Here is a 54766-nt window from a genome sequence, read left to right as displayed (position 1 = left end):
GGGGCCGCTTCGCAGCCCAGCGCGGGACAAGCCCGCTCACTACAAAAATGTGTAGATACCTATGGTTATCGCAGGCAAGCCAGCTCCCACAGTGGCCCGGTGTGTACCTTTAGATAGTCATACTCCATCGCTATGCTTGAAAACCCGGCGCGCAAAATCCGCCCACTAACCTTTCGATCTGATCCAAGTGCGGGCACAATGCGTGTCCTTTTTTGGCAGGCACCGCCCCAGGCTCTCAAAAATGATCAAAACGCCGTACTACCTCATCGATAAACAGAAGCTTCTGGTCAACATGCAGAAGATTGCTTACGTGCGCGAGCAGTCCGGCGCCAAGGCGTTGCTGGCGCTCAAGTGCTTTGCCACCTGGTCGGTGTTCGACCTGATGCAGCAATACATGGACGGCACCACCTCCTCGTCGCTGTATGAGTTGAAGCTCGGCCGCCAGAAGTTCGAAGGCGAAGCGCACGCCTACAGCGTGGCCTGGGCCGACGATGAAATCGAAGAGATGCTGGAGAACTGCGACAAGATCATTTTCAACTCCATCAGCCAATTGCAGCGCTTTGCCGAACGCAGCGAGGGCAAGACCCGCGGCCTGCGCGTCAACCCGCAGGTGAGCAGCTCCGACTACCTGCTGGCCGACCCGGCGCGCCCGTTCAGCCGCCTGGGCGAATGGGACCCGGTGAAGATCGAAGGCGTGATCGAGCAGATCTCCGGCTTCATGTTCCACAACAACTGCGAGAACGGCGACTTCAGCCTGTTCGACAAGATGCTCGGCACCATCGAAGAACGCTTCGGCGCGCTGCTGCACAAGGTCAAGTGGGTCAGCCTCGGCGGCGGCATCCATTTCACCGGCGAAGGCTATGCGCTGGACGCGTTCTGCGCGCGCTTGAAGGCGTTCTCCGAGAAGTACGGCGTGCAGGTGTACCTGGAACCGGGGGAAGCGGCGATCACCAACAGCGCTTCGCTGGAAGTCACCGTGCTCGACACCCTCTACAACGGCAAAAACCTTGCCGTGGTTGACAGCTCCATCGAAGCCCACCTGCTGGACCTGCTGATCTACCGCCTCAACGCCAAGCTGGCGCCGAGCGAGGGTGAACACACCGTCATGGTGTGCGGCAAATCCTGCCTGGCCGGCGACATTTTCGGCGAGTATCAATTTGATCGTCCGCTGGCCATCGGCGATCGGCTGTCGTTCATCGACACCGCAGGCTACACCATGGTCAAGAAAAACTGGTTCAACGGCCTGAAAATGCCGTCCATCGTAGTGAAACAACTCGACGGTACAGTCGAAGTGGTTCGTGAATTTGGTTACGACGACTACCTGTCCAGCCTTTCGTAAGCTGGCGGATATAGGAGAAATAAAGCAATTGAAAAAGAACGTTCTTATCATTGGTGCAGGAGGTGTCGCCAAGGTGGTGGCCCACAAGTGCGCGCAGCACAACGACGAACTCGGTCGTATTGCTATCGCGTCGCGCAACATCTCCAAATGCCAGGCCATCATCGACAGCGTCAAGGCCAAGGGTAGCCTCAAGGTGCCCGCCGACATCCAGGCCTTCGCGCTGAACGCCCTGGACGTGGAAGCGACCAAGGCCCTGATCCGCGAGACCGACTCGCAGATCGTCATCAACGTGGGCTCCGCGTTCCTCAACATGTCGGTATTGCGCGCCTGCATCGACACCGGCGTGGCCTACCTCGACACCGCCATCCACGAAGAGCCGGGCAAGGTCTGCGAGACCCCGCCGTGGTACGGCAACTACGAGTGGAACCACCTGGAAGAATGCAAACAGAAGAACATCACCGCCATCCTTGGCGTGGGCTTCGACCCGGGTGTCGTCAACGCGTATGCCGCGCTGGCGCAGCAACAGCATTTCGACCGCATTGATTCGATCGACATTCTCGACGTCAATGCCGGCTCCCATGGCAAATACTTCGCCACCAATTTCGACCCGGAAATCAACTTCCGCGAATTCACCGGACAGGTGTGGAGCTGGCAGAACAGCCAGTGGACCAGCAACACCATGTTCGAAGTCAAACGCACCGACGACCTGCCGGTCGTGGGTTCGCAGAACCTCTACCTCACCGGCCACGATGAAGTGCACTCGCTGTCGAAAAACCTCGACGTGCCCAACGTGCGGTTCTGGATGAGCTTCGGCGAACACTACATCAACGTGTTCACCGTGCTGAAAAACCTCGGCCTGCTCTCCGAGCAGCCGGTCACCACCGCCGAAGGCCTGGAAGTGGTGCCGTTGAAAGTGGTCAAGGCCGTCCTGCCCGACCCATCGTCGCTCGCTCCCGGCTACACCGGCAAGACCTGCATCGGCGACCTGGTCAAGGGCACCAAGGCTGGCCAGCCGCGCGAGATGTTCATCTACAACGTGGCGGATCACGAAGACGCCTTCGCCGAGACCGACAGCCAGGGCATCTCCTACACCGCCGGCGTTCCGCCGGTCGCCGCTGCGCTGCTGGTGGCGCGTGGCGAGTGGGATGTGAAGCACATGGCCAACGTCGAGGAACTGCCGGCTGAGCCGTTCCTCAAGGCACTGGACGTGATGGGCTTGCCGACTCGGATCAAGGACGAGCACGGTGATCGGGCCTGGGATGCGAAAGCCTGATAGGCCGTAGCTGACCGAACAAAAGAATGCGCCCTCAGGGGCGCATTTTTTGTTGGACCGTGTTCAGGTCTTCAGAACACTGCAGATCCAAATGTGGGAGCGGGCTTGCTCGCGAATGCAGTGGGTCAGTACCGTATGAGCTGACTGACACTCTGCATTCGCGAGCAAGTCGAATCGTCGCACCGCCGCTCCCACAGGGGATCTGTGGTGCTGTAAAAAACGCCTACCGATCAGATATTTCCCACAACCGTTTCAGGTTGTCGCTCGGAACTTCGCTGGCTAACCTCCCTGCCGTCGCTGCCAATTCAGCGGCCGGATTTGACCGTCCGATTTCAAAAGAGCAACTGCGCCAACACCGACCTTAGGCGTTTTTTTACGTCTGATGTATCGTGTCGCGGCAGCTGTACGCGGGATACCTTCGGGTATGCCGGTTTTGCTCCTTTGGCCGGTCGGTCAACCCGCGTATGGCTGCCACCCTGATTCGTTTGACCGCGAAGCGTGGCAGCTCCATTTATAAAGGAGCCTCACCATGATCAAAGACAGCCCCAATCCCCCAGAACAACTCTTCACCGTACGCCCCAACCTGGGCACGGAAACCCTGCTGGTCAACGCCTCCCAGGATTTAGCCTCCATCAGTGATATCGCCGTTCACCTGGCCTTCGAAGTCGATGGCGCTCAACGTAACGTCGCACTCGGCATCTGTCGCATGCTCGAAGGCGTGCAATTGCTAGTGAACAAGGCCTTGGACGAAGCCCATCCAGCCACTTGAATCCGATCGAGGCTGGCGAGTTCCCTGTGGCGAGCGGGCTTGTCCCGCGTTGGGCTGCGAAGCAGCCCTAAAACCAGCCTCTGCGGAATATCTGATACACCGCATTCTGCTTACTGGGGCTGCTTCGCAGCCCAACGCGGGACAAGCCCGCTCGCCACAATAGCCCATTCACTGCGGTTTCAGCGTCGAGCCAAAATTGTGTAGATACCTATGTTGCAAGCTCCAACAAAGATTTTCTGGTTTTCAAGCGCGTGCCTGCCTTAAGGGTGCCGTAGGGTTCCACAGGCCGAATAACCAAAGTTTCCGAGTGGGAAACCTTAACCAATTGGCCAGCACGAACCACAAGCACCGATTCGCCGTTGAAAAGGGCAACCTCGTAAGCATCCCTGAACGCTTTGCCCGCAGATGGAGGGAATGCGCGATTCTTGAGCGAGAAGCTGTGCCTCGGTGAGTTGGGGCTTAACTTTTTTACGCGACATTTTGCTCTCCTGCTAAGGACGAGGGCTGATCAATAGCAATGAGCATAGATCACCTTAAACGCGGTTATCCACTCAAAACACCGACCACCCAATCCGCTCACTCAACAACTCCAACGCCTTCATCCCCGCCAGCGAGTTCCCCGCCGCATTCAATTCCGGCGACCACACGCACACCGTAAATTGCCCCGGTACCACCGCGACAATCCCGCCGCCGACCCCGCTCTTGCCCGGCAAGCCCACGCGGTAGGCAAAATTTCCCGCTTCGTCATACAGCCCGCTGGTGGCCATGATCGAGTTGACTTGCTTGGTCTGGCGCGCCGTCAATATCTGCTCGCCGCTGTGGGCGCTCGTGCCTTCGTTGGCGAGGAAGCTGAAGGCCTTGGCCAGGTCCATGCAGCTCATCTGCAGGGCGCAGTAGTTGAAGTAGCTGTGCAGCACCCCATCCACATCGTTGTGGAAGTTGCCGAAGGATTTCATCAGGTAAGCCATGGCCGCGTTACGCGCGCCGTGTTGGGCTTCGGAGTCGGCGACCACGCTGTTGACCAGGATCTGCGGGTTGCCCGACAGGCGCCGTACGAAGTCGCGCATCGACAGGATCGGTACGGCGAAGCGTGATTGGTTGATGTCGCAGATCACCAATGCACCGGCGTTGATGAACGGATTGCGCGGGCGGCCGCGTTCGAATTCCAGTTGCACCAGGGAGTTGAACGGCTGCCCGGACGGCTCATGGCCCAAACGTTCCCAGATGGTTTCGCCGCCATGGTCGATGGCCTGCACCAGGCTGAACACCTTGGAGATGCTTTGCACCGAGAACAACGTATCGGCGTCGCCGGCGCGGTAGGCCGAGCCGTCGTTGCCATATACCGCGATGCCCAGCTGGTTGGCGGGTACATCGGCCAGCGCTGGGATGTAGTCGGCGACTTTGCCGAGGCCGATCAGTGGGCGCACTTCGTCGAGGATCGACTCGAGCAGCGCCTGCATGTCTTGTCCTGTCATTTGTCTTCGAATCAGTGGAAAGCGAGGGCGCGCAGGATACTTCAAAGGGCCCGGAACCCCCACACAATCTCCACCACCCGCTCGGCCACCACCACGTAAACCAGGATCAACAACAACTGCAGCGCCAGGTGATAACGCAACTTGGCCAGCCGGCGAATGCCGTCGCTCACGTTCAGCAGCATCAATAGCGCCGACAGCACAATCAGCCCCCACCCCGCCACGCTGGACGCAAACACACCGATAAACAGGTCGCGCTCACCCAGCAGCGCATTGGTGCCGGCTGCAAACAGCAGCGCACACACCAGCAGGTTTTTTACGTTGTCAAAGACCTGGGTGCTCAGGTCATGCTCCAACAGGACCATGTATCGCTTCCATAATGTGCGCATGGGTCGTTACCGGATAGGGATCGCTCGTCAATCAAAGTAGTCCATATGCCCGTACACTGCACCGCTGCGCTAACTCCACGAGGACTTTTGCATGAAATTGATGATCGGCCTGGCCGCCCTGCTGCTGGTATCGGCGTGCTCCACCCACAACCCGCCCGCCCAGGACTCCGCCGCGTCCACGTGCCTGGCAGGCGGCGGGACCATGAAGCAAGTGGGCAAGTTGCAGAGCTGGAAGTGCATCACGCCGTACCGGGATGCGGGCAAGGCGTGCACCGATTCGAGCCAGTGTGAAGGCGAGTGCCAGACCAGCGTCACCACCCAATCCGGCAACGGCCCGGTGGCAGGCACATGTCAGATGGATAACAGCCACTTCGGCTGCTCGGCGACGGTGGAGAAAGGCCAGCTGGGCCGGGCGATTTGCGTGGACTGAGCCCCACCATCGCTCCCCCTGTGGCGAGCGGGCTTGCCCCGCGTTGGGCTGCGAAGCAGCCCCAGTAAGCAGGATGCGGTGTATCAGATACTCCGCAGAGGCTGATTTAGGGCTGCTTCGCAGCCCAACGCGGGGCAAGCCCGCTCGCCACAACAGCTCAGCCACTGAGTTTCAGCGTCAAGCCAAAGATGTGTAGGTACTTATGGCCAGCGCCCACATTGACCGCGCTCAGCCTGGGAGATCGGCGAGCCCCAAATGCTCGCGCAGCGTCGACCCTTCATACGCCGTGCGGAACAACCCCTTGCGCTGCAAATGCGGAATCACGCTCTCGACAAATTCGGTGAACGAGCCCGGCAGATACCCCGGTGAAATCACGAAACCATCGCAACCACCCTGCTCGAACAGTTCGGCCAACTGGTCGGCCACCTGCGCCCCGGTGCCCACGAGCTGCGGCACGCGTACGCTACTGGCGAAGATGCGCCCGAGTTGTTCCAGGGTGATTTCGGGGCCTTGCATCAGCAGTTTTTCCGCGGCGGCCGGGTGGATCAGCGGCGACTGGGCGACTTCAGCCAGCGTCGCCGACAGCGGGAATGGCGACAGGTCGACATTCAGCTGTGACGCCAGGGTCACCAGCCCCAATTCCGGCCGCGCCAGCGCGTTGTGTCGGTCACGCTTGGCGCGGGCCTCGGCCTCGCTGCCGCCAATAAAGGGCATTACGGCGGTGAGCACTTTGCAGCTGTCGGCGTCGCGGCCTTGCTGCACCACCTGCGCGCGCACGTCATCGCGAAACGCGCGCATCGCCGCCAAGTGCGGGTGGATGGTAAAAATCGCCTCGGCCCAGCGCGCGCCGAAGCGGCGTCCACGCCCGGAAGAACCAGCCTGGATCAGCACCGGCCGGCCCTGGGGCGTGCGCGGAATATTCAGCGGGCCTTCGACCTTGAACCATTCCCCCTGGTGCTGCACCGAATGGATCAACTCAGGGTCCGCCAGCACCCCGCTTTCACGATCCAGCTTCAGCGCGTCCTTGCCCCAACTGTTCCAGAGCTTGAGCGCAACTTCGACGAACTCATCGGCACGGTCGTAGCGCAGGTCGTGTTCAAGGTGCTTGTCCTTGCCGAACAAACGCCCTTCGCTGTCGTTCATCGAGGTGACGATATTCCACGCCGAGCGGCCTTTGGACAGGTGATCGAGGGTGGCGAATTCGCGGGCGATATGCGCCGGTTCGTAATAGGTGGTGGAACGGGTGGCGCCCAGCCCCAATTTGGTGGTCTTGCCGACCAGATAGGAGAGGATCGGCAGCGGGTCCAGGCGTGTGGCGTCCTGGGCGCCGTAGCGCAGGGCGAACTCGCGGGAGCCGCCCATCTGGTCGCCCACGGCCAGGCGGTCGGCGAAGAACAGGAAGTCGAACAGCCCCTCCTCCACCACCTTGGCCACCCGCGTGTAGTACTCGGGGTCGAGGTAATTGCCGACGGTTTCCGGGTGGCGCCACACCGCATGGCTGTGCACCACCGGACCACTCAAGAGGAACGCGGATAAATGGATCTGGCGGCTCATGGTTTTGGCGTCCACAGGTTGATGTCGCTGGCCTTCAAAGGCTTGGGGATCAGCTTGGCGGTGTAATAGATGTCGGCGATACGCTGTTGCTCGGCGAGGTTTTCCAGCTTGACCGGGATGATGTCGTAGCTGCGGCGGCTATTGGCACGCTCCACCGTGGCCGGGGCGATATTGCCCCAGAGCGGGCCGAGGAGTTCAGCCGCCTGCCGGGGATGGGCCTTCACCCATTGGCCGGTCTCGCGCAGGGTGTCGAAGGTCACTTGCAAGACATCCGGGTGGGCATTGGCGAACTTGGTGGTTGCCAGATAGAAGCGGTTGTAATCCGCCAGGCCGTCCTTGCCGTCGGCGATCACACGCACGTGATGGTCCAGTTGCTGGCTGGCGAGGAACGGGTCCCAGATTACCCAGGCATCGACGCTGCCATTGGCGAAAGCCGCGCCGCCGTCCGGTGCTTCCAGGTAACGCGGGGTGATATCGGCCAGCGTCAGCCCGGCTTTTTTCAGCGCCGAGATCAGCAGGAAGTGGCTGCCCGAACCCTTGGACACGGCCACGGTCTTGCCCTTGAGGTCGGCAATGCTGTGGATCGGCGAGTGATCCTGGACGATGATCGCCTGGGCACCCGGCGATGAGTTTTCCTGGGCGTAGTAGGTCAGCGGCGCGTCGGCGGCCTGGGTGAACAGGGCAAAGGCGTCGGCCACGTCCGCATGCAGGTCAACGCTGCCGGCGTTCAGCGAGCTGAGCAAGCCGGTGCTGAACTCGTGCCAGTTCACCGTGAAGCCCAGGGGTTTGAGACGTTGCTCCAACTGGCCATTTTGCTTGAGCAGGATCCACAAGGTGGAAGAACGTTGGTAGCTGATGTCTAGGGTTTGTTCGGCATGGGCCGCCGCCGTGGCAAGCAGCAAACTGGCGGCGACGATGAGTTTCTTGAAGGTCATGTAAGGCCTTGGCGTGAGAGGAATGGGGAACGCTGCATATGCCAAAAAAACCGCACGGGGCCTGGCAGGAAAGTCACTTCGATTATATTAACGATGGGTAATAATGAAAGAACCCTATAATTCTATGGTTATGCCCGATTCATCGGATGGCGAAGAAAGGCGCCTAAGCTCAGATCAAAACAGTATTTAACGAGGGGTTTTAAGCACTTTAAGCTCAGCGCTATGCAGTTGAAGATCGAGCCCATCATGTCCCGTCGCCGTCCCCTCGCCGCAGGCTGGGATAAATCCGCTGGCTGACCCACCGCTTTCGCAGGCAAGCCAGCTCCCACAGGGGATTGATGCTGTTCGCCTGTTCTGTGTCTGGCACCGACAAAAACTGTGGGAGCGGGCTTGCTCGCGAATGCGGTGGGTCAGTGGATAAATCCGCTGGCTGACACACCGCCTTCGCGAGCAAGCCAGCTCCCACATTTTTGATTTTCATAAGCCGCTAGAGCAGTGTGCGGGCCAGGGCCTTTTTCCATTCTGCATAACGCCCCGCCATCAGCGGATCAGCGTGGGGCTCGAACCGCTCGCGCTGTCGCTCCAGCTCACCCAACGCCTCATCACTTGCCCATACCCCCAACGCCCGCCCCGCCAGGTGCGCCGCGCCCAGCGCCGACACCTCCGGCGACAGGCTGCGCACCACCGGGCGCTGCAGCAGGTTGGCCAGGAACTGCATCAGCCAGCGATTGCGCGTTGCGCCGCCATCCACCCACAACTCCTTGAGCGGGTTGCCGATGTCCTGCTGCATCGCATCGAATACATCGCGGATCTGGTAGCCGATGGACTCCAGCGAAGCCCGCAGGATATGCGCGCCGGAGGTGGCTTCCGTCAGCCCGCAGATCAACCCGCGCGCGTCGGCTTGCCAATGCGGCGCCCCCAGCCCGGACAATGCCGGCACAAAGTACACGCCGCCGTTATCCGGCAGTTGCGCGGCCTGTTCGGTCAAGGCATCCAGGGATTCCCCGGCCACCAGGCGCGAGGCCCACTGCACGGCGGCGCCGGTGTGGACGATATTGCCTTCCATGCCGAAGGTGGGTTTAACACCGTCATGCCAGGCCAGGGTGGTCGACAATCCATGGGTGGAAGCAATCGGGCCACTCATGGGCGTCATCAGCGATGAGCCGGTGCCAAGGGTGGCCTTGACCAGCCCCGATGCGAAACCGCCCTGCCCGTAGAGGGCGGCGTGGGAGTCGCCGATCATCGACATCACCGGGATACCGGCAGGTACACCGCCCACTGCGACGGTTTCGGCGAAAAAACCGGCGCTGGGCTGGATCGGCGCCAATGCGGCCAGTGGAATCTGGAACAGCGCCAACAGTTGCGGGTCCCAGGCGCAGGTGTGCAGGTTGAACAGTTGCGTGCGCGCCGCATTGGAATAATCGGTGGCAAACACCTGGCCACCGCTGAGTTTCCACAGCAGCCAGCTATCGACGGTCCCCAGGCAGATATCCCCGGCCGCTGCGCGGGCGTGGCCGTTATCCAGGTGATCGAGAATCCAGCGGAACTTGCCGGCGGAGAACATCGGGTCAAGGGCCAATCCGGTTTTTTCCAGGACCAGCGCTTCATGACCCTGCGCATGCAGCTCGGCACATAACGCGGTGGAGCGCCGGCATTGCCAACTGATGCACGGCGACAGCGCCTCGCCGGTATGCCGGTCCCAGGCCACGACCGATTCACGCTGGTTGCTGATGGCCACCGCAGTGATCGGTCGATCCACCTGGGCCAGGCATTCCTCAATGGCGGCCAGGGTGTTGTGCCAGATCGACAGCGGGTCCTGTTCGGAAAACCCGGGCGCCGGATGGGTGATGCTCAAGGGGCGTGAACCGCGCGCAATCACTTGCCCGAGTTCGTTGACCAGCACCGCCTTGGCGTTGCTGGTGCCTTCGTCTATCGCCAGGATCAGCGGCGTGTTGTTGTTCATGGACTTCACCGCAACCGAGTGGCAGCCGCCACGATCCCAGCCGCGTCGATGTTATGCAAGGCGCGCGTCGGTTCGCGCGCACCGGCGGCGGCGTATTCGCCATCGCCGATGCCCAGGCGCGTCAACCCGATGCCCAGGCCGGCTTCGGCCAGCACCTCGGCAACCAGGCTGCCGACGCCGCCATTGATGTTGTGTTCTTCGACGGTGATTACCGCACGCGTACCGCTCAAGGCGCTGAGCAACACGTCACGCTGCAATGGCCGGATCGACGACAGGTTGATCACCTGGGCCTCAATGCCCTGCTCCGCCAGCAACGCCGCCGCGTCGACCGCTTCGTGCACCACCGAGCCCAGGGCCACGATGCTCACGTCGGCGCCCTGGCGCAGGATATCCACCTGGCCGGGTTTGAACTGGTAGCCGGCACCGTGCACGTCGGGCAACGCCTTGCCGTCGAGACGGATGTACACCGGTCCTTCATACCGCAGGGCGTAATCGACGATTTGCCGGCACTCGATGGCATCGGCCGGAGCGAAGATCTGCACGTGGCCAAAGCCACGCATTACCGAAATATCGTCGAGGCTGTGGTGGGTGCTGGCCAACGGGCCGTAGCTGGTGCCGGCGTTCAGGCCGAACATTTTGACGTTGGCCTGGTTGTAGCAAACGTCGACCTTGATCTGCTCGTTGGCCCGCGAAATCAGGAACGGTGCGGCATTGCAGGTGGCAGCAATCTTGCCGCCCAAGGCCAACCCCGCCGCCACACTGACCAGCGACTGTTCGGCAATGCCGACGTTGATCAGCCGCTCGGGGAAACGCTGGGCGAATGGCCCGATCTTGGCCGTGGACGTGGAGTCGCTGACCACCGGCACCACATCGAGCCCGGCGTCGACCGCGTCGATGAAGGCCTGCACCATGACGCTCGCCAAATGTTCACTCGCCATGGTTCAACTCCTCCAGTGCCGCGTTGACTTCGTCACCCTTGGGCACGCGGTGGTGCCATTCGGGACGGGCTTCGATAAACGACACGCCCTTGCCTTTGATGGTGTGGGCGATCAGCACCTGGGGCGCGCCGCTCTTGGCCTGCATGCTTTCCAGGGCCTGGATCAATTGGCCCACATCGTTGCCGTCGCACTCGCTGACGCTGAGGCCGAAGGCGGCCCATTTCACGTCCAGCGGGTCGAGCGGCATGATGTCGGCCGTCAACCCCGCCAGCTGCAGCTTGTTCTTGTCGACGATCACGAACAGGTTATCCAGGCCGTACTTGGCCGCCGCCATCGCCGCTTCCCAGTTGGAGCCTTCGGCCAGTTCGCCGTCGCCGGTCAAGACATAGATGCGCTTTTTGCTGCCGGACATTTTTGCCGCCAGCGCCAGCCCCACCGCCACCGGCAAACCGTGGCCGAGGGCGCCGGTGTTGAGTTCGATGCCAGGGGTTTTCTGGCGCACCGGGTGGCCGGGCAAATGGGAATTGAAGTGTTGGTAGGTCGCCAGCCAATCGGTGGGAATGTAGCCCGCCTGCGCCAGGCAGCAATACAAGCCGCCCACGCCGTGGCCCTTGCTCTGGATGTAGATATCGCGCTCCGGGTCTTCGGTGCGTTCCGGGCCGGTATTGAGGATACGGAAATACAGGGTGGCGAGGATGTCGGTTTCCGACAGGTCCGCCCCGGTGTGGCCGCCGGCCGGTGAGTCGGCATTCAGGCGGATCACGTGGCGCCGGATCAGGCGGGCCTGTTCTTTGATCTGGTGAGCGTCGTACTGGAAGGCATTCATGCAGCGGCTCCTGTGGGTGACCACGCGAGGTGAGGCATTTGCGGTAAACGTGTCGAAAGCTGTTTTGAATATTTATTCAGCAGTGACAATATATTTCTATTTAGACGCCGATCCAGCGCGCGGTCAAGTGAGCGATCCATGAAAAAACAAATAAATAGGTGAAATATCCCTCGGACAAACGGGCAAAATCCCATGCCAGCGCGTCTACTCCGCGGCTTTTCCCGCAGCCAAAACAGTGTTCCAAAGGCCCGTCGCAAAAATTAAGCGCTTGACTTTGCCACGGTGTCACTGGAATCTGAATTAACAGTCAGGCACGCATAAATATTCAGGCGACCTGAAAGCACTCCAAAAAAAACAACTCAGGAGAACACTGTGGACGCCAAAGCTATTGTCCAGCACCCGTCCGAACTCAAGCCGCCGCCCCGCCCACGCCTGGTGAAACTCCTGCCCAGTAACATCGGCGGCCCGCTGATCGGGCTGGTATTGCTGGTGCTGGTCTTCTCCTTCAGTTCCGAATTCTTCTTTTCCTTGCGCAATGGCCTGAACATCCTTGATCAGGTCACGGTACTGGGCATCCTGGCGATCGGCATGACGGCTGTGATCGTGATTGGCGGTATCGACCTGTCGGTGGGGTCGGTGCTGGCATTCTCGATGATGATGCTCGGCTGGCTCTATCAGGATCAGGCCGTGCCGCTGGGCCTGGCGATTCCGATCTCGATCGCCACCGGCATGCTTGCCGGGCTGGTGTCCGGCGGGCTGATCACCTACGCCAAGCTGCCACCCTTCATTGCAACGCTGACCATGATGTCGGTGGCGCGCGGTCTGGCGAATATCCTTACCGAAGGCCGCCAGGTCGTCGGCTACCCGGAATGGTTCACCAGCCTGGCCACGGTGCGGCATTTCGGCTTTCTCTCGGCCACTGTCGGGCTGTTCCTGGTGATGCTGGTGCTGGCCTGGGTGTTCCTGCGCTTTCGGGCCGGTGGGCGCAACCTGTATGCCATGGGCGGCAGCCCGGAAGTGGCGCGCCTGTCAGGCATCAAGGTGCGCGCGATCACCCTTTGGGTGTACGCCATCAGTGGCGCCCTTGCCGGTATCGCTGCCGTCACCCTGGCCGCGCGCCTCGACTCTTCCCAACCCAGCGCCGGCCTGAGCCTGGAACTGGACGCCATCGCCGCCGTGGTGATTGGCGGCGCCAGCCTCAACGGTGGCGTCGGCAGCATCGGCGGCACCTTGGTCGGCGTGTTGATCATTGGCGTGTTGCGCAATGGCCTCAACCTGCTGGGCGTCTCGCCCTTTATCCAACAAGTGGTGATCGGCGTGGTCATCGCCCTCGCCGTCACCATCGACACCCTGCGACGCCGCTCCAGCACTGCCCGTTAAACCTGTTCGACAGTTGACACCCTCCAACAATAAAACCAGGAGTCACCGACATGTTCAGCCCCAAGAAACTGCTCATCGCCACCGCGCTGGCGGCCGCTACCCTCTCTGCCGCCGGCACCACCTGGGCCAAGGACCTGACCATCGGCCTGGCCGTGGCCAACCTGCAGGCCGACTTCTTCAACCAGATCAAGCAATCGGTGGAAGCCGAGGGCAAGGCCAAGGGGATCAAGGTGATCACCGTGGATGCCCAGGGCAACTCCTCGACCCAGGTCAGCCAGATTGAAGACTTGATCACCCGCCAGATCGACGTGCTGATCTACATCCCGGCGGGCGCCACCGCCGCCGGCGTACCGGTAAAAGCCGCCAAGGCCGCCGGCATCCCGGTGATCGCCGTCGACCGCAACGCCCCCGACGCACCCGGCGATACCTTCATCGCCAGCGACAGCGTGGCCGGCGCCAAGACCCTGGCCGAATACGTCGGCAAGGTCACCGACGGCAAGGGCCGCATCGCGATCCTGCAAGGCCAGATCGGTACCACGCCGGAGAACGATCGCGCCAAGGGTTTTGAAGAAGGCCTGAAAGCCTTCCCGGACCTCAAGGTGGTCGCCCAGCAACCAGCCGAATGGGCCCAGGACAAAGGCTTCGCCGTGGCCCAGGACCTGCTCCAGCGTGACCCGAACATCACTGTGTTCTTCGGCCGTGCCGATGCCATGGCCCTGGGTGCCGCGCAGGCGGTGAAAATCGGCAACCTGGACCATAAGGTCGTGGTGGTCGGTTTTGACGGTGACGTCGCCGGGCTCAAGGCCGTGCAAAGTGGTGTGCTGAACGCAACCATGACCCAGCAGACGCAGAAAATGGGCCGTATGGCCGTGGCTTCCGCCATCGACCTCAAAGCCGGCAAAGACGTGCCCAAGGAACAACTGCTGCCCACCGTGTTGACCACCAAAGACAACGTCGCGCCGTTCCTGCAACAGCACCCGTAAGCCTTGGAGATCGTGATGAAAGCAGCAGCGTTGCAGACGTCCACGGACGCGGTGTTGTGCCTGCGCAATATCAGCAAGGCCTATGGGCCGGTGCAGGTACTGTCGCAGGTCAACGTCGACATTCGCCCCGGCGAAGTGTTGGCCCTGCTCGGTGAAAACGGCGCGGGGAAATCGACTTTGTCGTCGATCATCGCAGGCCTGGTGCAACCGGAGGCCGGGGGCAGCATGACCTGGCTCGGCGAGCCTTACGCCCCGGGTTCGCCGGGGGCCGCGTTGAGCGCCGGGATCGGCCTGATCCATCAGGAAATCCGCCTGCTGCCGCAATTGTCGATCGCCGAGAATATCTTCGTCGGTCGCCTGCCCATGCGTTACGGGCGGGTGGACCGCGAGTACATGGAGGTCCAGGCGCAGATCCAGCTGGAACGCCTGGGGCTCAAGGTGCTGGCGTCGCGCAAGGTCGAAGGCCTCAGCGTGGCGGCCCAGCAACTGGTGGAAATCGCCAAGGCGTTGACCCTCAAGGCCAGCCTGTTGATTCTCGATGAACCCACCGCTGCGTTGGGCGGGGACGAAACCGAGTTGTTGTTCAAGCAGGTGGAACGTCTGAAGGCCGAGGGTGTGTCGTTTATCTACATCAGCCATCGCCTCGAAGAAATCGCACGCATCGCCGACCGCGTGCTGGTGCTGCGCGACGGTCGGCAGATCGCCCTGCACGCCACGGCGCAAGTGCCGGTGCGCGAATTGGTCGAGCAGATGGTCGGGCGCAGCCTGGAGCGGATTTTCCCCGCGCTTGCGCCTCCCCAGGCCCAGGTGGTGCTGCAGGTCAAGGATTTGAGTTGCCGCGAATTCGCCTTGCACGGCATCGATTTCAGCGTGCGCGCCGGTGAAGTGTTCGGCATCGCCGGTGTTGTCGGCGCCGGGCGGACCGAACTGGTGCGCACCATTGCCGGCGCGGCCCAGGATATCCGCGGGCATATGGTGCTCGATGGCCAGGTGCGTCAACTGCGCTCGCCATTCGAAGCCATCCAGGCCGGTGTGGTGCTGGTGCCCGAGGACCGCAAACAGCAAGGCGTGGTGGTGGAACATCGCATCGAAGACAACCTGATCTACGGCAACACCGACCTGCTGGATAAGCGCGGTTGGGTGTTCCCCGCCCCGCTGCGCGAGTTCGCGCGCACGGCGGTGGCGCGCCTCGGGGTCAAAGGCGCGCCGCAGTCGCGGATCTCCAGCTTGTCCGGCGGTAATCAGCAGAAAGTGATCATTGCCAAATGGCTGGCGCGCAATCCCAAGGTGTTCATCCTCGATGAGCCGACGCGCGGCATAGACGTGGGCGCGCGGGCGGCGATTTATGAGGTGATCGCGGACCTGGCGGCCAAGGGCATGGCGGTGATCGTGGTGAGTTCGGACCTGGATGAAGTGCTGGGTTTGTCCCATCGGGTGATGGTGATGAGCCGGGGCCGGCAGATGGGAATTCTGGAACGTGGCGAGGCTACGCCGGTTTCGGTGATGGAAATGGCTACGGCCTGAGAGACAGTGGAGATCCAATGTGGGAGCGGCGGTGCGACGATTCGACTTGCTCGCGAATGCGGTGGGTCAGTTAATAAACTCAGTGACTGATACACCGCATTCGCGAGCAAGCCCGCTCCCACAGTTTGGATCTAGGGTGTATTCAAAATTTGGAGTCGTTCATGCAACTTTTCAGTCTTCAAGGCCAAGTGGCCTTCGTCACCGGTGCCGGCAGCGGCATCGGCCAGGCCATCGCCGTCGGCCTGGCCGAAGCCGGGGCGGATGTGGCGTGTTTTGATTTGCCCGGCAGTCCGGGAATTGGCAGCACCGTCGAACGCATCCAGGCCCTCGGCCGCCGTGCCCTGGCCCTCAGCGGCACGGTCACCGAGCGCGCCGCCCTGGACGCCGCCGTCGCCCGCACCGAGGCAGAACTGGGCGAGCTCAGCGTGGCGGTCAACTGCGCCGGCATCGCCAACGCCCAGGCCGCCGAGGACCTGGAGCTGCAACGCTGGCAGACCATGCTGGACATCAACCTCACCGGCATCTTCCTCAGCTGCCAGGCGCAGGCTGCGGTGATGCTGCCGCGTGGCAAGGGCGCCATTGTCAATATCGCCTCCATGTCCGGCAGCATCGTCAACCGTGGCCTGTTGCAGGCGCACTACAACACCTCCAAGGCCGGGGTGATCCACCTGAGCAAAAGCCTGGCGATGGAATGGGCCGACAAGGGCCTGCGCGTCAATTGCATCAGCCCCGGCTACACCGCCACGCCGATGAACTCACGGCCGGAAGTGGCCGACCAGGTGAAGATCTTTGAACAGACCACGCCCATGGGCCGCATGGCCAGCGTGGAAGAAATGGTCGGGCCGGCGATCTTTCTGGTCAGCCAGGCATCGTCTTTCTGCACCGGTGTCGACCTGTTGGTCGATGGCGGCTTTGTGTGCTGGTAGGAGTTAGTCATGTCGCAACGTTTCAGCGGTAAAACCGTAGTCATCACCGGCGCCTGCCGTGGCATCGGCGCCGGCATTGCCGAGCGTTTCGCCCAGGAAGGCGCCAACCTGGTACTGGCCTCCAACGACCTGGAGCGGGTGACGTTCACTGCCGACCAGTTGGCCCAGGCGTACAAAGTCGAGGTGCTGGCCCTGGGCATCGACGTCACGGACGAAAGTGATATCGAAAAACTCTATCGCGAAGGCCACACGCGCTTTGGCAGCATCGACGTGTCGGTACAGAACGCCGGCATCATCACCATCGACCACTACGACAAAATGCCCCGCGCCGACTTCGACAAGGTGCTGCAAGTCAACACCACCGGCGTGTGGCTGGGTTGCAGGGAAGCGGCCAAGTACATGGTCAAGCAAGGCAGCGGCCGCTTGATCAATACCTCGTCGGGCCAGGGCCGCCAGGGTTTCATTTACACGCCCCACTACGCCGCGAGCAAAATGGGCGTGATCGGCATCACCCAGAGCCTGGCGCTGGAGTTGGCGCGGCATAACATCACGGTGAATGCGTTCTGCCCCGGCATCATCGAAAGCGAAATGTGGGACTACAACGACCGCGTATGGGGCGAGATCCTCAGCACCGACGAAAAACGCTACGGCAAGGGTGAACTGATGGCCGAATGGGTCAAGAACATCCCCTTGCGCCGTGCCGGCAAGCCTGCGGATGTCGCGGGACTGGTGGCGTTCCTGGCGTCCGATGACGCGGCGTACCTGACCGGCCAGGCGATCAATATCGACGGCGGCCTGATCATGTCGTAAGGGTTTGGTATCCTCACCCGCATTGATGTCATCACTGAGGCCTTCATGAGCCAGATCGAAGAACAGCGCCTGATCACCAAGATCGCGAGCCTCTATTACGAAGAAGGGCTCAAGCAGTCCGAAATATCGGCGCAACTGGACTTGTCCCAGTCGTTTATCAGCCGCGCCCTGCGCCGGGCGCTGCAGGACGGCGTGGTGAAGATCAGCGTGATGCGCCTGCAAGGCCTGCACCTGGAGCTGGAAACCCAATTGCAACGCCGCTACGGCGTGCGCCGAGTGATCGTGGTGGAAGCCACCGAGCCCGGCAGTGATGAAAGCATCAAGCAGGCCATTGGTTCGGCTGCCGCCCATTACCTGGAAACCAGCCTGTCGCCGCAGGACCATATCGGCATTTCGTCATGGAGCAGCACCATCCGCGCCATGGTCGGCCACCTGCACGCGCAACCGGGCAAACAGGCTGCCCAGGAAGTGGTGCAACTGTTGGGCGGTGTCGGCCACAAGGGCGCGTTTGAAGCCACCCTGCTCACCCAGCGCCTGGCCACCCTGCTCAACTGCCCGGCGTATCTGCTGCCGTCGCAGAGCATCGAGCAATCGGTGCAGAGCAAGCAGCGCATCGTGCAGATGGAAGAGGTCAAGGAAGTGCTGCAGCGCTTTGACAGCATCACCCTGGCGATTGTCGGCATCGGCGAGCTGGAGCCCTCGCAACTGCTGCGCAACAGCGGCAACTACTACACTGAAGACATGCTGCGCCTGTTGGCCGAGCGCGGTGCCGTGGGTGATATCTGCCTGCGCTACTTCGATGCCCAGGGCCAGCCGGTGCTGGAAGAAGATGAAGAATTCGTCGTATCGGTGGCGCTGCCCAAATTGCGCAATATCCAGCGCGTGCTCGGGCTGGCCGGCGGGTTGAACAAGGTCCAGGCGATTCGCGGTGCGCTCAAGGGCGGCTACCTGGACATCCTGATCACCGATCTGGACACGGCGCAGGCGCTGAACCAGTAACCCCATTTCTGGAGAACAACCGCTCATGACATCCAAGCTCGAACAACTCAAGCAATTCACCACCGTGGTCTGCGACACCGGCGACCTGGAGGCCATCAGCCGGCTGAAACCGGTCGATGCCACCACCAACCCGTCGCTGCTGCTCAAAGCCTCGGCGATCGCACACTACGGCGACATCCTGCGCGAAGCGCTCGACCTGTCCAAGGGCGATCTCGGCCTGGCCTGCGACCAGTTTTCGGTGGCGGTCGGTTGCGGGATTCTCAAGGTGATCCCGGGGCGCATCTCCACCGAAGTCGATGCGCGCCTGTCGTTCGACGAAGACGCGCTGTGGGCCAAGGCCAACCAGCTTATCGAGCTGTATGACAAGGCCGGCGTCGGCCGCGATCGCGTGCTGATCAAGCTGGCCTCCACCTGGGAAGGCATCCGCACCGCCGAGCGCCTGGAAAAGGCCGGTATCCAGACCAACCTGACCCTGCTGTTCTCCTTCGCCCAGGCCCAGGCATGCGCCGACGCGGGCGTGTTCCTCATCTCTCCGTTTGTGGGCCGCATCTACGACTGGTACCGCAAGAGCACGGGCCTGGACTACACCGGCGTGGATGACCCCGGCGTGCAGTCGGTGACGCGCATCTACAACTACTACAAGGCCAACGGCATTAAGACCGTGGTCATGGGCGCGAGCTTTCGCACCCTCAGCCAGATCGAACAACTGGCGGGCTGTGACCGCTTGACCATCAGCCCCGAGTTGCTGCAAAAACTCGATGAAGACCAGGGCACCCTGGAACGCAAACTGCTGCCGGGCGCGGCCGGCGAAGCGCGCCAGTCCATCAACGAGGCGCAATTTCGCTGGGCCTCCAACGAAGATGCGATGGCCACCGAAAAGTTGGCCGAAGGCATCCGCCAGTTTGCGCGGGACCAGGAAAAACTCGAAGCCGTACTGGCTGCGCTGTGATGCCCCTACCGCCATAGGCTTCGGTGTTGCACGGTTCCTGTGGCGAGGGAGCTTGCTCCCGTGGCGGCCTGATAGCCGCCAGCGTCCTAGTCAGGTGTAAATCGATCAAAATGTGGGAGCGGGCTTGCTCGCGAAGGCGGTGTGTCAGCTATAAATCCGGCGGCTGATCCACCGCTTTCGCAGGCAAGCCAGCTCCCACAGGGGATTGATGGTGTCCGCCAGTCCTGTGCCTGGCACCGAAAAACTGTGGGAGCGGGCTCGCCCGCGAATCACTTCTCGCCCAATGTGCGAGCCGCCAACGCCCCCAACACCCCGCCAACAATCGGCGCCAGCCAGAACACCCAAAGCTGCGAAAGGTACTCAGCCCCGGCAAACACGGCAGGCCCGGTACTGCGTGCCGGGTTGACCGACGTATTGGTTACCGGGATCAGCACCAGGTGAATCAAGGTCAGCGCCAGGCCAATGGCAATTGGCGCAAAGCCCGGAGCAGCCCCCGGTGCAGTCACACGCATAATGATGAATACGAAGAAAAACGTGGCGATCAGCTCGGCCAACAGTGCGGCCTTCAGGTCAAAGAGGCCTGGGCTCAGGGGGCCGTAACCGTTGGCGGCAAAACCACCCACAGTGAAACCAGGCTGCCCGTTGGCAATCAGGTACAACGCCGCCGCCGCAGCGATCGCTCCGGCAACCTGCGCCGCGATATACGGCAGTACATCACCCGCAGCAATCCGCCGCCCTGCCCATAGGCCAATGGTCACCGCCGGGTTGAAGTGCCCACCTGAAATCCCCCCGACGGCGTAGGCCATGGTCAGCACAGTGAGACCAAACGCCAGCGCAACGCCCACGAAACCGATGCCCAACCCCGGAAAGGCCGCCGCCAGAATGGCGCTGCCACAGCCGCCGAACGTCAGCCAGAAAGTACCGATAAACTCGGCGGTCAAACGCTTTTGCACAATCGACTCCATTGCTGCTCAAGTGCCGTCACCACAGGAGGTGGGCGGTCGCCGGCGACGGTAGCAATGGGTATCAAAATGCTGTGTAGGACTTATCTGGAGTCCTGCGCCCAAGACAGGTTGAGGCTCAAGCGCGACGGGTTCGTTTGCACAAAACCCGCTTACAACTAATCAGATGATCCATGCCTGCGACTGCACTAGCATTGCCGACTACTAAGTCAATGGCGTACATTTGCTATGATTTTTATCGAAACCGCAGTTTTCACCCGGCGCGTAACGGAGTTGATGAATCACGATGCCTATCTGGGTTTGCAGGTAGCGTTGATGTTGAATCCCCATGCTGGAGATGTGATCGAAGGAACGGCCGGCATCCGAAAGCTGCGCATTGCCTCCAAAGGCCACGGCAAACGAGGCGGTGCCAGAGTGATTTATTATCACTTTGTAACGGCTTCAAAAATCGCGTTATTGATGATCTATCCAAAAAACGAACAGCAAGACCTGACAAACGATGAACGCAAAACACTGAAAGCCGTCATCGAACACTGGAGATAACCATGAGCAAATTCTTCGATGAGCTAATGGAAAGCGTGCAACAGATGGACGAAATCGTCCGAGGCGAGCGCCAGCCCTCTCGCCAATTTATTGTTGACGCGCTTCAAGTCAAAAAAATTCGTAAGACAACAGGCCTGACTCAAGCCAAATTCGCCGCAATGATCGACGTTCAGATTGGCACACTGCGTAATTGGGAACAGGGGCGACGCGAACCGACTGGCCCAGCAAAGGCGCTGTTGAGGGCCATTCACAACGACCCTGTACATGTGTTGAATGCGTTGGCGCCTTAACCGACGTCGGCGGGCGCGGGAGCTTGGATCAGGTTCCCGCCACACCCTGCCCAAACCTCCTGATCGCCAGGCAATACCCCACCAACGCCAGCGCCGCCAGCAACCCGCCCGCCGCGCCGATCCAGGCGAAGCCGAACTGGCTGCCGACCCAACTGCCCACCAGGGCGCCGCCGCCGATGCCGATGTTGTAGATGCCGGAGAACATCGCCATGGCCACGTCGGTCGCATCCGGTGCCAGCACCAGCACCTTCGATTGCATGGCCAGGCCAAAGCCCATGATCGCCATGCCCCAGAAAACGCTCAGTACCATCAGGTAGGACTGCGCACCGCTCAACGGCAACAGCAGTGCCAGGCAGGCGGCCAGGATAAACACTGCGCCGACCACGAACAGGTGAGGATTGATGCGGTGCACCAGGCTGAACAGCAGCGAGCCGATGATGCCCGCGCCGCCAAAGACCAGCAGGATCAAGGTCACCGCGCTGCCACTCATGCCGGCCACGCCTTCGACGAAGGGTTCAATGTAGCTGTAGGCGGTGAATTGCGCGGTCACGGTCATGGCGGTGAGCACGTAGAGCGCCACCAGCGCGGGCCGCTTGAATAGCAAAGGCAGGCTGCGCAGGGAGCCGGAGTTCTGGCTCGGCAGCAGCGGCAAGGTGCGCGCCAGCCAGAACACCAGTGCGGCGGCGAACGCGCCGATCACCAGGAAGGTGGTGCGCCAACCCATGGCTTCGCCGAGCAGACGGCCCAGCGGGATGCCCAGGACCATCGCCAGGGAGGTGCCGGTGGCCAGCAGGCCGAGGGCTTGCACTTGCTTGCCCTCAGGCGCCAGGCGTACCGCCAGTGAGGCGGTGATCGACCAGAACAAGGCGTGGGACAAGGCAATGCCGATGCGGCTGAGCATCAGCAGGCCAAAACTGGTGGCGACGCTGGACAGGATGTGGCTGACGATAAACAGGCAGAACAGCACGATCAGCAGCTTGCGTCGTTCGATGTTGCGGGTCAGCAGCATCACCGGCAACGAGGTCAGGGACACGATCCAGGCGTAGATGGTGAGCATCAGCCCGACGCTTGCAACCGGCATGTCGAAGCTGGCGCCGATGGCGCTGAGCAGCCCGACGGGCACGAATTCGGTGGTATTGAACACAAAGGCGGCCAACGCGAGGGCGATGACCGGTTGCCAATTGGCTTGGGGGGTTGCGGCTGAAATGCTCATTGACGGGTCGGTCTACTCAGTTTCCGCGCTGATCAAGCCGGCCCAGTGCCGGCCCTTGAGCAGCGCGGAAAAATAGTAACACGCCGCCTCAAGGATCGACTTGCGCCATCAGCTCCGGGATCGATTCCGGTCGCTTGGCGTAACGCTGGGCCAGCGCCGCGCACACCATCAACTGGATCTGGTGAAACAACATCAACGGCAGGATCAAGACGCCCATGGTCGAGGCGGCAAACAACACCTGAGCCATCGGCACACCAGTCGCCAGGCTTTTCTTCGAACCACAGAACAGGATGGTGATGCGGTCTTCCTGATTGAAGCCAAAAGCCTTGCCCAGCAAGGTCGCAGCCACCAGCACCAAGGCCAGCAACACGCAGCAGGCCACCACCAGGCCGCCCAGTTCCCAGAGTGGAATCTGCTGCCAGATACCTTCGTTCACCGCTTGGCTGAACGCACCGTAGACCACCAGCAGGATCGAACCCTGGTCGACGAATTTCAGCCAGGATTTATTGCGCCCCACCCATGCGCCGATCCAGCGCCGGGCAATTTGCCCTGCGACAAATGGAAGCAGCAGTTGCACGCTGATTTTGAGGATGGCGTCGACGGTTGAACCGCCTTCACCGTGAACATTCATCAGCAAGGTCACCAACAACGGGGTCAGGAAAATCCCGAACAGGCTCGACGCCGCCGCGCTGCAAATCGCCGCCGGGATGTTGCCGCGCGCCAGCGAGGTGAAGGCAATCGCCGATTGCACCGTGGCCGGCAACGCGCAGAGGTAGAGCATGCCCATGTACAGGTCTTTGCCGATCAGCGGCGAGAGCACCGGCTTGAGCGCCAGGCCCAGCAGCGGAAACAAGACGAAGGTCAGGCTGAACACCAGCAGGTGCAGACGCCAATGGCCGGCGCCGGCTACGATGGCCTGGCGCGACAGCTTGGCGCCGTGCAGGAAAAACAGCAGCGCGATCGCCAGGTTGGTGACCCAACCGAACGCCACGGCGGTCTGGCCGCTGGCGGGCAGCAGGGAGGCGAGGATCACCGTGGCGATCAGCGTCAGGGTGAAGTTGTCGGGCAGGAAACGGGGGCGAGTCATAAGCAGCATCTTCCGGGGTTGCCAAGAGCGTCACGGCGACTCTAACGTAATGGCTTGTTACCGACTAACGCCAAAGAGCCAGTAAATGCCGCCTAAAGGACATGAAAAAACCGTCCGCCGCAGTGTGCCCGGGCTTTCCAGCCTGCCACGACCGGTGTATGGGCGCACCGAATCCCTGCCGAACCGTGCGCTGACCCGCCGGCACAGCCACCCATGGGTGCAATTGTCGTACGCCATTTCCGGGGTGCTGGAGATCCAGACCAGTGTCGGCCGCTTCGTGGCGCCGCCGCAGCGGGCCGTCTGGATTCCGGCGGGCATGCCGCACCGCGTCTTCAGCTCGCCCCACACGGAAATGCGCAGCCTGTACCTCGACTGCAGCGTCACGGCCTGGGCGGTGGAACGCTGTCATGTGTTGGAGGTGAGCAGCTTGCTGCGCGAGTTGATCCGCAGTTTCAGCGAGTTGCCGGTGGAGTATGCCAAGGATGGGCCGGATGGGCGCCTGGCCCAAGTGGTCCTGGATCAGTTGGCGGCGGCGCCACAGGTCGACCTGATGCTACCGCTGCCGTTGGACCCGCGTTTGCGGCAGATCTATCGCAGCCTGAACCAGCGCCCGGAGCAGCAGACGACCTTGGGGCAATGGAGCCAGAAGCTGGGGGTGAGCGAGAAGACGCTCAGCCGGTTGTTTTTCAGTGATACCGGGCTGACGTTCCGGGCGTGGCGCCAGCGCCTGCGACTGCTGAACGCCCTGCCCGCTTTGGAGCAAGGCGAACGCGTGACCGATGTGGCGTTGGGGTGTGGGTATGAATCGACGTCGGCGTTTATCAATGCGTTTCGCCAGCAGTTCGATGCGACGCCGGGGGAGTTTTTTCGCTGATATCACTGACACGCAGCAAATCCAATTGTGGGAGCTGGCTTGTCGGATCGCAGCATAGGTATCTACACATCTTTGTAGTGAGCGGGCTTGTCCCGCGCGGGGCTGCGAAGCGGCCCTAAAATCAGCCTCTGCGGAATGTCTGATACACCGCATTCTGCTTACGGGGGCTGCTTCGCAGCCCAACGCGGGACAAGCCCGCTCGCCACAACAGCCCGTTCGCTGAGTTTTCAGCGTCGAGCCAAAGTTGTGTAGGTACCTATGGCTATCGCAGGCAAGCCAGCTCCCGGGGCGGGCACGGCGCTGCGGTCCTTTTCGCTGAAGTCCGCGAGGGTTTTGACGTTCGGGTTATCGAGGGTAGCCACGATTTTCAAGACGGGAAAAGACTATCTGGATCTATTGTTATGCTAATAGCCCACAAACGGGCGGCTGGCTGGTAAGGTGCCGCCCTTTGACTGACCGCACACAGTGAGGAATGGACGTTGGACACTGACGAAAAAATGACCGGGGACTTGTTCGAGGTCGATAAGCGCCTGTCACTCAAGCCCGTGATGGACTTCAACGCCTACCTGCGCAGTGCTTTCGGTGACGGCCCGTGTACCTGCATCCGCTGCATCGCCAGCAAGGGCGATGAAAGCGGCTACGCCTACCAGCACAACTTCACCTTTCATGGCAAACCCGCCCACCGTCGTTTCGCCTCCACGGCAGGAAGCGATGTGTTGGCGATGCTGAAGAAGGCGTGGTTGTCGTACGCCAAGGCCGAGTTGCCGCTCAGCGGCGTGTTGGTGCTGGATACCGTAAAGGCGTTTGTCGAGCCGCAACTGCATAACCGCATTGCGCCGCTGTTCCTGGCCAGTGGGTTGGTCAAGGATGTGGAAGGCCAGTTGCAGATTCAGCCGCAAGCTGCGGCCTGATTCACTGCCCTGATTGTAGTGAGCGGGCTTGCCCCGCGCTGGGTGGCGAAGCCGCCCCAAACCAGGCGACTCGGTTTCGTCCGTAAATCGCGGCGACTGCATTAGGGCGGCTTCGCCACCCGGCGCGGGGCAAGCCCGCTCACTACAATTTGAATCGGGCGAGCAGACCGATAGTAGGCATTGCGTTCGGCTTATAAGCCAGGCACGCCCTGCATGCGCAACTCAGGTGTAAGCTCCTCTTCCAGCGGCTCGGTCAACGGCCGGTCGCTCATCCCCGGCAGCAGGATCACCTTGCGGCAGTCCTCTTCGGCCTTGTCGAACAGCTCATAGCCGCGTGCCGCCTGCTCCAGGGACAGGCGATGGGTGATGATCGCCTCGGGGTTCAGGTGCCCCAGTTCGATATGCTCCAGCAGTTCCGGCAGAAAGCGATGCACATGGGTCTGGCCCATCTTGAAGGTCAGGCCCTTGTCAAAGGCGTCGCCGAACATAAAGCCGTGGATAAACCCGGCGTACACCCCGGCCACGCTCACCACCCCGCCGCGGCGCACGGCGGCGATGCATTGGCGCAAGGCCTTGCCGCTGCTGCCTTCGATCTTGAGGGTGGTGAGGATGGTTTCAGTGGTGCTGCCCTTGGCCTCGAAACCAACGGCATCCACCACCCCGTCGACACCCCGCATGCCGCGTGTCTGGCGGATAATGGTGTCGGCCGGGTCATCGTCTTCCTCGAAATTGATCGGAATCACCCCATACATTTTTTGCGCATAGGCCAGCCGATAGGGATGGTCGTCGACCATGAAGATCTGCTCAGCGCCTAACATCTGCGCACAGGCGGCACTCAACAGGCCGACCGGGCCGGCGCCGTAGATCGCGACGCTGGAGCCTTTTTCGATGCCCGCGTTGATGACAGCCTGCCAGGCGGTGGGCAGGATGTCGGTGAGAAACAATACCTTGTCGTCCGCCAGCGTACCGGGCACTTTGAACGGCCCGGCGTTGGCCTTCGGCACACGCACCAGTTCGGCCTGGCCACCGGGAATGCCGCCATACAGGCGGCTGTAGCCGAACAGCGCCGCACCCGGTGGAATCGCCTTTTTGTTGAGGATCGCACCGCGCCCGTCGTTGGTGGTTTCGCAGGCGGCAAACAACTGCATCTGACAGAAAAAGCAGTCGCCACAGGCAATCACGAAAGGGATCACCACGCGGTCGCCGCGCTGCACCGCCGTGACCGCCGGGCCGGTTTCTTCGACGATGCCCATGAACTCGTGGCCGAAGATATCACCGTGCTCAACCGTCGGAATCTTGCCCCGATACAGGTGCAAATCCGAGCCGCAGATGGCGGTGGCGGTCACGCGCAGGATGATGTCGTCGGGTTGCTCGATGATGGGATCAGGTACCGTATCGACCTGCACTTTGTGCGCGCCTTGGAAGGTCATCGCTCGCATGCTCTGCACTCCAGATTGAAGGGATCAATTATTAAGGGGCCCTGTATTCGCCAGCGTTCCGTTGGTGTGGCGGGCAACCGATCAATGGTCACTGCGACTCTGGGCCAGCAACCTATCGACAACGCTTTGCACACTGCTCAGTTCATCTGCTCCGGCGGCGCGGGCGCAAGCGTAGCCACGCAGTTGGTCGACCGCGCTGTTGCCGGACAGCAGCAACCGGTGCAGGTCGTCGAACAGCTGCGGTTCGCCCAAGGCGTCGGCCGTGGCTGCGAATTCCAGCCGGGCGCCTTGCAACCACCGTTCGGCGCTGCCGAGGGTACCCAGGTCGTCCAGGGCGAAGGTGCCGGCCGCGCCGTAGCGCTTGGCCTGCCAGCGGTTTTCATGGAGCAGCCAGCGGCGCTCGGCGCTGAATAGTGCGCCTGGACAATCCAGCGCACAGGCATGCGTGACCATCACGCGAAACAAGGTTGCCAGCGCCAACGCATCCGTAAGCTTTGGGCATGCATCAGTGATGCGCAGCTCCAGGGTTGGATAGCGCGCCGACGGACGCACGCCCCACCACCCGTTGCCATCGGCCTTGATCGCGCCAATGCGCTGGAGCAACGCCAGGTAGCGCTGGTAGTCGGCCCAATCGGCAAAATGCTCCGGCACGCCCATGCGCGGCCATTCATCGCAGGCGGTCTGGCGATAGCTCATGAAGCCCGTGGGCGAACCCTCCCAGAACGGCGAAGAGCAACTGAGCAGCAGCAATAACGGCAACCAGGGCGAAACCTGATTCATCACCGCGATACGGTCGACCGTGGCGGGCACCTCGACATGCACGTGCAATCCGCAGAGCACGCTGCGTCGTGCTACGCGCTGGGTGTCCTCGAACAACCGCTGGAAATGAACGCGGTCCGTCGGCACTTGCTCACGCCACGCCGCCAGCGGATGGCTGCCGGCGCACACGATGCCCAGTCCAAACTCGCCCAGGGACCGTGCCAGGTTATGGCGCACCGTGCCCAGGTAATCCGCGGCCTCGCGGCGGGTGCGGAACACCGGCGAGGCCGCCTCGATCTGGCCCTGGAACATCTCGTAGGCAAAGCCTGTTCCAATGGCACTGCGACAGGCCGCCACCACCTCCCTTGCCGGTTGGCTGAGCATCCTGCGTGTGCTCAGGTCGGTAATGAAGTACTCCTCTTCAATGCCAAACGTGAGCATGACCGTCAGCGCAGGCGCGTGACGGTGAGCGCGACGACGGCAATCCTTTCCACGCGTTCGTAGCCGGGTTTAGCCAGCTCTTCACCAAACACGTCGGGGTCAAGCTCACGGTAGGTCCAGCCGAAGGCATCGCTGCCGACCAGTGGCTTGACCGCCGCCAGGAAGGGATCTTCTCCCGCGACAATCGCCACACCGGTGTACAGCACCAGGCTGCCCCCCAAGGCCAAGCGGCCCAGGGCTTCGCTGACGATACGCACGGACAACTGTTCACCCAGGGCCCCGCCGCCATGACGATAGGCGCGTTGGCGGTCGTCATTCATGTACGGCGGATTCGCCACGATCAGGTCGAACTCGCCTTCCACGCTCGCCAGCACGTCGCTGTGATAGGCCATAACGTTGCTCAGCCCGGCCAGCTCGGCGTTGACTGCGGTCATGCGCAGGGCGCGGGGGTTTATATCCACCGCCAGCACCTGGGCGTCGTGCCGCGCACGGGCGATGACCAGCGCACCGACACCGGCACCACAGCCGATATCCACCGCGCGGCGCACGGGCTCGAAGCGCTGCTGCAGATGCGCTTCGATCACTTGGGCGAACCGATAGCTGTCCGGCCCGAAAAACACCGCATCCGACTGCGTGGTCGGGTAGGCCGAATGTGCGAACAACAGATCTTCCAGGCTCGACCAGCGCACTGCGCTGCGCCACAGCGAATCGTGTTTTTCAACGACATCGGCTTGCAGCAGTTCCTCGCGCAACGCCGCCGGCAGCAGGTCGGCATCAAAGGACATCGACCATCCAAACACGTCGCGCAGGTCGTTCGCCAACGGTGAAGCCTGGCGCCCGAAGACGCGCTCGTGGGTCAAGGGCGTCGGCGTGATGAACCGGTAGCCGTTCTCCTTGAGGCCCCGGCCCAGATTGATCAAGGCGCGATCGGCCAGTTGTTGTGCAGACATGAACGACATTCCTTAGCGCAGGCGCGCGCGCAATTGGATAAAGCGGCGCGTGGCGTACAGCCCGGCCGGGGTGCAATGACGGCGGGCGGACATCCACGCAATCAGCGTTTGGAGTTGTTGTTCATCCGGCAAGCCGCGCAACGAGTCCACCAGCGCCTGGGTGTCCGGATCGGCCGGTGGGTGCGGGTCCTGGGGTAAGCTTTTGCCACGGCCCGGACGAGCGGGCGGCACGCGTCGGTCGCTGATCCAGTCACCCGCGATCCAGTCATGCAGCACCTGTTTCTCATAGCCGCTGAACACCCCGAACATGGCGGCGCCCGCGCCCTCGATCAATTGCCAGAAGCGACTCTCGGCCGGGTCCTGATTGCGCCTGATCCAGCCTTTGTCTTCGAGGGCCTGGAGAAAGGCGCCGATCTGGCCCGGCTGGGCCAGCCATTGGTTGACCGTCTTGCCTTCGAAGCGGCAGTAATCGGAATGCATGTGCTGGCCGTAGGAGCGCTTGCGCTCCAGCAGGGCGACCAGTTCATCCTGCAAATTGAAATCCTTGATGATGGCGGTGGTACCCGGCCCCAGATCATTAAGGCGATAGCCTTGAGCCACGCGGCGATAGAAATCCGCCCTGCCCTCGCCCAGCGGCAGCAGGTTGAGCACCGACTGCGCGGCCTTGCACGCATGGCCGCTGCTGGCGTTGTCGATGGTCACATGCAGCGTGAAGTAATACGGGTCGATGCCCAGCTCGCTCAGCTCGTATGAGGTGATCAACAGGTGCAGCGGCAATTGCTCGTAGCCCAGGTTGTAGCCGATCACCTCCGGCAGGAACTCTTCGCCGCACAGGCCCAACGCCATTTGCAACGCGCCTTGCAGGTAATGCGGGTCTTCCAGGCCTGCATCGCTGTCGGCATCGTGCTGGTTGAGCAACTTGCGGTAGATCACCACATGATTTTGCGCGGCTTCGCCGTCGCCCAGCTCTTCGAGGTAGGTGGTGAGCAAGCCGTCGAAACGCGGGTCCTGCCAATAGCGCAACAGGCCGTAGAGCCAGGCGCCATCGACTTGCTTGGTCGGCGCCACACGTTGCAATACATACAACGCATGCGCCTTGTTATGGAAGTAACGGCGTGGCCGGCCCTGCTGGCGTTGTTCCAGGTACTCGGCATACGCCTGGGCCACCTCGGTACACCGCTGCTCAACCCAGGCGTGCAGTTGCTCGGGCTCGTCCGGCAGCTCGTTGGGCGCATCCTCGACCTGGGCCAACTGCGCCTGCAAAAAATCCCGTGCAGCCTCTTGCGCACCTTGGGCCTCGCCATAGAGCTGCTGGTACAGCCGTTGATAATGGCCGGGCCCCGCGTGGGAGATGGAGGCCGGTTGGCCTGACAGCGCTGTGAAAAGAGTCATAGGGCAGTTTCCGCAAAGTCCGATACACCAGGCCCCACCACAAGGAGGCCACGCAAGAGCGCTCAACCACACGCTTCTAGAGTGAAGAGCCTTGAAGTGCGCAAAAAATTCAATCGGGGTTGCGAAGCTGTAGATCAGTGGCAATGGGTAGGGGTTGCCACAGGCGAGGGAGCGGACTTCCGGACAGCTTCACAGCCGACAGGTATTGAGCTGGCGAAACGCGGAGCAAGTCGAATCGTCGCACCGCCGCTCCCACAATTAAATCGCAGCAGGCCAGTTGATTATTCTGCAGGTCACCACGCGGCAAGCCTCTTGAAATGTTATTTAAAGCGAAAAAAAACGGCACCGGAGTGCCGTTTTTTCTTGCTTCAATGCAAATTACTTGCGCGCCGCCTCCCACGATTTGAGCAGGTCGTTGTAGTTCACGGTCTCGCCCTTGGGCTTCTCGTTCGCCAGTTTCGGTTTTGGCGCGCCCGGCTGGTCGAACCAGTATTGCGCGTCACGCTCGGGGTTCATTTTCGGGCCGCACACCGGTTGCACCTTGGAGCGTTCCAGGCGCGTCATGATCGCGTCCTGTTCCTTGGCCAGGTTGTCCAGGGCCTGCTGCGGGGTTTTCTCGCCGCTGGCGGCGGCGGCGATGTTGCTCCACCACAGTTGCGCCAGGCGTGGGTAGTCCGGCACGTTGGTGCCGGTCGGCGACCATTCGGTCCGGGCCGGGCTGCGGTAGAACTCCACCAGGCCACCGAGTTTGGGCGCCATGTCGGTCATGGCCTGGGAATTGATGTCGGACTCACGAATCGGCGTCAGGCCGACGATGGTCTTCTTCAGCGAGACGGTTTTGGAGGTCACGAACTGCGCGTACAGCCAGGCCGCGAGTTTCTGTTTCTCGGGGGTCGACTTGAGGAAAGTCCAGGAACCTACGTCCTGATAGCCCTTCTTCATGCCCTTTTCCCAGTAAGGTCCGACGGGCGACGGCGCCATGCGCCATTTTGGCGTGCCGTCGGCATTCACCACCGGCAAGCCCGGCTTGACCATGTCGGCGGTAAACGCCGTGTACCAGAAGATCTGCTGCGCGATATTGCCCTGGGACGGCACCGGGCCGGATTCGGAGAAGGTCATGCCCGCCGCTTCCGGTGGCGCGTAGGCTTTCATCCAGTCCACATATTTCTGCGTGGCAAATACCGCCGCCGGGCCATTGGTGTCGCCGCCACGGGTCACGCTGGAGCCGACCGGGTGGCAGTCCTCCACGCGAATGCCCCACTCGTCCACCGGCAAACCGTTGGGCAGCCCTTTGTCGCCGCCACCGGCCATGGAGAACCACGCATCGGTGAAGCGCCAGCCCAGGGACGGATCTTTCTTGCCGTAGTCCATGTGCCCGTAGATGCGTTTGCCGTCGATTTCCTTGACGTCTTCGCTGAAGAACTTGGCGATGTCCTCATAGGCCGACCAGTTCACCGGCACGCCGAGGTCGTAGCCGTATTTTTCCTTGAACTTGGCTTTCAGCTCCGGGCGTTCGAACCAGTCGGCGCGGAACCAGTAGAGGTTGGCGAACTGCTGGTCGGGCAATTGGTAGATCTTGCCGTCCGGCGCGGTGGTAAAAGACAGGCCGATAAAGTCCTTGAGGTCCAGGGTCGGCGAGGTGAAGTTCTTGCCTTCGTTGGCCATCAGGTCGGTGATGGATTCGGTCTTGCCGTAGCGAAAGTGCGTACCGATCAGGTCCGAGTCGTTGACCCAGCCGTCATAGATGTTCTTGTCGGACTGCATCTGGGTTTGCAGCTTCTCCACCACGTCGCCTTCCTGCAGCAGGTCGTGGGTCAGCTTGATCCCGGTGATTTCGCTGAAGGCCTTGGCCAGCACCTTGGACTCGTACTCGTGGGTGGTGAGGGTTTCCGACACCACGTTGATCTTCATCCCACGGAAGGGTTCGGCGGCCTTGATAAACCACTTCAACTCCTCCAACTGCTGTTCGGCCGTCAGGGTCGACGGTTTGAACTCGCTGCCGATCCATTTTTTCGCGGCATCTTCATACGCATCGGCCCACGCCGTGGCGCTCAAACCGCTGAGGGCCAGTACGGCGGCCAATGAAATGCTATGTCGCAGCTTATTGTTCTTATTCAACATAGAGACCTCCTGGTTGTTTATTCATAAGGGCACTAGCCCCAACGCATCACACTCAACAGCCATACCAGGGAGAGCGCGGACGCCACCCAGATGCTCCAGTCGGTAACGCCGATGACCAGCAAATGCAGGTAGGCGCTGCCGAGAAGACCGATAAACAGGCGATCACCACGGGTGGTGCTGATCGGTAAAAAACCGCGCCGAGGGATGCTCGGCGAGCGCAGCTCCCAGGTGGTCATGCCCGCCAGAATCAGGGCGATGCCGCCAAAGAACAGCGCAGTGGGGGTGGTCCAGGCCATCCATTCCATCATCGACTCCTCAGACCCGGCCCAGGGCAAAGCCCTTGGCCACGTGGTTGCGAACAAACCAGATCACCAGCATGCCGGGAAGGATAGTCAACACCCCCGCCGCCGCCAGCACGCCCCAATCAATACCCGACGCCGAGACCGTGCGCGTCATCACCGCCGCGATGGGCTTGGCGTTGACCGAGGTCAGCGTGCGCGCCAGCAGCAGTTCGACCCAGGAAAACATAAAGCAGAAAAACGCGGTCACACCGATGCCGGAGCCGATCAACGGAATAAATATCTTCACAAAGAACTTGGGAAACGAGTAGCCGTCGATGTAGGCGGTTTCGTCGATTTCCTTGGGCACCCCCGACATGAAGCCTTCCAGGATCCACACCGCCAACGGCACGTTGAACAGGCAGTGCGCCAGGGCCACGGCGATGTGCGTGTCGAACAGGCCGATGGACGAATACAGCTGGAAGAATGGCAGCAGAAACACGGCCGGAGGTGCCATGCGGTTGGTCAGCAGCCAGAAGAACAGGTGCTTGTCGCCAAGGAAGCGGTAGCGCGAAAACGCATACGCCGCCGGCAGCGCCACGCTCAGGGAGATCACCGTGTTCAAGCTGACGTAGTACAGCGAGTTGAGGTAGCCGGTGTACCAGCTCGGGTCAGTGAAGATCACCTTGTAGTTGGCCAGCGTGAAGTGCTGCGGAAACAGCGTCAGCCCGCCAAGGATTTCGGTGTTGCTCTTGAAGGACATGTTCAGCAGCCAGTAGATCGGCACCAGCAGGAACAGGATGTAGATGAGTAACGGAATAAGCTTGCGTTTGCTCATGTTGGCGGCCTCAGCGGTTGGCGTCGGAGTGGGTCATGGCGGTGTAGAACAGCCAGGACACCAACAGAATGATCAGGAAGTACACCAGGGAAAACGCCGCAGCCGGGCCCAGGTCGAATTGGCCTACCGCCATCTGGGTCAACGTCTGACTGAGGAACGTGGTCGCATTACCCGGCCCGCCGCCCGTGAGGACGAAGGGCTCGGTGTAGATCATGAAGCTGTCCATGAACCGCAGCATCACCGCGATCAGCAGCACGCTCTTCATCTTCGGCAGTTGGATATGCCGGAACACCGCCCAGGCGGATGCACGATCGATCCGCGCCGCCTGGTAGTACACATCCGGAATCGCCCGCAGCCCCGAATAACACAACAGCGCCACCAGTGACGTCCAGTGCCACACATCCATCACCAGCACGGTGACCCAGGCGTCCGCCGTATTGGCTGCATAGTTGTAGCTGATGCCCAGGGCGTTGAGGCTGTAACCGAGCAAGCCGATATCGGCGCGGCCGAAAATCTGCCAGATCGTACCCACCACGTTCCATGGGATCAGCAGCGGAATGGCGAGGATGATCAACACCAGCGACGACCAGCGGCCTTTGGTCGGCATGGTCAGGGCGATGGCGATGCCCAGCGGGATTTCGATCAGCAGCACGCAGGCCGAGTAGATGAACTGGCGCAGCAGCGAGTCGTGCAGGCGCGGATCGAGCAACACCTGCTTGTACCAGTCGGCGCCGACAAAGTAGCGGCTGGACTGGTCGAAGATGTCCTGCACCGAGTAGTTGACCACGGTCATCATCGGGATCACCGCACTGAACGCCACCAGCAGGAACACCGGCAGTACCAGCCACCAGGCTTTGTTGTTCTGCACCTTGTTCATGGCAGCACCTCCAGCAGGTAATCGTCGGCATACACCATCAACCATTGCGCGGGAAAGCTGATGGAGGCCGTGCCTTCGGGCACCGGCTTGTCTTCGGCCAGGCGCACTTTCAACGGCGTGCCGTCGAGGTTGAGGGTGATGATCTTGTAGGTGCCGAGGTCTTCCAGGTGCGTGACTTCGGCCTGCATGGCGTCAGGATTGGGCTCGTCCCACACATGGATAAATTCCGGGCGAATGCCGACCTGCAGTTTTTTATAACCGCTGCTGGCAATGCGTTGCTGCAAGGCTTCGGACAAGGGCAGGTGGGTGCCGGCAAAACGCACCCCGCCCGCCTCGGCCTGCACTTCGATCAGATTCATCCCAGGGCTGCCGATGAAATAGCCGACAAAGGTGTGGCTCGGCCGCTCGAACAACTCACGGGGCGTGCCGAACTGTACGATCTGGCCGCCGTACATCACCGCGATCTTGTCGGCGAAGGTCGAGGCTTCCAACTGATCGTGGGTCACGTAGACCATGGTGATGTTGAACTGCTCGTGGATCTGCTTGAGCTTGCGCCGCAGTTTCCACTTGAGGTGCGGGTCGATCACCGTCAGCGGCTCGTCGAAGAGGATCGCCGAGACGTCGTCACGCACCAGGCCGCGGCCCATGGAGACTTTCTGTTTTTCATCGGCGGTGAGGTTGCGCGCCTTTTTGCTCAGCAGGCTTTGCAGGTCGAGGACTTCGGCGATTTCCTGCACCTTGCTGTGAATTTTCGCCTCGGCCATGCCCTGGTTGCGCAGCGGGAACGCCAGGTTGTCGAATACCGTCATGGTGTCGTACACCACCGGGAACTGGAACACCTGGGCAATGTTGCGTTTTTCCGGGGTGAGGTCGTTGACCACCTTGGTGTCGAATAGCACCTGGCCTTCGGATGGGCTGAGCAGGCCGGAGATGATATTGAGCAAAGTCGACTTGCCGCAGCCCGACGGCCCGAGCAAGGCGTAGGCCCCGCCCTGCTCCCATACGTGGTTCATTTCCCGAATGGCGTAGTCCTCAGGACCACTTGGCGCTGGGCTGTAGCTATGCGCCAGGTTCTGCAAATGGATCTCGGCCATCAGGCAACCCTCGCAACACGGCGCCCGGGGGCCTGGACCAAGCGGCCCTGACCATCGAACACAAACAGTTTATGGGTGGGGATATACACACGGATCGGCGCGTCGACGTCGTATTCGTGCACCCCCGACAAGTGCAGCACCAGCAGGAAGTGCTCGCTGCGCACATGCAGGAAGGTTTCCGAGCCGCTGATCTCGGCGACTTCCACGGTCACCGCCAGCTCCAGGTCGTCGTCGTTGCTCGGTACCAGGCTGATATGGCTGGGGCGTACGCCGAAACGGAACTCGCCTTCGCCGATGGGGCGCAGGTCGACGTTCAGGGGGAAGTGCACGAAATTGGCGAAACTCACTTCGTTACCGCTGATGCGCCCCGGCATCAGGTTGATCGGCGGCTCGGAAAACAGCTCGGCGGCCAGCACGGTCTGCGGCTGGTGATAGACCTCGGCGGCCTTGCCGCTCTGGATCACCCGGCCTTCGTGCAGGATAGTGGTGGTGCCGCCGAGGGCCAGGGCTTCATTGGGCTCGGTGGTGGCGTAGATGGCGATGGTGTGGCGCGCGGCAAAGAGCTCGCGCATTTCCTGACGCAGCTCTTCGCGCAGTTTGTAGTCCAGGTTCACCAGTGGCTCATCGAACAGGATCAGCTCGGCGTCCTTGACTAACGCGCGGGCCATGGCCGTGCGTTGCTGCTGGCCGCCGGAGAGCTCCAGCGGGTGGCGCTGCAGGAATTTCTCGATGCGCAGCATCCTGGCGGTTTCCAGCACCTTGCTCTGTATCAGTTCGTTGGACACACCGGCCTGGCGCAGCGGCGAGGCGATGTTCTCGAACACGGTCATGGTGGGGTAGTTGATGAACTGCTGATACACCATCGACACGTTGCGCAGGCGCACCGGTTTTTGCGTGACATCCACGCCGTTCATCAGGATGCGGCCGCTGTCGGGCTTGTCCAGCCCGGCCATCAGGCGCATCAGGCTGGTCTTGCCGGACAGGGTGCGGCCGAGCAGGACGTTGAACGAACCGGCTTCGAAACGCAGGTTGGCGTCGTCGATCCAGGTTTGGCCTTCGACAACGCGGGAGACATGTTCCAGGGTCAATGACATGACACGACCTTTTTTATTATTTGGAATGAATCTGGCCATATGTCAGAGCGAGTTTCGTGCCAAAACCGGCAAGGCCTTGATGTGCAAGGAAATGGAGCAAAAGTGATGTTCAAGAGTGAACAGAAATGAACAAGCCTGGCTGAACAACTGAACAATCTTGGGCTTGACAATGAACAGTACTGAACAACACTCTCATGACCAACACAGGGCGAATGTGGGAGCGGGCTTGCTCGCGAATGCGGTGGTTCAGTTAATAATTCAGTGACTGACATACCGCCTTCGCGAGCAAGTCGAATCGTCGCACCGCCGCTCCCACAGTTTCACCGGGTTTCTTCAGATAGATTGCGCAAGACCCCATAACAATAAAAACGAAGGTCACCCCATGGCCGAACCATTGGCTCACGACACCCTTATCCAGGAATCCTGGCGCCGTTGCCGCGCCTTCGGCCTGGACCACCAGAGCACACCCAGCTTCGACCAGCTCCCCGCCGAGGGCATCAGCCAGTTGCTGGAAAGCCAGCATTCGCTGGTGCAGACCACCCACCAGGAAGTGCTGCCCTACTACGAAAACATCCTGAGCAATTCCAATTGCCTGATCATGCTGGCCGACAACCAGGGCCAGGTACTGACCAGTTGGGGCACCCAGCGCTTCATCGAGCCCAAGCTGGCCCGTGGTTTCAACCCCGGTGCCAGTTGGATGGAGCGTTCCAGCGGCACCAACGCCATCGGCACCGCACTGGCCTGTGCCCAGGCCGTGCATATCGAACACGATGAACATTTCCTCAAGGCCAACCGTTTCATGACCGGCTCGGCGGCGCCGATCTTCGATGCCCAGCGCGAGATCATTGCGGTGCTGGATGTGTCCAGCGACAGCTATTTGCCGCCCTCCCACACTCTGGGCATGGTCAAGATGATGAGCCAGACCGTGGAAAACCGGCTGATCCTCAACCTGTTTCGCGGCGAACACTTCCAACTGACCTTCAACACCGGCCTGAGCAACCTGGATAGCCAGTGGGCCGGCCTGCTGATCTTCGATGAGAGCGGCCAGGTGCTGTCAGCCAACCGGCGGGCCGATAACCTGCTGGGCATCAGCCTGTCGCGGGTCATGATCGACAGCTTGTTCAAGGTGTCGTTGCTGGAATTGCTGAACCAGCCGGAGGGGTTGCCCTTTTCCCTGCAGGCCGCAGGACGCAACCGGTTCCAATGCTTGTTGAGGCGGCCCAGGCAAACGCCGGTGCAGGCGCGCGTGTTTACCGAACCCGCGCCCGCCAAGCCCACCTCGATTGGCCTCAAGACCTTGCATTTTGGCGATGTGCGCGTGGAAAAAGCCGTGCGCCAGGCCGAGCGCTTGCTGGAGAAGGACATTCCGCTGCTGATCCACGGCGAAACGGGGGTGGGCAAAGAGGTGTTCGTCAAGGCCCTGCACCAGGCCAGTTCGCGCAGCCAAAAGGCGTTTATCGCGGTGAACTGCGCGGCGATCCCGGCTGAGCTGGTGGAGTCGGAGCTGTTCGGCTACGAAAAAGGTGCGTTCACCGGCGCCAATCAAAAAGGCAGCATCGGCCTGATCCGCAAGGCGGACAAGGGCACGCTGTTTCTCGATGAGATCGGTGATATGCCGCTGCCCACCCAGGCGCGCCTGCTGCGCGTGTTGCAGGAACGTTGCGTGCAGCCGGTGGGCAGCAGCGAGCTGTTCGCGGTGGATTTGCGCATCATCTCGGCCACCAACCGCGCGTTGCGCGAGCTGGTGCAGGCCGGGCGTTTTCGTGAGGATCTGTATTACCGCATCGGCGGCTTGACCCTGGAACTGCCGCCCTTGCGCGAGCGCACCGACAAACGGGCGCTGTTCCAGCAGTTATGGCAGCAACACCGTGAGCCGACCCAATGGGCGGGGCTGAGCAGCGAGGTGCTGGCGCTGTTCGAGCAGCACCCGTGGCCGGGCAATTTGCGCCAGGTCAGCAGCGTGTTGCAGGTGGCCCTGGCGATGGCCGAAGAAAAGCCGATCCGCCCGGAGCATCTGCCGGATGACTTTTTTGTCGACTTGAACCTGGCGGCGGCGCTGCCCACCAGTGAGTACCTGGACGACAGCATCGACCTGACCCAGCGCTTGAAGGCCGCCGGCGGGAACATTTCCCACCTGGCGCGAGAGCTGGGGGTAAGCCGCAATACCTTGTACAAGCGCCTGCGCCGGAACGAAGGCTGATCTAGCGCGGCTTGACCACCACCAACAGGTCGGTGAAGTACTCCACCTGGATCGGCAGGTTATCCGCCAGGGATGACAGCGCCGCCGCCGTGTCGTCCAGCTTAAACACACCCGATACCCTTAGGTTCTGCAGAGCCTCGGGGTCAAAGCGCAGCATGCCGTGGCGGTAGCCGGCGAGGGTTTGCAGCACGTCGCCCAGGGGCTGGTCGTTGACCTTGAGCAGACCGCGGGTCCAGGCGTCGGGGTCGGTATCGGCAAGGGCTTGCACTGGCTTGGCGCGGCCGTTTTCGAGGACCGCACGCTGGCCGGCCGAGACCTTGACCCCATCGCTGGCGTCGCCTTTGACCGCTACGCTGGACTCGATCACTGTCACCACCGTGGTGCCGTCCGCCGCGCGCTTGACCAGGTAGCGCGTGCCCAATGCAGTGGCGGAGCCCTGATCGGTTCGGACCACGAAGGGCCGTTGCGCATCCTTGGCCACGTCGACCCAGAGTTCGCCTTGCAGCAGTTCGATGACCCGTTGATGGCCGTCGAATTTGACGTCCACCGCCGAGTTGCTATTGAGCTGCAACTGGCTGCCGTCCGCGAGGGCGATCTGCCGGCGCTCGCCGACACCGGTGCGCTGGTCGGCCATCCACACCGGCAGGTGCTGCAGGCCCAGCCAGCCGCACAGGACCACGCCAAGCAAGCCCACCACCTGCGCGCCGCGTGGGCGTCGCGGGGCGAATGCGCGGTTCAGGGCAACGCGGGCAGGTTTGGCGGGCAAGGTCTCGAGGCTGCCCCACAACGCTCCCATGCGTTCGATGGCCACGGCGTGACGCGGGTCGGCCTGGCACCAGGCGTGGAAGGCCTGGCGGTCGGCGTCGGTGACGTCTTCGTCGTGCAGGCGCGTCAGCCATTGTGCCGCTTGCTGGATGATCTGTTCGGAATTCATACCAGCGGGTCTGCCGGGTGCAGGCTGTGGTAGCAATGCACCAGGGCGCTGGAGATGTAGTTTTTGACGGTACTGGAAGAGACGCCCAGCCGCGTGGCGATTTCGCTGTAGGTCAGCCCATCGAGGCGACTCAACAGGAAGGCTTCACGGGCTTTGGCCGGCAGGCCGGCAAGCATCTCTGCGATGCGTTCGAGCGCTTGCAGCGCCACGTGAATTGCGGCCGGGTCGGGCATGCCGGCGTCTTCGCACTGGATCACCAGGGCTTCCATGTAGGCTTTTTCGATGCGGCGACGCCGGGCACCGTCGATCATCAGCCGCCCCGCCGTGGTGGCCAGGAAGGCACGGGGTTCCTTGATAGCCTGCGGCTCGGCCAGCATCAGCACGCGAATGAAAGCGTCGTGCGCCAGGTCGGCGGCATGCTGGGAACAGCCCAGTTTTTTGCGCAGCCAGCCGTGCAGCCAGCCGTGGTGCTCGCTGTACATCGCCGTAAGGGTCTGCTGCCGGACGGAATCGCCCCGCGCGGCCGGAATGTCGTGCATGCGCAAAAGTATCTCAAATGGGAAAGGTTACCAATTGCGCAAACAATGCCAGTAAAACGGTGTAGGAGCAAGGGGCTCCCGTTGTCAGTGATTGCAGGTACATGACTGTAGTGAGCGGGCTTGCCCCGCGCTGGGGGGCGAAGCCGCCCCAATCTGGGCCAACGCATTCTTCCAGATATAACTAAGGCGCCTGGTTTTGGGGCGGCTTCGCCACCCAGCGCGGGGCAAGCCCGCTCACTACAAGTATCGCAGGCAAGCCAGCGCCTACGTTAACGCCAGCTCCACGACACCCCGGTGTAGATGCCACGACCATCCGCCGGGGTCGAACGCGCGACATCCAGGCCCTTGTCGTCATAGCCCGGTGTGACGGTGTTGGCGTAACGCCGGTTGGCGAGGTTGCGCAGGTCGACCCAGGCCTGCCAGTCCTGCCCTGGCGCGTCGTAGCCAAGCGTGGCGCCGAAGATGCTGTAGGACGCGGCGTAGTAGGAGTTGGCGTAATCCACCGCCACCTTTGATGAATACTCCGTGTTGAAACTGGTGTAGAAACCCGTCGGGTGGCTGTAGCGCAGCTGTGCCTGATAGTAGTGCCTGGGGATGCCGGGCAAGGTGTTGTCGCCGAAGCGGTCATCGTCGCGGTAATGGAAGTCGCTGAAGGTGTAGGCCTGGCGCAGGGCGAGCTGGCCGTTGCCGCCGCCGTCCCACAAGGGGCTGAGCAGGCTCAGTTCCACGCCCTGGTGCACGGTGGGGCTGGCGTTGGCTTCGGCGACGATGGCATTGCTGGTGGCGGTTTGCGCCTGGGTTTCCACGCTGAGCAATTCGTGGCGCACTTCGGAACGGTACAGCGCCAGGTCCCACTGGCCGAACCACTGTTCGCCACGGCCGCCGATTTCGAGGGTGGTGGCGGTCTGGTTTTTCAGGCTCACGCCTTCGCGCGCCAGGCCCCGGGCCGGGCCGCTGGTAAAGTATTTGTTGGAACCCCAGATCATCGACCAGGCATGCGGCGGCTCCACCGAGCGGCTCAGGTTGCCGTACACCTGCAATTGCGGGGTGACGTCATAACGCAGGCCGACGCGCGGCGCGTAGTCCCAGTCGTGCTGGCTGAGGGGCGCCTGGCCGTCGGGATAGCTGACCTCGGTTTCGCGACGGGTGTAGATCGCCGCGAGGCCGGTGGTGAGCCACAGGTCGGGGACCAGCTCCAGGTCGTTGCCAATGTGCAACACGGTGTCTGAACCCAGGTAGCTGTAGTCGCGGGTCTTGGTGCCGGGTGCGTAGGAAACGGTGTTCCCCGCAGGCGTGCGCACGTACTCCGAGGCGCCATTGTTGGGCATCGCCTGGGTGGTGCGCAGGCCAATCGTGGTCTGGCTGTCGTGGCCGAACAGCGTGTCCTGGCGAATGTACTTGAGGGTGCTGCTGATGTCGGTGTAGGCGACTTTCAGCCGGTTGGTGCCTTCGCGCAGGTCCATTGGGTAGTCGTGGTAGGCCAGCCCGACTTCAAGCCGCGAACTGTCGTCCAGTCGCAGGGTGGTCTTGTTGGCGATCCAGGTGGAGCCCGGTTGCAGGCGCTGGGAGTCGCGCGCGGCATTGAGGCTGTTGGCCGCGCGCGGGTCATGGCTGATCTGCGCGCGCGTGAGTTTGCCGGGGGTGTCGTTGGTGGTTTCGCGGTAGCGCAAGTAGAAGCGCGTTTCCAGGTCCGGGTTGAAACGGTAGCCAAAGTTGGCCGCCACCCCCTTGCCGGTGGCCGCGCTTTGGCGCTGGTAGCCGTCGGACTCGGAGTCAGTGAGGCTGATGTAGTAGTCGGCATCTCCCAGCACCTGGCCCGAGCTGATCTCGCGCTGGGCATAGCCTTTGCTGCCCGCTTCGTAGCGCACCTGCAACTTGGGCGCGTCGTAGCCCGTGTGGGTCACGTAGTTGACCGCGCCGCCCAGGGCCAAGGCACCCTGGTCAAACCCGTTGGCGCCGCGCAGCACCTCGACGCGGCTTTGCCACAGCGGGTCTTTTAATTCGTAGGGGGTGCCGCCAGGCCCGGTCAACGGCAGGCCATCGAACATTTCGTACAAGCCGGAGGCATGGGAACCGGGGCTACGGTTCAGGCCCGAACCGCGAATCGAGAGTTTCACCCCTTCATTGTTTGCCGCCTTGGCATACACGCCGGCCTGGTACTTGAACACATCCTCATTGGTGCTCACCCGCCCCTGCTGCACGCTGCCCATGTCGATGTAATTGGTGCCGCCGGGCACGCTCTTGAGCTGCGCCTGGGCCACCTCGCCGGCGCTGGCTTCGCTGCTGGTGACTTCGACCGGGGCCAATTGCAGGTCTTCGGCATGCGCCAGCGAGCTGAGCGTCAGGGCGGCAAAAAGGAGTGGTGGCGGGCGCAGCAGCATCGGGGGCAGGTCCTTGGAATTCGGGAGGCACGTGGTGGGAAGTCGTGGACGCCCGCCAGGTCACGCCTTATCAACGGGACGGACCTCTGCAAATTCTGCTCGCTGCAAGATCGCCCCTAGCTTTCAGGCTGCTTCAGCGTTTGCATCAGCTCCTCCGCTTCCGACCCTGGCGGCAGCCGAAAGCCGTACATTTCATCGGTGTCCAGGATCTCGCCCAGCGCATCAAGCAACTGCGCCTCGGTCGGCGATTCGCGCAGCAACTTGTGGGCGGGCAGCAACAGTTCGGCGGAAACACCCTGGACACTCGCCGCATCGATCACGGCGAAGAGGATAAAGCGCAAACGTATTTCGCGATCAGTAGGCCAAACCGTTTTTCGCTTACCCATGGTGGAGGCCTCAACTTTCGGAAAAATCCGAGGCTATTGATGACCGAGGTGCGTTTCAAGCAGCGGGGAACGAGATAGGCCACTTCCTACAAAGGAAAGAGAAACACCGTACCTGGCTCACTGCACCGGCAGAAAATTCATCAGCAACAGGCTCTGCGCGTAATTGAGACCGATGCGCCGGTAGCGCTCATCGAGCATCTGCGTCAGCAAGTCGAGGCGCGCGACGATCTTGCCGAACTCCACCGCAAAACTGAGGTTACTGCCCTCCTCCGAAATCTCATTGGAAAACAGCAACAGCACGCCATTGGCGTCCTGGCGCTTGCTCAGCAGCCAGGTGGCCTTTTCGATATTGCGCGCGGCATTGCTGACGAACTGCGGGTTGATCGAATCGGTGATGTAGAACTCGGTGCGCCCGCCGTGAGCGGTCACTATCATGCTGCCGATGGCATAGATGAAGGCGCCGACCCGATCGCCCTTGAATTCCGGGCTCAGGGAATAGCTCAGCGCCGCCAGATCGCGGCGCTCACCCAGCGCCGGCAGCGCTCGACGTTGCTCGATAGCCTGGCGAATCTCCCGCGCAGCAGTCACGGCATCCGGATAGCCCGACTGGCGCCACTGGCTGGGATTACGCAGATAGAGCTTGTTCATGAGCAAATACAGGCTTTGCAGGTTGTCGCGCATGCCCAGCGTTGCCATGCGATCGACACTGGTCTGAAAGAACTCGTCAGGTTTGCCATTGCTGAACTGCTTAGCGATATCCTGACCCTGTTGCTGGGTGCAACCGCCAGCACAGAGCATCAACACGGCTGCCAGCAGCAAAGGCTGGCGCATTCGTGGAAAGGTCAAGCAAGCAAACGTGCGATCCATCGGCACCCGATCTGAGTTCATCTGCCCACGCGCGGGATCGGCGGGACTGGGACAAGGATAGAGCGGAGAAATCCAAAAAAGTGCAGTGGTCGCAGGCAGATAGTTGTAACCAAAGACCGTCTGGCCGGTAAATGGGCTCGACCGTGAAGAATTCGTTTAACGCTCTATACTGCTAGCGACTGCTGCGTGCGTTGGTTTGGCGCGTTTGTCTACATCGCTCGCAGCCTACTCACCAGCAGCTTCAAATGAGGGTGACGGCAATGAACCATCCAATTCGAGCGCAAATGGTTGTGCAGATTATTTGCCTGCTGTCGGTGGCCCAGCTTTTCTGCTGAGCTGCGCGCCACTGCTGTCACCTTCGGCCGCCGTTGCGGCGGTGCGGGCTATTGCCAGCCAAAAGCCATAAACTGGCCCGACATACGATTGCCGGGCCAGCACGTGCCGCTACAGCAAGACCGTGGACAGCATGCCCAGCGCACCCAGGCAAAACCCGATCAAGGCGCCTCGCCCGGGAAACTCATGGAACAGCGCCCAGATCACGACCGGTTCCAGCAGCAGCAACGAGGTGACGGACACCACTGTGACCACCCAGATGTCACCCACTGCCAAGTACCCCAGCCAATAAGCCCCCAACAGGCAGAGCCCGGCAAAGCACATCAACACCACCGGCATGATGAACGCCTGCCATGAGCCGTCGCCTGCCTGGGCCAGCCTGGCGGTGACTACCTCACTGTAGATCGCACAAAACTCACCGATCACCATCAACCCTAGAGCAGAAACTCCGAGTAGTTCTTTGGACATATCAAAAACTCCTTCGCATTCAGCGCACTATTTTTCAGCTCCCAGCTGGCAAGGCCGTTGCCGAGCGTGTCGTTGCAGTGATACGAAGCAGCCTTGAACAGGCCTGAATTACCGAAGTGCTTTTGCATGCTCATGTCCTTTATGGCGGGTGAGACTCAGCGAACCGATGAGGCGCTGGTTTCGATCATACGGTTTGGTGGCCTATAGGACACGTCAAAAAATCAAGACGCATCACGGCCGAAAGATATTACGGCACACCTTGTTACAACCAACCGGGCCAGAATACCTCCGCCCAAGAACTTAGCGCTTTTGTTTCAATCCTAATGCCAGGCGTACTTCAACCATGAGCGCCTGCTGACAACCCATAGAGGTTCACAAGATGAATAAGACACTACCCGCCCTGGTCCTGGGTGTTCTGATCTCGCAAGGAGCGATGGCGGCCGGAGATGGTACAGCGGCGCTCGGCGGCGGAGTCGGTGGTGCACTCGGCAACATCGTCGGCCAACAGCTTGGCGGTTCCACTGGCGCAGCCGTAGGCGCCGGCCTGGGTGGCGCAGCCGGCGGAGCAGTCGGTGCCCAGAAGGGCAATCGAGCGGAAGCCGCCATAGGCGGTGGGGTCGGCTCGGCGGGCGGCTCGCTGATAGGCAATCGCCTGGGCGGCACGACGGGATCGACGATCGGTGCGGGATTGGGCGGTGCCGCAGGTGGCGCGCTGGGCAATAACCTGGCGGATGACGAGCACCGTTCCGACGGCAAGAAACACAGGGGCAATAAGCACAAACACAAGAACAAGCGCCATTAATACAAAAAGCCCCGCATCCGCGGGGCTTTTGTTTGGAGCCGGCGAAAACCACCTCACGTCGGTCCATGCGGGTCCACTGGCAGCTGATCAGCAAGCGCCAGGCGGAATTCCGTCTTTGTTGAAGTCCTTCAGGCGTTCCCGTTCTTCCTCAGTGGCATGCGCCGGAGTTTCTTGCTCGGGTTCCTTTTTCTTTTCTTCAGTCATCGCTGTGTCCTCTGGGTGGGTAGCAGTTTCGGCAGCGGGTGGGATCAGCAGTTCATTTAATCCTCTCCAGCCTCCTGTCGACCTGAATCAAATCTGCGGTTACGCTCGCTGCTAAGCTGTGCTCTTAACAGAGAAACAACCATGCCGAACTCAGACTTGCTTCCTTCCCTGCTATCAAAACTCTACGAAAACCAGCTTGCCCTCGAAGGCGCGATCATGGAGCTATCGAACTGGGTTGAGCAGCGCGGCTCCGCCGAGGTCGCCGAGAACATCCGAGGCGCACTGAACACGATTGACGAGAACGAAGCGTTTATAAAACTGACGCTGGCCGTGTTGATGTCTCCGCAGTAGTGCGTCTGTGCAATGCGTCGGCTCAAAACAGTGTTTGATAAGCCGCAAAGCACAGCACCCACTTTTGACGGTGGTCAAGGCGGCGAACGCAATGGCGCGACGCCTGTCCGCAGCGCAAGTGATGTGCTGGAAAGCGGGTCGCTCGATTCTCGTGGGGGCGCGTTCTTCACCACACAGAAGTCGTTTTCAGAGCTTCCTTAACTGGCAAAAGACGCCACCCTAACGTGACAGCATTATTTGGCTTGGCGAAGCACAAGCTCCGACAGACGGGTCTTAACTCGGAAGCAGAACTCACGAATTTGAAATTGATAGGCGGGCATAACCATGTAGTTCAAATCAGGACCCAGCGAGTCCTTGATTTCCATGTATTTAGCGGTCTTGCTGGCAATGACTTGGTATTCAGCCTCGTACTTATCATAAGACGCTTTGTTGTAAACCTTTAAAACATCCAGCTCTTTGCGGCATTGCTCGGCGCGGTTCTGGTTTAAATCTGTCTCTGACTGAGCCGTCTCTGGCGAAACGGGAGTTGAGCTCTCAGCACGAGCGTTCGGCTGTGTGGCCTCATACCGCACAGGCGGTTTTGCTGGCGTCGCAGGCGCGACTTCAGGTGATGCTTGTTGGACGACGGCTTCCGGTGGAGCCACATCAGGTTTTTCCGGCGTTTTCGTAGCGCATCCCGAGAGGGCAATTCCTAGTACTGCAACGACGCCACACATTTTATTCATAGGTTTCACCAAACAACTCCTTATGGTTGGCTGAGTCGTTAGATTCTGGGTAAAGGTCATAACTCGTTCAATGATCGAGCATGAATTTCTACCAGCCTCAAGGCGCTCAGCCTCTCTTCCTTGAGTACGCAGACGAGTGATCATAGTAAAAAAATAACGAGGTGACGAGAAAAAGCTCGGCAGAAAAGCCACCGCGTTAAGCCGGTAGATAGACTTAATCGAATGCTCCGTTGAGCACCTCGTAAATGATGCCGGAAGCGATGGCTACCAGTATCAGATCAGCGCCCGCTTGCTGCCATTCGTAGCCGTCGTAACGGGGCAGCCTGCCGAGCAAGCGGTCATCCAGTTTTTTGGCGATGCCGGGAGGAAGAGGTTTGCCTCTAGCGAGGTTCTTCTGGATTCCGGGGGGCAGTGAAGGACCTGGGCGCCAATAGTCACGATGCCCGCCGATCACGCCTAATACGCCACCACGGTCGATGCTGGGCCCACGGCTCCAGTCATCCGCGCCGGCACTTTTCCCCTTGTTGCCCTGGTTGCTATGGCCTTGGCTGCCTTGGGCGTTGCCTTTTCCATTTCCTTGGCCTTTTCCGCTGCCGGGATCGGCCAGGGCCGTCGACGAGCTTATGGACAAGGCAAGGCAGGTGACAGCGGTTATAAGCGAGCGGGATTTGAACATGACCGTTTTCTCCGAAGGAAATACGTCCTTGAAATGTAGCTGGTATTGCTGATTTAAGGTACGCATAAACCAAGCTACTCGCTGCATCGCTACTGAGGGCCTCGACCGTATTTTGCTGCACCCCGTTCGGCATTGAGATTGGTACATACTCAACTGAACCCGATACCGAATGCCAGAAACGCAAAAGCCCCACATTTTCGGGGCTTTCGTTTGAATCTGACTTAGCTGAGGTCGGGCAATTCGACCGTTCCCCCCGTACAGTCACAGCTACTTTAATCGGACTACTACCGTGGATGCGAGCATGTCTCCCTGTTGTCAGTATTCGGCAGAAACAGCCGGCGATCACTTTGCACTGGCGTGGGTCTGGGAGGTTCAGTCGAAGCTGAAAGCCCTTGTACCTCAAGCCGATGATGATCCGCTCGGCCAGCCTGGCACCGGCCAGAACCTCATCGCGATTCAGGCGCAAGACAAGGCGTTGATCAGCCAATACCTTGCCACCCAAGACATTAGAGAGTAGCGGAAAAGCAATGGCGTCGAGTTGGATATGAACGCCCAAATCGCCGGCATCCTCGCTGGGAGCAAGGTCGAGCTGCACGCTTGCATTGCAAGCGGCGGCGAAGACATTCCTGCCCTATCCACTATCGCCTGTACTCACACCATCAATGACCCGGCCCGTATCGATAAGGATCCCGCATGCTCACAGCAATTGAAAGGCTGCTACTTAGTCCGATCTAGGCTCAGAGGCTACCGAGGGGAAATAAGAACGCTATCCAAATGCTGATGGTTCAAACAAAGCTTTAACAAATTCTTGATTCTGCCGATCCGGTAGGTGCTTCAGAAGCCCATATTTCTCACAAAGACTTTTCAATCCTTTACCTTCTGGAGTCAAGCAGTACATCATTATGCATTCTGATTCATGCACACTAAAGGTCGCGGCAACGATACTGGCATACGTCTTTTTGATGATTGAATCTGGGGTATCAAAGCCTTTAAGCAAAATAGGATTCACGCCAAGAGGACTATGACGCAGGGGAACTCCGTAATTATCTATATATACAAGAAATTCAAAAAGCGTCCTAAAATACCGCCCAAGGCCTTCCCGCGAACTTGCGTTAAAAGAGTTGACGCGCTCCAAAATATCAGCCTCTGCAACATCAGCGATTCCTACTGTCATCACCACGTTATCGATATTAAACTTTATGGAGTATGACTCGAATGCATCTGCGCCTAAACGATCCGGGCCATTTCCAAAGAACTTAGCCGATTCCGCGTTTTTGGTATGAAGATCCAACAACCCGAAAAACACAGTCTCAAAGCTTTGACGCTCAATGAGTTTACTTTGCTTTTCGAAAATTTTTGTCTGCTGTGTCTGAGTAATTTGTGATGCTCTGGCCTCCGCTCTTGCGGCTCGGAGCTCAGACGCCTGAGATCTTAGGCTGAGCACAACTGCGAGCAAAGCGATGAAACTCAGGATTGGATTTAAAACTCCGCCAACAAAGTCTCCAATTTGCCCCCAATAAGTAGCTGAACCCGAATTAATCACTTTTAAAATCGGAATATCCACACCAAATTGAAAGTGAGAAATAACAAGTGAAGAAATAATGACTATGGGCAATAGAGCCAACATTACAAGCCAAGTGCCACTTAAATTTGAATCACCCTTTTCAATAGCGTTTTCATCATCCACTCCGACAACTCCTTTTGGATTTTTCTGTAAGCGCAAATCGTATCAAAAACTCCGAATTTTGGCCGCCCCGGCATGACCCCGCATAGGACACCCGAAGCCCACAGGAAACCTATAAGCCTACTTCTGCAATAAGCCTAGCACCGACTTCACGCCCAGCGACCTGCGCCAGGCCACGATCTACATAAGTGCGATCACCCGCTACAACCAGCATCACTACCTCACCACCGCGCTTCACATCGACGTTGATACGCCAGGTCTCCCGGCCTTCCTCGTCCCTGTCGCACTCCATGTAGTTCCAAACCTAAAAGCCTTCGATCTCATCGTAAATATCGTGCTTGGTTATGGGTCTGTCCGCTTGTAGGAAGATGCTGTATCACTTCATGATTACATGAACCTCGTAACCCTTGCCGTTCGGCCAGTCATCTCGAGTGACCTCAATGCTGCCACTTCCGATTTGAGAGATCACAGGTTCGCCCTTAACGATAGCTCTACGTATTTCGTTGTTCAGCTTCGCACCAAGTACTTTTGGAGCTAGTGCTTCTGATACCTTGCCGAGAGCGCCAATTGCAGGACCTTTCGACTTAGGCTGATTAAAATTTAGGACAAGTTTTACCTGTTCGACTGCAGTAGCTGTACCTGTGGCGTAGTACGCCAGATTATTTGACAGTGGCGACCCGGAACCTATGTCCTTGTAGTCGCTCGCGCACCCAAAGGATTCATCACCATAGTCCGTCCATTTTCGCCCCTTCAAGCCCGAATCGGACAGCAGCGCACACGCGATACTAGGTTCGGTAACTTTGAGCTCAGCCAAGCATGTCGCAGAGAAAAGGAAAGCCAGCGGCACAACAATAATTTTCAGCATCTGTCTTGATTCATCCATTTTGTATCCGGCTCCATGTCGGACTAAATACAAATATCTCGCCACCCTGGCGAGGCCAGAGGCTCCCCCACTCCACCGCCCGGGCACGGCCCGGCAAGGAATGCCGTATGACTAATGAATACCTGATGGGGCCGACCAATAGTGCGGTAGCTCAGACTGGCTTTAGGCTGCTTTCAGTCGTCGAGATCTAGCAGCTCGCCCATCCGCTCTCCTAACATCCCACGCAACCACGCACCATGAAACTCAATATTTTCGAGAGAAGTACCGTCCCCTAGAAGATGCTCAAAAACCTTGCCCTTCGCTCCGCGATACACGACGCGAAAATGTCCATCATGAGCAGACCAACTCATCACATAAGGGCGGATGGAGATGATTTCGCTAAACGGTACGCGTACTTCAACGGGGCTTCGACAACGACGGGTTATGGTGAGAGTCAGCAGCTGCTGATTTTCGTCGAACGTGAAGGCCTGCACTTGAGGCTCGGAGACAACCCACGCAAAGAACGCACCAATGAGCACTGCACTGGCCAGCATGAACAGAATGAAGAATGACGCTGTGAGGCTTTCACTATGGTCAGGCTGCACACCCTGAATGACGTCCGGCCCTATGAAAAGGAGCGTCCCAAGCCCATAGCCCGGTAAAAGCAGAAGCAGCGCAAGAGAGAAGCCAAAAACGCCCATACCATTACTTCCGATAATTGGTATTTCGGGGCCGTAATACCAAATAGGCGGGTGGGCAGTACTTACCTCGCCAGCATTTGTTGCTGTGGCGTTAGCTGGTTTTTGGCGATTCATTTGGCCGTCTCGAGGGATTACAGCGCAGACGTTACCACTACTGCCGGACAGTCTGGAAACGGATCACGGGACCTTCTCATAGCGCTCCGCACTTCGATTACTCGCGTCCCCCTGCAATAACCTCCCCCTTCAAAGTCAGCGCGTCGAGCGGCTGCAGGATATCAGCGAAGGCCAGGCCAAGGCCGAAGACTGCTTCTTCACCGATTACGGGCGCAAGTGCGGTCACTCCGGGAAAGGCTGGACCGAGGCCGGCGAATGCCCGGCCCCCGAAACGATCCGCCTTTACGCTACCAACCTTGCCAAACCCCAGAAACACAAAAGCCCCGCATTCGCGAGGCTTTCGTGTAAATCTTGGCGGGAAACCAGGGATTCGAACCCTGGGAACGCTATTAACGTTCGCCGGTTTTCAAGACCGGTGCATTCAACCACTCTGCCAATTTCCCTTGTGCATCCACAGGATTATCATAGCCCATCCCGTCTCAGCGGGCGCCATAATACCCGAATGAAACACACTGTCAAACTCTCGCCATAGCTTGTTACAGAGCGTCTGTTATGATCTTTGCGACTGAACGTTTCAAAACCGGAGGAGTGTCGCCATGCGCGAACAGAATTACGCAGTGAATGGCAACGCGCAGGCTGAGCAGCTTGAAGTCAGCCGCGTGTTGCGCAACACCTATGGCTTGCTCGCCCTTACCCTCGCATTCAGCGGTGTGATGGCGTTCGTGGCGCAGCAGATGCGCGTCGGCTACCCGAATATCTTTGTCGTGTTGATCGGCTTCTATGGTCTGTTCTTCCTGACCAACAAGCTGCGCGACTCGGCCTGGGGCCTGGTGTCGGCGTTTGCCTTGACGGGTTTCATGGGCTTTATCCTCGGCCCGATCCTCAACCGTTACCTCGGCATGGCCGGCGGTGCGGAAGTGGTCAGCTCGGCGTTTGCCATGACCGCCCTGGTGTTCGGTGGTCTGTCGGCCTACGTGCTGATCACCCGTAAGGACATGAGCTTCCTGGGCGGCTTCATCACCGCGGGCTTCTTCGTGTTGCTGGCGGCTGTGGTTGCAGGCATGTTCTTCCAGATCAGCGGCCTGCAACTGGCGATCAGCGCGGGTTTTGTGCTGTTCTCCTCGGTGTGCATCCTGTTTCAGACCAGCGCGATCATCCACGGTGGTGAGCGTAACTACATCATGGCGACCGTCAGCCTGTATGTGTCGATCTATAACCTGTTTATCAGCCTGTTGCAGATCTTCGGCATCATGAGCCGCGATGACTGATTGTTAACGCAAAAAAAAATGCCCCGTATCGAAAGATGCGGGGCATTTTTTTGTGCCGAGAACAGGGATCAATACTGATTGGGCTCCATTTCCAGCTCGACCTTGAACCGCTCGGCGATATCGCGCTGGATACGTTGGGCCAGGTTGGCGATATCGTGCCCCGTGGCACCGCCATAGTTGACCAGCACCAGTGCCTGCAGCTTGTGCACGCCGGCATCGCCCTCACGGAAACCCTTCCAGCCCGCCTTGTCGATCAGCCAGCCGGCGGCGAGCTTCATTTGCCCGTCGGCCTGGGGATAAGCCACCAGGTCCGGGTACTGCGCTTGCAGCTCTGCAGCCAGGGCCTGGGGCACCAATGGGTTCTTGAAGAAGCTTCCGGCATTGCCAAGCTCTGCCGGGTCCGGCAGTTTTTCGCGGCGGATGCTGCAAATCGCACGGCTGACATCGCTCGGCGTCGCCTCGGTGATCCCCTGCCCCGCCAGGCGCTGCTGCACCGGGCCGTAGTCGAGTTTCAGGTGGCTGGCGCGGCTCAGAGCAAAGCGCACCCGCAGGATCAGCCAGCGTCCGGTTTCGTGCTTGAACAGGCTGTCACGGTAGGCAAAGTTGCATTCTTGCAGGCTGAAATCGCGCAGTTCGCCGGTGTGGCGATCCAGAGCGGTCAGGCCGGCGAATACATCCTTGATCTCCACCCCGTAGGCGCCGATGTTCTGCATGGGCGCGGCGCCAACGGTGCCGGGGATCAGGCTGAGGTTTTCCAGGCCGCAGAAACCCTGCGCCAGGGTCCACAGCACAAACGGGTGCCAGGCCTCGCCCGCTTCGGCCTCGACCACCACGTGCGTGCCATCATCATGCAGCACGCGGATGCCTTGGGTTGCCATGCGCAACACCAGCGCCGGGATGTCCTGGGTCAACAGCAAGTTGCTGCCCCCACCGATCACCAGCAGTGGCAGCGCTTGCGCGGCCGAATAGGCCATGGCCTCACGGACGTCGTCGTCGCTGTGGGCCTCGGCGAACAACTGGGCACGCACATCGATGCCAAAGCTGTTGAATGGCTTGAGCGATACCTGCGACTGCACGTGCAAGGTCATAGGCGCCCCTTCAATTCGATCACCAATAGATCACAGGCCCGCTCGATCAGATCCAGGACCCGTTCGAAGCCTTGTTCACCTTCGTAATACGGGTCGGGCACTTCATCCACTTCGGACGCGTAACGGCGCAGGAACAGGTCCAGCTGCGCCTTGCCCTGGCCCGGTTGCAGGGCCTTGAGGTTGCGCAGGTTGCTGTGGTCCATCGCCAGGATAAGGTCGTAGCGCGCAAAGTCGGCGCGGCTGACCTGTTGGGCCCGCTGGGCGGACAAATCGTAGCCGCGCGCCAACGCTGCCCGTTGGCTGCGTTGATCAGGCGGATTGCCGATGTGCCATTCGCCGGTACCGGCGGACGCTACATCGACCTGACCCGCCAACCCTGCCTCGCGCAACTTATGGCGCAGTACGCCTTCTGCGGTGGGCGAGCGACAGATATTGCCCAGGCAGACAAACAGAACCTCCATCAGGCCCCCAGCAGGCGACGGACGCGCTCAAGGTCTTCCGGGGTGTCGACGCCGGCCGGCGGCGCTTCCAGCGCATCGCCCACATGGATGCGCACGCCATGCCACAAGGCGCGCAGCTGCTCCAGAGATTCGGTGTTTTCCAGCCAGCACGGCCCCCAACTGACGAAGTCATGCAGGAAACCGGCGCGGTAGGCATAAATGCCGATATGGCGGCGATAGGGCACGCCTTGCGGCAGTACGTCAGGGTGGCTGGCGAAGGCATCGCGCGCCCATGGCAGGGTCGAGCGGCTGAACGTCAGCGCCAGGCCGTTGAGGTCGCTGACCACTTTGACCACGTTCGGGTTGAACAGGGTGGCAATGTCTTCGATCGGTTCGGCCAGGGTCGCCATGCGGGCTTCGCCATGGGCGGCCAGGTTGGCGGCGACTTGGTCGATCACGCTCGGTGGGATCAACGGCTCGTCACCTTGCACGTTGACCACGATAGCATCCGGCGCCAGGCCGAGTTGGGTGGCCACTTCGGCCAGGCGGTCGGTGCCGGAGTTATGGTCTTCGCGCGTAAGGACGGCTTCGGCGCCGAAGCCCTTGCAGGCTTCGATGATGCGCGGATCATCGGTGGCCACCACCACACGCTCGGCGCTGCTTTTGCAGGCCTGTTCCCACACCAGCTGGATCATCGGCTTGTTGCCGATCAGTTGCAGCGGCTTGCCCGGCAGACGGGTCGACGCGTAGCGCGAAGGAATGACGACGGTAAAGGCTGTGGTCATTTATCCAGGCGCTCATCGGTGGTCAGGGTGCGGGCTTCGCTCTCCAGCATCACCGGGATGCCATCACGGATCGGGTAAGCCAGGCCTGCGCCTTTGCTGATCAGCTCGGTCTTGTCGGCGCTGAGCTTGAGCGGGCCTTTGCAGATCGGGCAAGCGAGGATGTCGAGCAGTTTGGTGTCCATGAGTGTTTCCTGGAAAGAAGCGGTTTAAGGCAATAGACGTGCAGGCAACAGGCGCATCAGCTGCGTGTCGAACCAGGCGACGAACGCCGGTGACGGCAGCGCATCCACCGCAAGGTACCACCAGTCGGGTTGGGCAAAGGCACGGCACTTCACC

The 54766-nt window shown here is 60.6% G+C and carries 57 protein-coding genes and 1 tRNA gene (1 of these 58 only partly in view); 20 read left to right on the top strand and 38 right to left on the bottom strand.

From position 1 onward, the window contains the following. Positions 1 to 241: 241 nt before the first annotated feature. The 3 genes from H0Z09_RS09565 (at position 242) to H0Z09_RS09555 (ending at position 3381) form a co-directional block, all read left to right on the top strand. Entirely contained in the window at positions 242 to 1339 is a 1098-nt protein-coding gene (locus H0Z09_RS09565) for a carboxynorspermidine decarboxylase (protein WP_186689951.1), read from the top strand. Positions 1340 to 1367: 28 nt separating this feature from the next. Then, positions 1368 to 2612 (top strand): saccharopine dehydrogenase family protein, encoded by a 1245-nt coding sequence (locus tag H0Z09_RS09560; protein ID WP_186689949.1) that lies wholly within the window; start codon positions 1368 to 1370, stop codon positions 2610 to 2612. Between the two features lie 529 nt (positions 2613 to 3141). Further along, positions 3142 to 3381, top strand: coding sequence for a DUF6124 family protein (locus H0Z09_RS09555; RefSeq protein ID WP_186689948.1), 240 nt, complete (start codon positions 3142 to 3144; stop codon positions 3379 to 3381). A gap of 551 nt (positions 3382 to 3932) precedes the next feature. Here the strand turns inward: H0Z09_RS09555 and glsB are convergent. Both glsB and H0Z09_RS09545 read right to left on the bottom strand, forming a co-directional pair. Next, the gene (gene glsB, locus H0Z09_RS09550) at positions 3933 to 4841 is read right to left on the bottom strand and encodes a glutaminase B (RefSeq protein WP_076950701.1); all 909 of its coding nucleotides are present in this window, start codon (positions 4839 to 4841) and stop codon (positions 3933 to 3935) included. A gap of 56 nt (positions 4842 to 4897) precedes the next feature. After that, on the bottom strand, positions 4898 to 5242 hold the full coding sequence (locus H0Z09_RS09545) for a hypothetical protein (RefSeq protein WP_186689946.1): 345 nt from the start codon (positions 5240 to 5242) through the stop codon (positions 4898 to 4900). Between the two features lie 91 nt (positions 5243 to 5333). Here H0Z09_RS09545 and H0Z09_RS09540 point away from each other — a divergent pair, with 91 nt between their 5' ends. Then, complete coding sequence (locus H0Z09_RS09540; RefSeq protein WP_186689944.1) at positions 5334 to 5672, top strand: hypothetical protein; 339 nt, start codon at positions 5334 to 5336, stop codon at positions 5670 to 5672. 228 nt (positions 5673 to 5900) lie between these two features. Here H0Z09_RS09540 and H0Z09_RS09535 read toward each other — a convergent pair whose 3' ends face one another. The 5 genes from H0Z09_RS09535 to H0Z09_RS09515 form a co-directional block, all read right to left on the bottom strand. After that, on the bottom strand, positions 5901 to 7226 hold the full coding sequence (locus H0Z09_RS09535; RefSeq protein ID WP_186689942.1) for an LLM class flavin-dependent oxidoreductase: 1326 nt from the start codon (positions 7224 to 7226) through the stop codon (positions 5901 to 5903). After that, the gene (locus H0Z09_RS09530; protein ID WP_186689940.1) at positions 7223 to 8161 is read right to left on the bottom strand and encodes an aliphatic sulfonate ABC transporter substrate-binding protein; all 939 of its coding nucleotides are present in this window, start codon (positions 8159 to 8161) and stop codon (positions 7223 to 7225) included. The genes H0Z09_RS09535 and H0Z09_RS09530 overlap by 4 nt, the downstream gene beginning before the upstream one ends. A gap of 487 nt (positions 8162 to 8648) precedes the next feature. Further along, complete coding sequence (locus H0Z09_RS09525) at positions 8649 to 10124, bottom strand: FGGY-family carbohydrate kinase (RefSeq protein ID WP_186689938.1); 1476 nt, start codon at positions 10122 to 10124, stop codon at positions 8649 to 8651. A 5-nt stretch (positions 10125 to 10129) separates the two neighbouring features. Next, positions 10130 to 11062, bottom strand: coding sequence for a transketolase C-terminal domain-containing protein (locus H0Z09_RS09520; protein WP_076950707.1), 933 nt, complete (start codon positions 11060 to 11062; stop codon positions 10130 to 10132). Continuing rightward, complete coding sequence (locus tag H0Z09_RS09515) at positions 11052 to 11888, bottom strand: transketolase (RefSeq protein ID WP_186689936.1); 837 nt, start codon at positions 11886 to 11888, stop codon at positions 11052 to 11054. The genes H0Z09_RS09520 and H0Z09_RS09515 overlap by 11 nt, the downstream gene beginning before the upstream one ends. Positions 11889 to 12260: 372 nt before the next feature. Between H0Z09_RS09515 and H0Z09_RS09510 the strand changes: the two genes are divergently transcribed. From H0Z09_RS09510 to tal, 7 genes are all read left to right on the top strand, one after another. After that, on the top strand, positions 12261 to 13268 hold the full coding sequence (locus H0Z09_RS09510) for an ABC transporter permease (protein WP_186689934.1): 1008 nt from the start codon (positions 12261 to 12263) through the stop codon (positions 13266 to 13268). A gap of 50 nt (positions 13269 to 13318) precedes the next feature. Next, positions 13319 to 14251 (top strand): sugar ABC transporter substrate-binding protein, encoded by a 933-nt coding sequence (locus tag H0Z09_RS09505; protein WP_186689932.1) that lies wholly within the window; start codon positions 13319 to 13321, stop codon positions 14249 to 14251. Positions 14252 to 14266: 15 nt separating this feature from the next. Then, entirely contained in the window at positions 14267 to 15775 is a 1509-nt protein-coding gene (locus H0Z09_RS09500; RefSeq protein ID WP_186689930.1) for a sugar ABC transporter ATP-binding protein, read from the top strand. A gap of 161 nt (positions 15776 to 15936) precedes the next feature. Continuing rightward, a complete protein-coding gene (locus H0Z09_RS09495) occupies positions 15937 to 16701 on the top strand; it encodes an SDR family oxidoreductase (RefSeq protein WP_076950712.1) in 765 nt (254 codons plus the stop codon). 9 nt (positions 16702 to 16710) lie between these two features. Continuing rightward, entirely contained in the window at positions 16711 to 17511 is an 801-nt protein-coding gene (locus H0Z09_RS09490) for an SDR family oxidoreductase (protein ID WP_186689928.1), read from the top strand. Positions 17512 to 17556: 45 nt separating this feature from the next. Then, a complete protein-coding gene (locus H0Z09_RS09485; RefSeq protein ID WP_076950714.1) occupies positions 17557 to 18510 on the top strand; it encodes a sugar-binding transcriptional regulator in 954 nt (317 codons plus the stop codon). Between the two features lie 25 nt (positions 18511 to 18535). Then, entirely contained in the window at positions 18536 to 19459 is a 924-nt protein-coding gene (tal, locus tag H0Z09_RS09480) for a transaldolase (protein WP_076950715.1), read from the top strand. A gap of 269 nt (positions 19460 to 19728) precedes the next feature. Here tal and aqpZ read toward each other — a convergent pair whose 3' ends face one another. After that, entirely contained in the window at positions 19729 to 20424 is a 696-nt protein-coding gene (aqpZ, locus tag H0Z09_RS09475) for an aquaporin Z (RefSeq protein WP_186689926.1), read from the bottom strand. A 225-nt stretch (positions 20425 to 20649) separates the two neighbouring features. On the opposite strand from aqpZ, the gene H0Z09_RS09470 reads away from it, so the two are divergent. Further along, the gene (locus H0Z09_RS09470; RefSeq protein WP_186689924.1) at positions 20650 to 20964 is read left to right on the top strand and encodes a type II toxin-antitoxin system RelE/ParE family toxin; all 315 of its coding nucleotides are present in this window, start codon (positions 20650 to 20652) and stop codon (positions 20962 to 20964) included. 2 nt (positions 20965 to 20966) lie between these two features. Further along, on the top strand, positions 20967 to 21254 hold the full coding sequence (gene nadS, locus H0Z09_RS09465) for a NadS family protein (protein ID WP_065885023.1): 288 nt from the start codon (positions 20967 to 20969) through the stop codon (positions 21252 to 21254). Positions 21255 to 21282: 28 nt separating this feature from the next. Here nadS and H0Z09_RS09460 read toward each other — a convergent pair whose 3' ends face one another. Next, the gene (locus tag H0Z09_RS09460; RefSeq protein WP_186689922.1) at positions 21283 to 22467 is read right to left on the bottom strand and encodes a sugar transporter; all 1185 of its coding nucleotides are present in this window, start codon (positions 22465 to 22467) and stop codon (positions 21283 to 21285) included. 88 nt (positions 22468 to 22555) lie between these two features. Next, positions 22556 to 23554 (bottom strand): bile acid:sodium symporter family protein, encoded by a 999-nt coding sequence (locus tag H0Z09_RS09455; RefSeq protein WP_076950718.1) that lies wholly within the window; start codon positions 23552 to 23554, stop codon positions 22556 to 22558. Between the two features lie 85 nt (positions 23555 to 23639). Here H0Z09_RS09455 and H0Z09_RS09450 point away from each other — a divergent pair, with 85 nt between their 5' ends. Beyond that, positions 23640 to 24428, top strand: coding sequence for a helix-turn-helix transcriptional regulator (locus H0Z09_RS09450; protein WP_186689920.1), 789 nt, complete (start codon positions 23640 to 23642; stop codon positions 24426 to 24428). A gap of 479 nt (positions 24429 to 24907) precedes the next feature. Then, a complete protein-coding gene (locus H0Z09_RS09445; protein WP_186689918.1) occupies positions 24908 to 25339 on the top strand; it encodes a hypothetical protein in 432 nt (143 codons plus the stop codon). A gap of 191 nt (positions 25340 to 25530) precedes the next feature. On the opposite strand, the gene H0Z09_RS09440 is transcribed toward H0Z09_RS09445, so the two are convergent. The 10 genes from H0Z09_RS09440 to H0Z09_RS09395 form a co-directional block, all read right to left on the bottom strand. Beyond that, positions 25531 to 26778, bottom strand: a complete 1248-nt coding sequence (locus H0Z09_RS09440; protein WP_076950722.1) for a zinc-dependent alcohol dehydrogenase — start codon at positions 26776 to 26778, stop codon at positions 25531 to 25533. 81 nt (positions 26779 to 26859) lie between these two features. Further along, entirely contained in the window at positions 26860 to 27978 is a 1119-nt protein-coding gene (locus H0Z09_RS09435) for a carboxylate-amine ligase (protein WP_186689915.1), read from the bottom strand. A gap of 5 nt (positions 27979 to 27983) precedes the next feature. Further along, positions 27984 to 28928 carry a class I SAM-dependent methyltransferase gene (locus H0Z09_RS09430; protein WP_186689913.1) on the bottom strand — a complete coding sequence of 315 codons (945 nt, stop codon included), beginning with the start codon at positions 28926 to 28928 and terminating at the stop codon, positions 27984 to 27986. Positions 28929 to 28940: 12 nt separating this feature from the next. Beyond that, complete coding sequence (locus H0Z09_RS09425) at positions 28941 to 30320, bottom strand: iron-containing redox enzyme family protein (RefSeq protein ID WP_186689911.1); 1380 nt, start codon at positions 30318 to 30320, stop codon at positions 28941 to 28943. A 378-nt stretch (positions 30321 to 30698) separates the two neighbouring features. Continuing rightward, positions 30699 to 32441: an ABC transporter substrate-binding protein gene (locus H0Z09_RS09420; RefSeq protein ID WP_186689909.1), complete on the bottom strand. Its 1743-nt coding sequence runs from the start codon at positions 32439 to 32441 to the stop codon at positions 30699 to 30701. Positions 32442 to 32473: 32 nt separating this feature from the next. Beyond that, complete coding sequence (locus H0Z09_RS09415; protein ID WP_003232363.1) at positions 32474 to 32746, bottom strand: DUF2160 domain-containing protein; 273 nt, start codon at positions 32744 to 32746, stop codon at positions 32474 to 32476. Positions 32747 to 32756: 10 nt separating this feature from the next. Next, positions 32757 to 33557: a carbohydrate ABC transporter permease gene (locus H0Z09_RS09410; RefSeq protein ID WP_076950728.1), complete on the bottom strand. Its 801-nt coding sequence runs from the start codon at positions 33555 to 33557 to the stop codon at positions 32757 to 32759. Positions 33558 to 33567: 10 nt separating this feature from the next. After that, the gene (locus H0Z09_RS09405; protein WP_017735078.1) at positions 33568 to 34434 is read right to left on the bottom strand and encodes a sugar ABC transporter permease; all 867 of its coding nucleotides are present in this window, start codon (positions 34432 to 34434) and stop codon (positions 33568 to 33570) included. After that, the gene (locus H0Z09_RS09400; protein ID WP_186689907.1) at positions 34431 to 35528 is read right to left on the bottom strand and encodes an ABC transporter ATP-binding protein; all 1098 of its coding nucleotides are present in this window, start codon (positions 35526 to 35528) and stop codon (positions 34431 to 34433) included. Before H0Z09_RS09400 ends, H0Z09_RS09405 begins: the two co-directional genes overlap by 4 nt. Continuing rightward, the gene (locus tag H0Z09_RS09395) at positions 35528 to 36622 is read right to left on the bottom strand and encodes an ABC transporter ATP-binding protein (RefSeq protein ID WP_076950731.1); all 1095 of its coding nucleotides are present in this window, start codon (positions 36620 to 36622) and stop codon (positions 35528 to 35530) included. The genes H0Z09_RS09400 and H0Z09_RS09395 overlap by 1 nt, the downstream gene beginning before the upstream one ends. Positions 36623 to 37004: 382 nt before the next feature. On the opposite strand from H0Z09_RS09395, the gene H0Z09_RS09390 reads away from it, so the two are divergent. Continuing rightward, on the top strand, positions 37005 to 38822 hold the full coding sequence (locus H0Z09_RS09390) for a sigma-54-dependent Fis family transcriptional regulator (protein ID WP_186689905.1): 1818 nt from the start codon (positions 37005 to 37007) through the stop codon (positions 38820 to 38822). A 1-nt stretch (position 38823) separates the two neighbouring features. Here H0Z09_RS09390 and H0Z09_RS09385 read toward each other — a convergent pair whose 3' ends face one another. The 7 genes from H0Z09_RS09385 to H0Z09_RS09355 form a co-directional block, all read right to left on the bottom strand. Then, a complete protein-coding gene (locus H0Z09_RS09385) occupies positions 38824 to 39756 on the bottom strand; it encodes a FecR family protein (protein ID WP_186689903.1) in 933 nt (310 codons plus the stop codon). Then, complete coding sequence (locus H0Z09_RS09380; RefSeq protein ID WP_186689901.1) at positions 39753 to 40295, bottom strand: sigma-70 family RNA polymerase sigma factor; 543 nt, start codon at positions 40293 to 40295, stop codon at positions 39753 to 39755. Before H0Z09_RS09380 ends, H0Z09_RS09385 begins: the two co-directional genes overlap by 4 nt. A 269-nt stretch (positions 40296 to 40564) precedes the next feature. Next, positions 40565 to 42676, bottom strand: coding sequence for a TonB-dependent receptor (locus tag H0Z09_RS09375; protein WP_186689899.1), 2112 nt, complete (start codon positions 42674 to 42676; stop codon positions 40565 to 40567). Positions 42677 to 42792: 116 nt separating this feature from the next. Then, positions 42793 to 43062 (bottom strand): hypothetical protein, encoded by a 270-nt coding sequence (locus H0Z09_RS09370; RefSeq protein WP_076950736.1) that lies wholly within the window; start codon positions 43060 to 43062, stop codon positions 42793 to 42795. A 117-nt stretch (positions 43063 to 43179) separates the two neighbouring features. Next, the gene (locus H0Z09_RS09365; protein ID WP_186689897.1) at positions 43180 to 43893 is read right to left on the bottom strand and encodes a hypothetical protein; all 714 of its coding nucleotides are present in this window, start codon (positions 43891 to 43893) and stop codon (positions 43180 to 43182) included. A gap of 480 nt (positions 43894 to 44373) precedes the next feature. Continuing rightward, positions 44374 to 44691, bottom strand: a complete 318-nt coding sequence (locus H0Z09_RS09360; RefSeq protein ID WP_076950738.1) for a hypothetical protein — start codon at positions 44689 to 44691, stop codon at positions 44374 to 44376. Positions 44692 to 44696: 5 nt separating this feature from the next. Continuing rightward, positions 44697 to 44858 carry a hypothetical protein gene (locus H0Z09_RS09355; protein ID WP_165448099.1) on the bottom strand — a complete coding sequence of 54 codons (162 nt, stop codon included), beginning with the start codon at positions 44856 to 44858 and terminating at the stop codon, positions 44697 to 44699. Between the two features lie 251 nt (positions 44859 to 45109). On the opposite strand from H0Z09_RS09355, the gene H0Z09_RS27290 reads away from it, so the two are divergent. Continuing rightward, positions 45110 to 45532 (top strand): glycine zipper domain-containing protein, encoded by a 423-nt coding sequence (locus tag H0Z09_RS27290; RefSeq protein WP_076950739.1) that lies wholly within the window; start codon positions 45110 to 45112, stop codon positions 45530 to 45532. A 345-nt stretch (positions 45533 to 45877) separates the two neighbouring features. Next, positions 45878 to 46087 (top strand): hypothetical protein, encoded by a 210-nt coding sequence (locus H0Z09_RS09345; protein ID WP_186689893.1) that lies wholly within the window; start codon positions 45878 to 45880, stop codon positions 46085 to 46087. Positions 46088 to 46320: 233 nt separating this feature from the next. Here the strand turns inward: H0Z09_RS09345 and H0Z09_RS27285 are convergent, their stop codons facing one another. Then, complete coding sequence (locus H0Z09_RS27285) at positions 46321 to 46821, bottom strand: hypothetical protein (protein WP_238340215.1); 501 nt, start codon at positions 46819 to 46821, stop codon at positions 46321 to 46323. Between the two features lie 205 nt (positions 46822 to 47026). Further along, on the bottom strand, positions 47027 to 47488 hold the full coding sequence (locus H0Z09_RS09335; protein WP_186690119.1) for an anti-virulence regulator CigR family protein: 462 nt from the start codon (positions 47486 to 47488) through the stop codon (positions 47027 to 47029). Positions 47489 to 47777: 289 nt separating this feature from the next. On the opposite strand from H0Z09_RS09335, the gene H0Z09_RS27280 reads away from it, so the two are divergent. Beyond that, entirely contained in the window at positions 47778 to 48005 is a 228-nt protein-coding gene (locus tag H0Z09_RS27280) for a hypothetical protein (protein ID WP_238340214.1), read from the top strand. 249 nt (positions 48006 to 48254) lie between these two features. Here the strand turns inward: H0Z09_RS27280 and H0Z09_RS27540 are convergent, their stop codons facing one another. From H0Z09_RS27540 to H0Z09_RS09310, 4 genes are all read right to left on the bottom strand, one after another. Next, positions 48255 to 49175 (bottom strand): putative phage abortive infection protein, encoded by a 921-nt coding sequence (locus H0Z09_RS27540; RefSeq protein WP_186689891.1) that lies wholly within the window; start codon positions 49173 to 49175, stop codon positions 48255 to 48257. 373 nt (positions 49176 to 49548) lie between these two features. Next, positions 49549 to 50055 (bottom strand): hypothetical protein, encoded by a 507-nt coding sequence (locus tag H0Z09_RS09320; RefSeq protein WP_186689889.1) that lies wholly within the window; start codon positions 50053 to 50055, stop codon positions 49549 to 49551. A gap of 173 nt (positions 50056 to 50228) precedes the next feature. After that, entirely contained in the window at positions 50229 to 50849 is a 621-nt protein-coding gene (locus H0Z09_RS09315) for a hypothetical protein (protein ID WP_238340213.1), read from the bottom strand. Positions 50850 to 51201: 352 nt separating this feature from the next. Continuing rightward, a tRNA-Ser gene (locus tag H0Z09_RS09310) sits at positions 51202 to 51292 on the bottom strand. Between the two features lie 153 nt (positions 51293 to 51445). On the opposite strand from H0Z09_RS09310, the gene H0Z09_RS09305 reads away from it, so the two are divergent. After that, positions 51446 to 52117 carry a Bax inhibitor-1/YccA family protein gene (locus H0Z09_RS09305; protein ID WP_003174664.1) on the top strand — a complete coding sequence of 224 codons (672 nt, stop codon included), beginning with the start codon at positions 51446 to 51448 and terminating at the stop codon, positions 52115 to 52117. A gap of 68 nt (positions 52118 to 52185) precedes the next feature. On the opposite strand, the gene murB is transcribed toward H0Z09_RS09305, so the two are convergent. The 5 genes in view from murB to lpxK are tightly spaced (at most 24 nt apart) and all read right to left on the bottom strand, a layout consistent with a single transcriptional unit that may run on beyond the window. Continuing rightward, positions 52186 to 53205 carry a UDP-N-acetylmuramate dehydrogenase gene (murB, locus tag H0Z09_RS09300; protein ID WP_186689887.1) on the bottom strand — a complete coding sequence of 340 codons (1020 nt, stop codon included), beginning with the start codon at positions 53203 to 53205 and terminating at the stop codon, positions 52186 to 52188. Continuing rightward, positions 53202 to 53666, bottom strand: a complete 465-nt coding sequence (locus H0Z09_RS09295; RefSeq protein WP_076950761.1) for a low molecular weight protein-tyrosine-phosphatase — start codon at positions 53664 to 53666, stop codon at positions 53202 to 53204. Before H0Z09_RS09295 ends, murB begins: the two co-directional genes overlap by 4 nt. Next, a complete protein-coding gene (gene kdsB / locus H0Z09_RS09290) occupies positions 53666 to 54430 on the bottom strand; it encodes a 3-deoxy-manno-octulosonate cytidylyltransferase (RefSeq protein WP_186689885.1) in 765 nt (254 codons plus the stop codon). The genes H0Z09_RS09295 and kdsB overlap by 1 nt, the downstream gene beginning before the upstream one ends. Beyond that, positions 54427 to 54612, bottom strand: coding sequence for a Trm112 family protein (locus tag H0Z09_RS09285; protein WP_003174668.1), 186 nt, complete (start codon positions 54610 to 54612; stop codon positions 54427 to 54429). The genes kdsB and H0Z09_RS09285 overlap by 4 nt, the downstream gene beginning before the upstream one ends. Before the next feature lie 24 nt (positions 54613 to 54636). Further along, on the bottom strand, positions 54637 to 54766 hold the 3' portion of the coding sequence (gene lpxK, locus H0Z09_RS09280; RefSeq protein ID WP_186689883.1) for a tetraacyldisaccharide 4'-kinase. It continues 881 nt past the right edge of the window; the window shows 130 of its 1011 coding nt (coding positions 882-1011); its start codon lies beyond the right edge, outside the window; its stop codon occupies positions 54637 to 54639.

This window comes from Pseudomonas sp. SWRI18, from assembly GCF_014268345.1.
Lineage (GTDB): Bacteria > Pseudomonadota > Gammaproteobacteria > Pseudomonadales > Pseudomonadaceae > Aquipseudomonas > Aquipseudomonas cedrina.
The sequence above is the reverse complement of the archived record's forward strand: the minus strand, read 5'-3'. Positions and strand labels throughout refer to the sequence as shown.

What these genes read in the sequence shown, in the direction of transcription:
- H0Z09_RS09565 (WP_186689951.1), top strand. Translation starts at nt 242, where the DNA reads ATGATCAAAACGCCGTACTACCTCATCGATAAACAGAAGCTTCTGGTC.
- H0Z09_RS09555 (WP_186689948.1), top strand. Translation starts at nt 3,142, where the DNA reads ATGATCAAAGACAGCCCCAATCCCCCAGAACAACTCTTCACCGTACGC.
- glsB (WP_076950701.1), bottom strand. Translation starts at nt 4,841, where the DNA reads ATGCAGGCGCTGCTCGAGTCGATCCTCGACGAAGTGCGCCCACTGATC.
- H0Z09_RS09545 (WP_186689946.1), bottom strand. Translation starts at nt 5,242, where the DNA reads ATGCGCACATTATGGAAGCGATACATGGTCCTGTTGGAGCATGACCTG.
- H0Z09_RS09540 (WP_186689944.1), top strand. Translation starts at nt 5,334, where the DNA reads ATGAAATTGATGATCGGCCTGGCCGCCCTGCTGCTGGTATCGGCGTGC.
- H0Z09_RS09535 (WP_186689942.1), bottom strand. Translation starts at nt 7,226, where the DNA reads ATGAGCCGCCAGATCCATTTATCCGCGTTCCTCTTGAGTGGTCCGGTG.
- H0Z09_RS09530 (WP_186689940.1), bottom strand. Translation starts at nt 8,161, where the DNA reads ATGACCTTCAAGAAACTCATCGTCGCCGCCAGTTTGCTGCTTGCCACG.
- H0Z09_RS09525 (WP_186689938.1), bottom strand. Translation starts at nt 10,124, where the DNA reads ATGAACAACAACACGCCGCTGATCCTGGCGATAGACGAAGGCACCAGC.
- H0Z09_RS09520 (WP_076950707.1), bottom strand. Translation starts at nt 11,062, where the DNA reads ATGGCGAGTGAACATTTGGCGAGCGTCATGGTGCAGGCCTTCATCGAC.
- H0Z09_RS09515 (WP_186689936.1), bottom strand. Translation starts at nt 11,888, where the DNA reads ATGAATGCCTTCCAGTACGACGCTCACCAGATCAAAGAACAGGCCCGC.
- H0Z09_RS09505 (WP_186689932.1), top strand. Translation starts at nt 13,319, where the DNA reads ATGTTCAGCCCCAAGAAACTGCTCATCGCCACCGCGCTGGCGGCCGCT.
- H0Z09_RS09500 (WP_186689930.1), top strand. Translation starts at nt 14,267, where the DNA reads ATGAAAGCAGCAGCGTTGCAGACGTCCACGGACGCGGTGTTGTGCCTG.
- H0Z09_RS09495 (WP_076950712.1), top strand. Translation starts at nt 15,937, where the DNA reads ATGCAACTTTTCAGTCTTCAAGGCCAAGTGGCCTTCGTCACCGGTGCC.
- H0Z09_RS09490 (WP_186689928.1), top strand. Translation starts at nt 16,711, where the DNA reads ATGTCGCAACGTTTCAGCGGTAAAACCGTAGTCATCACCGGCGCCTGC.
- H0Z09_RS09485 (WP_076950714.1), top strand. Translation starts at nt 17,557, where the DNA reads ATGAGCCAGATCGAAGAACAGCGCCTGATCACCAAGATCGCGAGCCTC.
- tal (WP_076950715.1), top strand. Translation starts at nt 18,536, where the DNA reads ATGACATCCAAGCTCGAACAACTCAAGCAATTCACCACCGTGGTCTGC.
- aqpZ (WP_186689926.1), bottom strand. Translation starts at nt 20,424, where the DNA reads ATGGAGTCGATTGTGCAAAAGCGTTTGACCGCCGAGTTTATCGGTACT.
- H0Z09_RS09470 (WP_186689924.1), top strand. Translation starts at nt 20,650, where the DNA reads ATGATTTTTATCGAAACCGCAGTTTTCACCCGGCGCGTAACGGAGTTG.
- nadS (WP_065885023.1), top strand. Translation starts at nt 20,967, where the DNA reads ATGAGCAAATTCTTCGATGAGCTAATGGAAAGCGTGCAACAGATGGAC.
- H0Z09_RS09460 (WP_186689922.1), bottom strand. Translation starts at nt 22,467, where the DNA reads ATGAGCATTTCAGCCGCAACCCCCCAAGCCAATTGGCAACCGGTCATC.
- H0Z09_RS09455 (WP_076950718.1), bottom strand. Translation starts at nt 23,554, where the DNA reads ATGACTCGCCCCCGTTTCCTGCCCGACAACTTCACCCTGACGCTGATC.
- H0Z09_RS09450 (WP_186689920.1), top strand. Translation starts at nt 23,640, where the DNA reads ATGCCGCCTAAAGGACATGAAAAAACCGTCCGCCGCAGTGTGCCCGGG.
- H0Z09_RS09440 (WP_076950722.1), bottom strand. Translation starts at nt 26,778, where the DNA reads ATGCGAGCGATGACCTTCCAAGGCGCGCACAAAGTGCAGGTCGATACG.
- H0Z09_RS09435 (WP_186689915.1), bottom strand. Translation starts at nt 27,978, where the DNA reads ATGCTCACGTTTGGCATTGAAGAGGAGTACTTCATTACCGACCTGAGC.
- H0Z09_RS09430 (WP_186689913.1), bottom strand. Translation starts at nt 28,928, where the DNA reads ATGTCTGCACAACAACTGGCCGATCGCGCCTTGATCAATCTGGGCCGG.
- H0Z09_RS09425 (WP_186689911.1), bottom strand. Translation starts at nt 30,320, where the DNA reads ATGACTCTTTTCACAGCGCTGTCAGGCCAACCGGCCTCCATCTCCCAC.
- H0Z09_RS09420 (WP_186689909.1), bottom strand. Translation starts at nt 32,441, where the DNA reads ATGTTGAATAAGAACAATAAGCTGCGACATAGCATTTCATTGGCCGCC.
- H0Z09_RS09415 (WP_003232363.1), bottom strand. Translation starts at nt 32,746, where the DNA reads ATGGAATGGATGGCCTGGACCACCCCCACTGCGCTGTTCTTTGGCGGC.
- H0Z09_RS09410 (WP_076950728.1), bottom strand. Translation starts at nt 33,557, where the DNA reads ATGAGCAAACGCAAGCTTATTCCGTTACTCATCTACATCCTGTTCCTG.
- H0Z09_RS09405 (WP_017735078.1), bottom strand. Translation starts at nt 34,434, where the DNA reads ATGAACAAGGTGCAGAACAACAAAGCCTGGTGGCTGGTACTGCCGGTG.
- H0Z09_RS09400 (WP_186689907.1), bottom strand. Translation starts at nt 35,528, where the DNA reads ATGGCCGAGATCCATTTGCAGAACCTGGCGCATAGCTACAGCCCAGCG.
- H0Z09_RS09395 (WP_076950731.1), bottom strand. Translation starts at nt 36,622, where the DNA reads ATGTCATTGACCCTGGAACATGTCTCCCGCGTTGTCGAAGGCCAAACC.
- H0Z09_RS09390 (WP_186689905.1), top strand. Translation starts at nt 37,005, where the DNA reads ATGGCCGAACCATTGGCTCACGACACCCTTATCCAGGAATCCTGGCGC.
- H0Z09_RS09385 (WP_186689903.1), bottom strand. Translation starts at nt 39,756, where the DNA reads ATGAATTCCGAACAGATCATCCAGCAAGCGGCACAATGGCTGACGCGC.
- H0Z09_RS09380 (WP_186689901.1), bottom strand. Translation starts at nt 40,295, where the DNA reads ATGCACGACATTCCGGCCGCGCGGGGCGATTCCGTCCGGCAGCAGACC.
- H0Z09_RS09375 (WP_186689899.1), bottom strand. Translation starts at nt 42,676, where the DNA reads ATGCTGCTGCGCCCGCCACCACTCCTTTTTGCCGCCCTGACGCTCAGC.
- H0Z09_RS09370 (WP_076950736.1), bottom strand. Translation starts at nt 43,062, where the DNA reads ATGGGTAAGCGAAAAACGGTTTGGCCTACTGATCGCGAAATACGTTTG.
- H0Z09_RS09365 (WP_186689897.1), bottom strand. Translation starts at nt 43,893, where the DNA reads ATGCGCCAGCCTTTGCTGCTGGCAGCCGTGTTGATGCTCTGTGCTGGC.
- H0Z09_RS09360 (WP_076950738.1), bottom strand. Translation starts at nt 44,691, where the DNA reads ATGGTGATCGGTGAGTTTTGTGCGATCTACAGTGAGGTAGTCACCGCC.
- H0Z09_RS09355 (WP_165448099.1), bottom strand. Translation starts at nt 44,858, where the DNA reads ATGCAAAAGCACTTCGGTAATTCAGGCCTGTTCAAGGCTGCTTCGTAT.
- H0Z09_RS27290 (WP_076950739.1), top strand. Translation starts at nt 45,110, where the DNA reads ATGAATAAGACACTACCCGCCCTGGTCCTGGGTGTTCTGATCTCGCAA.
- H0Z09_RS09345 (WP_186689893.1), top strand. Translation starts at nt 45,878, where the DNA reads ATGCCGAACTCAGACTTGCTTCCTTCCCTGCTATCAAAACTCTACGAA.
- H0Z09_RS09335 (WP_186690119.1), bottom strand. Translation starts at nt 47,488, where the DNA reads ATGTTCAAATCCCGCTCGCTTATAACCGCTGTCACCTGCCTTGCCTTG.
- H0Z09_RS09320 (WP_186689889.1), bottom strand. Translation starts at nt 50,055, where the DNA reads ATGGATGAATCAAGACAGATGCTGAAAATTATTGTTGTGCCGCTGGCT.
- H0Z09_RS09315 (WP_238340213.1), bottom strand. Translation starts at nt 50,849, where the DNA reads ATGAATCGCCAAAAACCAGCTAACGCCACAGCAACAAATGCTGGCGAG.
- H0Z09_RS09305 (WP_003174664.1), top strand. Translation starts at nt 51,446, where the DNA reads ATGCGCGAACAGAATTACGCAGTGAATGGCAACGCGCAGGCTGAGCAG.
- murB (WP_186689887.1), bottom strand. Translation starts at nt 53,205, where the DNA reads ATGACCTTGCACGTGCAGTCGCAGGTATCGCTCAAGCCATTCAACAGC.
- H0Z09_RS09295 (WP_076950761.1), bottom strand. Translation starts at nt 53,666, where the DNA reads ATGGAGGTTCTGTTTGTCTGCCTGGGCAATATCTGTCGCTCGCCCACC.
- kdsB (WP_186689885.1), bottom strand. Translation starts at nt 54,430, where the DNA reads ATGACCACAGCCTTTACCGTCGTCATTCCTTCGCGCTACGCGTCGACC.
- H0Z09_RS09285 (WP_003174668.1), bottom strand. Translation starts at nt 54,612, where the DNA reads ATGGACACCAAACTGCTCGACATCCTCGCTTGCCCGATCTGCAAAGGC.